Source organism: Cytobacillus purgationiresistens, from assembly GCF_030813235.1.
Lineage (GTDB): Bacteria > Bacillota > Bacilli > Bacillales > Cytobacillaceae > Cytobacillus > Cytobacillus purgationiresistens.
The window spans coordinates 1-44,917 of the sequence record NZ_JAUSUB010000037.1 but is presented as its reverse complement, the minus strand read 5'-3'; the positions used below and the strand labels follow the sequence as shown (position 1 = coordinate 44,917).

The window sequence follows — 44,917 nt, the reverse complement described above, 5'->3', positions numbered from 1 at the left end:
GAACATGATTTCAGTGAAATCCCGCAAATTCATGTTGCAATCCAGCGATTAGAACATGATTTCAATGAAATCCCGCAAAATCATGTTGCAATCCAATGATTAGAACACGATTTCAGTGAAATCCCGCAAAATCATGTTGCAATCCAGCGATTAGAACATGATTTCAGTGAAATTCAGCAAATTCATGTTGCAATCCAACGATTAGAACATGATTTCAGTGAAATTCAGTAATTTCATGTTGCAATCCAGCAATTAGAACATGATTTTAGTGAAATTCCGCAAATTCATGTTGCAATCCACCGATTAGAACATGATTTCAGTGAAATCGCGCAAATTCAAGTTGCAATCCAGCGATTAGAACACGATTTCAGTGAAATCCTGCAAATTCAAGTTGCAATCCACCGATTAGAACATGATTTCAGTGAAATTCCGCAAATTCAAGTTGCAATCCAGCGATTAGAACACGATTTCAGTGAAATCGCGCAAATTCAAGTTGCAATCCAGCGATTAGAACACGATTTCAGTGAAATCGCGCAAATTCAAGTTGCAATCCAGCAATTAGAACATGATTTCAATGAAATCCTGCAAAATCATGTTGCAATCCAGCGATTAGAACATGATTTCAGTGAAATCCCGCAAAATCATGTTGCAATCCGCCAATTAGAACATGATTTCAATGAAATCCCGCAAAATCATGTTGCAATCCGCCAATTAGAACATGATCTCAATCAAATCCAGCAATCCAATGTTCTAATCCAGCCCTACCTAACAAAAATGAAATCATTCCCATCAAATCTATGTTTACCTCCAAACAACAAGGGAATGCATTAAATATAGACAAAATAACAAAGGAGCTTGATTATAAATGCGCAAACTTACACAGCACTTTATTAATGGAGAGTGGACCAATTCTACTGGGTCTGAAACGATAGACGTGATTAATCCAGCTACTGAAAAAGTCATCGGTAAGATTAGCTCAGGAACGAAGGAGGACTTGGATCGTGCGGTTCAGGCAGCTAAGGATGCCTTCCCAATGTTCTCGCAAACATCCGTTGATGAGCGGATTGAGCTTTTAGAAAGAATAGCAGATGAATATGAAAATAGAAAAGATGATATTATCCAGGTTATTACAGAAGAGTTAGGATCTCCTGTTTCGCGAAGTGAGGCTGTTCATTACCAAATGGGTCTGCAGCATTTCAAACAAGCAGCAAAGGAACTGAAATCGTTCAAATTCGAAGAGGAACGCGGCAATACCTTAATTCGAAAAGAGGCCATTGGTGTAGCGGGATTGATTACACCATGGAATTTCCCAACCAACCAGACATCTACCAAGCTAGCAAGTGCGTTTGCAGCAGGAAGTACTGTAATTTTAAAACCGGCTTCCAATACCCCATTTGCCGCAATACTTCTAGCTGAGATTTTCGAAAAAGCTGGTCTGCCTAAGGGTGTTTTCAACCTTGTTACGGGTTCAGGTTCAACGATTGGAAATGGCATTAGCTCACACCCTGATATTGATTTCGTTTCGTTCACAGGGTCTGGAGATGTAGGCCAGAAAATCATGGAGAATGCAGCGGAAAGCATCAAAAAGGTTTCACTTGAATTAGGTGGAAAATCTCCACTCGTCATTTTAGATGATGCGGACGTGAAGGGAGCGGCCAAAACAGCCGTTGCCAATATAGCTATGAATACAGGTCAGGTATGTACGGCAGCTACTCGGACACTCGTACCAAAAGCGATGCACGATGAGTTCATTGAAGCGGTAAAAGAAGCCATATCGAAATTTCCAGTTGGAGACCCACAGGATAAAAATATCGCAGTTGGCCCAATTGTTGATGAAGATCAATGGAAATCTGTTCAGTCCTATATTAAAAAAGGAATGGATGAGGGGGCTACCCTTGTTGCTGGTGGTACAGGAAAGCCAGAAGGACTTGAGCAAGGTTATTTTGCAAAAATCACCGTCTTTACTGATGTGAAGAATGATATGACCATCGCACAAGAAGAAATTTTTGGTCCAGTGATGTCCATCATCACTTACGATAATCTAGATGAAGCAATTGAAATTGCCAATGATACCATCTATGGTTTAGCTGGTTATGTATACGGAAAAGACAAAGAAACGCTTCAAAAAGTGGCGAAGAGCATACGTGCTGGTCAAGTACAAATCAATAATCCGAGACCTGATTTCTCTGCTCCATTTGGAGGATTTAAGCAATCAGGTATCGGCCGAGAGTGGGGAGACTTTGGAATTGAGGAGTTCCTTGAGCCTAAGGCCATTTTAGGATTCAATGCATAATTGACCTATATGGGATATAAAACTTAAACCATAAACAGGAAGCCATTCGAGATTTAAATGCTCTCGGATGGTTTTTTTTGCTCGTTAGATAGTTATTCGGGATAAAGCTCAACGTTAGGTGGTGACCAATAGTCAACAACAAGCATTAAAAAGGCAATCCCATCCATTGGCTTGAATAAACTTCATTCCCCAATTCCTTCCATATGTATTTCCTTGATTTCATCCTATACTTCATTATATAATTTCATTATAACTATAACGTAATAGTTTGATAGGAATGAAAGAAATCAGATTACTTTTATATATAATTTCATTTTTTCCTTAATGAATAGTTAAAAGTGAAACGTATTACTTTGAGAAGTTAAACGAAGGAATTATAAATAGATAAAAATTAATAAGTGTACTTAAAGAGGAGGAATGGACATTGGGAAGGCGATATTGCGAATTGGTCAAGTGGCGAAATTAAGCGGATTAACTTCAAGGACGATTGATTACTACACGCAATGCAATTTGCTGCATGTAGAGCGATCCTCTTCAAATTATCGTTTATACCCTGAAGATGTTTTAAAAACGCTAAAAAGGATAAAGTATCTAAAACAGCAGCGAATGTCTATTTCTGAGATTCAGAGAATCATTCATCAGCAAGATACACAAGGGGTAGAAACGATTGTAATTGAAGTTCAGGACGAAATTGATAGCTTGAAGCGAAAGCTTAATCTTTGGGATGAGAAGTTGAAAGAATTTCCAAAAGATGAAAAACAACGTGTTTTTAGCACACTTGAAGATGAATTAACAAATTTAATGAAACTATTGACTTTACTGTAACTATTTCTGGAGGTGAATCCCTCAGGTTGGGGGAAATAATTGGACATAATTACCATTACAAATCTTATTTTACTCGTGATATTGCTTGCTTTAACGGCGTTCTTCGTTGCTTCTGAGTTTGCCGTAGTTAAAATCCGTATGTCAAGGCTTGATCAATTGATTGCTGAAGGAAACAAAAAGGCGATACTGGCTAAAAAAGTAGCAACTGATCTCGATTACTATTTATCTGCGTGCCAGCTCGGTATTACGGTTACTGCATTAGGATTGGGTGCGTTAGGGAAACCAGCAGTTAAGAGCCTTATGTATCCTGTCTTTGAATGGTTGGACGTATCTGATGCAACAGCTTCAATCGCATCTTATGCCATAGCTTTCATTCTAGTAACTTATCTGCATGTGGTTGTTGGCGAGATGGCACCGAAGACATTGGCAATCCAATTCTCGGAAAAAATGACCTTATTGCTTGCTGCACCTCTTTATTGGTTCGGTAAGATTATGTACCCGTTCATTCAAACGTTAAATGGTGCATCACGTGTGCTCCTTCGTTCGTTTGGTGTACAGCCGGCAGGACACGAACAAGCTTATTCTGAGGAAGAGCTGAAGATCATCATGGCTCAAAGCTTTCAAGGCGGAGAGATAGATCAGACGGAACTGAAGTATATGGAAAACGTCTTTTCATTTGATCAACGTGTAGCCAAGGATATTATGGTACCGAGAACAGACCTTGTCACAATAGATAAGGATATGAGCTATGATGAAATTATCAGTATTTTGGATGAGAATAATTATACGAGATACCCTGTTGTAGAAGAGGGAGATAAAGATAAAATCATCGGGATTGTGAATGCGAAAAAGATGCTCAGCCATATCGTTTCTGGAAGAGAAGGCAAGCTTGAAGAATACGTTCGTGATGTGCCTTTTATTGTAGAGGTAACAAGTATTCAAGATGCGCTTTTGAAAATGCAGCAGGAGCAAGTGCATATGACTGTAGTCATGGATGAATACGGTGGTACTTCCGGTATTTTAACAATGGAGGATGTATTAGAGGAGCTTGTTGGTGAAATTCGCGATGAATTCGATGAGGATGAAGTGGCGGATATTCGCAAATTAGCTGACAATCAATATACGATTAATGGCCGTGTACTTTTGGAGGAGCTTGAGGACCGGTTTGGCCTGGTGTTCGAAGACAGTGAAGAGATAGATACCATTGGCGGCTGGGTTCAATTCAAAAACCTTGAAATTGTTCAACATGGTGATGAGATTATAGATGGTAAACATAAATGGACAGTTGCTGAAATGGATAATTACCAGATTAAACAGGTTGTATTCCATCAGCATGCTGAGACCGAAATAGCAGAATAAGCAAATCATTAATTTATTTAATCATCTTGGAGGTGAATCCCTCATAACAGAGGGAAATAATTGGACGGTATAATCATATTAAATTTATTTTTAGTCGCTGTTTTTATTCTTCTTACAGCATTCTTCGTAGGTGCTGAGTTCTCGATTTTGAAAGTCAGAATGTCAAGGATTGATCAGCTGATTTCAGAAGGTAATAAGAAAGCAAAGTTAGCGAAAAAAGTGGCGCATGATCTAGATTATTATCTATCTGCTTGTCAGCTTGGCATTACGATTACGGCTTTAGTGCTTGGTGCGTTAGGGGAACCAACTGTACAAAAGATCCTGGAGCCTGTATTTGATGAATTTAATGTTCCAGCAGCCATAGCAACTGTGCTCTCTTATTTCATAGCGCTCGCAATCGTTACATTTTTACATGTTGTGATTGGAGAGCTTGCACCGAAGACGCTGGCAATTCAGTATGCTGAAAAAATGACATTGATCTTGGCGCCGCCTTTATTCTGGTTTGGGAAAATAATGAGTCCTTTCATTCGAATTTTAAATGGTTCGGCACAACTGCTTCTTAAAATATTTGGCGTAAAGCCGGCTGGTCATGATACAGTCCATTCTGAGGAAGAATTAAAGCTGATCGTGACACAAAGCTTTGAAGGCGGCGAGATCAATCAGACCGAACTAGCCTATTTAGAAAATATTTTTGCATTTGACGGGCGTTACTTAAATGATATTATGATTCCAAGGGCTAACATGGTTACGATTGAAAAGGACATGGCTCTAGACGAAATGATTAATGTGATTGATGAATATTCATATACTCGCTACCCAGTGACGGACGCTGAAAATCCTAAGGATGACTTTATCGGTTTCATTAATACAAAAGAGATGCTCACAAGTATAGCAGCGGGAAGAGAAGGCAGCATCAATGACTTTATCCATGATGTCCCGCGCTTTAAGAATTCAATTTCAATTAAGGACGTCTTCTTGAAGATGCAGCTAAGCCGCACACATATAGCGATTGTGACAGATGAAAAGGGTGTTACTCTCGGGCTTGTGACTATGGAAGATATTTTAAAAGAAATTGTCGGTGAAATTCGTGATGAATATGATGGCAATGAGATCTATGCAACATAATTTTCACTATTAATACTTTTAGTGAAATTTCAATTGACGTTTCTTCTATGATTCTATAATATTGTATAAGTTGATACCCGAACACAGTCGGGAGAGGTTCATAGCTACAAACCCTCTATAAAAAACTATGGAAACATGACGATACGCCATGTCCATACTGGACGTGGCTTTTTTTGTCCAGTTAAAGTGCTGATTCCGTCTAGTTTCTTCATTGGTTTGAAATAGAATGAGCCTCTTTCGAAAAGTGTTGGGATACATATATTCGAGGAGGTTTTTTTATGTCTGGCCGTAAAAGTGAAGAAGGATTAAATGATTTAAAACTATTGGGGAACCAACATACACAATACCCGTCTGACTATGCCCCCGGGGTGTTAGAGGCAGTTGACAGCCTTCACAGCAACCGTGATTATTTTGTGAAGTTTAATTGTCCGGAGTTTACTAGTCTATGTCCGATTACAGGGCAGCCTGATTTTGCGACTATGTATATCTCATATGTACCGGATCAGAAAATTGTAGAGAGCAAATCTCTCAAACTTTATTTGTTTAGCTTCAGAAATCATGGCGATTTTCATGAGGATTGTGTCAATATCATAATGAACGATCTAATCAATTTGCTTAATCCAAGATATATTGAGGTTTGGGGGAAATTCACACCGCGTGGCGGCATCTCGATTGACCCATGGTGCAATTATGGGAGACCAGTAACAAAATATGAAGAGATGGCTGATTACCGATTGATGAATCATGATCTCTATCCAGAAAAAGTAGATAATCGATAGGAGATTGACATGATTTTATACTTAAATGGCATTTATGTAGGATTGCTCATTTTAGCAAATATTGTAGCTGTAAAGCTTTTTAGCATTGGAGACCTTGCCATTCTTCCGGCTGCTGTTGTCATATACATTTTTACCTACCCGATTATCGATGTCATTGTTGAGGTTTATGGAAAAGAAGAGGGGCGGAGAACTGTCAAAGCAGGGCTGATGACACAAGTGCTTGCGATTGTTTTTATCCTCATTACGATCAATCTGCCAGCTGCACCTGTTTTCGCTGAACAAGCGTCTTTTGAGACGATATTAAGCGGGAGCTTCCGTGTCATACTTGCCAGCTTGATTTCCTATGCCATCAGTCAAAACCTAGTTGTGTATGTTTTTAATAAACTGAAAAATAGACATGGACGGAAGAAATTGTGGCTGCGCAATAATGTGTCAGTAATGATTAGCCAATTAGTAGATACTACGATCTTCATTACAATTGCTTTCTATGGCACGATGCCGACAACCGTACTAGGCGGTCTCATTCTTTCACAATATGCTTTTAAATTCATTGCATCCATTTGCATTACACCACTAGTGTACTTAGTCGTAAACTTTGTGAGACGTCAAGAAGCGAAGATAGTTGAACAGGTTTAGGTAAGATGCTTTCCGCTATATGCGGGAAGCATCCTTTAATGTTATCATCGCATAAACGGGGCTGAATATAGTAATGGAGGGAGGGGAGAAGATGAATCAGAAATATTATGGGAAGAGGTAAAATGCCAAGAAGTGCCGTTTACCTTTCCGCCACAGCAACAATATAGACAGCCGGGACTTGAGTATTTAATGGTGCCGCGTCCCATATACGATAACCCCAAATATATCGGAACGAGAAAATTAAAGGATAAGGTCGCTATTATACCCGATGAAAAGGGGCGGGCAACCATATGAGCTTGCACCTTCTGATGATGGCTCCTATATCACCGGCCAAACCATCCATGTGAATGGAGGAGATTTTGTTGCGTCTTAGATGAAACATGGGAGAACCAATAAACCTCCTATTTAAAAAGGAGGCTCTAGTCTATTTTACAAATTTTCCTTCACGATAATCTTGGTAGGCTTGCATAATCTGTTCTTCCGTATTCATGACAAAGGGACCGCGTGCAACAACAGGTTCATTTAACGGTTCACCCGCGAAAAGAACGAGGCGCAATTTCTCATTTGCTGATACTTTGATGCTCGATGAATCGTTGCCACTTCCAAAATCAATTTGCATGGCATCACCTTTTGCAGCCTGTATCTCATTTTCTCCAAATATGCCGCTTCCTTCAAGAACATAGATAAAGCCATTATAACTATCAGGAAGATCTTGCGAGATAGAAGCGCAAGAATCAATGATCATTTCTACAAAGGTAACTGGTGCATAATTAAGGGTATCCGATACTATTTGATCGGATGTGCCCGAATAAACGCGTATTTCTGCTCCTCTTTCTTTGCGTACTGGCATATCCTTCCCCCGCAAATTTTGATAGCGAGGAGCGGTCATTTTGGATTCACTTGGCAAGTTAACCCATAGCTGAAGCAGATGGACAGAACTGCCCTCTGGGGGAGCTTCGTTATGAACGACTCCTTTTCCAGCTGTCATGAATTGCAAATCACCTGCTTCAAGTGTTCCTCCGCCACTAGCACTGTCATAATGATCAATTTTGCCATCAATTACGAACGTAATCGTCTCGATGCCCCGATGAGGGTGGACATCAAACGCGCCTTTTTGAAAAGTATCGTCCATCATTAACAGAAAAGGATCATGCTTTCCCCAATGACCAGGCTCAAGAACAGCTCCAGCCTTATGAATTGGACTAACCATTTGCGGGCTCACTGTCCATTTGTGTTTAATATCGCGATTTTTTCCCAATATGCCATCTCCTTTTGCTTTCATATAATCATTTTAACCTCAGGAGAAGCTTCTGATAAGTATAAGGATTATAAAGGAAACCTATTGAAAGTGAAAATAAAGGAGAAAAGCCGTTGATAATGGAATAGCAGGATTGAGAGGTGTCCTGCTTCACCGTGTCTTATATTTGTCAGTGCCGAGAGCAAAGCGATGAAGTGTTTTAATTGGATATGTATTTAAATAATTATAAGTTTATGTGGTTTTCATGTATAGGTAGAAGAATTTTTATTGTCGTTCCATTATTCCCGCTTTGGATAGAAAGATTTCCCTTATGGCTTTCTATAATTTGTTTACATACCATGAGTCCAAGGCCTGTTCCGTTTTCTTTTGTAGTAAAGAAAGGTTCTTCAATTCGTTTGATGAGATGATCGGGGATGCCTGGACCGGAATCAATAAATAGTAATTGCAAGCATGATTTCTCTACAGTTCCTTTTATTATGATATGTCCGCTTGTGCTAATGGCTTCGATGCTGTTTTTGATCAAATTAATAAATACTTGTTTAAGCTGATTTTTGTCACAGTAAACAAGAGGCGCATCATCCTCTATTATGACTTGAATATCAACATTATTCATAATGGCTTGGGTATCAATCAACGTAACCACTTCACCAATGATAGTAGGGATTGCATTCCACTCCATCTGACTGTCCCGAGGCCGAGTAAGAGTTAATAATTCAGTTAATATCAATTCGATCCTTTCAATTTCTGTTTGAATAATTTCGATATAAAATTTGTTTTTCTTTTCATCAAATTGATCCTGGCCTAATTGAAGAAATCCCTTAATGGCAGTGAGGGGATTCCTAACCTCATGAACAATTCCGGCTGCAAGCTGTCCGGCAATCAACAGTTTCTCTGACTGTAGCAGAAATTGCTGGGTCTTTTTCTTTTCTTCCACTCCTCTTAAAATTACATAGATAACGGGTTTTTGTTGAATGGAAATTAAGATCCCTTTAATCTCTACCTCAAAAGGCGTTCCATCCACTCTAAAAAGCGTCACTTCATAAAATGGTACTGTTCCGCCCTTATTAATGGTTTCAATCATTCTATTAAACTCAATAAAATATTCAGTGGAGAGAAACTCCAACAGCCCGTTTCCGATTAATTCCTCTTTTTGAGCAGCTCCAAATAGTGTTGATCCAAGCTCATTTATATAGAGGATGACTCCATCTTGCAAAAGTATCGTTGCATCAGGAGATTGCTCTACAAATTTTATGTATTCTTCTTCTTGAATTGAAAGAACCCCCATTCTAATTTCAAATTCTCTGTTTTATATTCAAGCCCTGAAAAAACTAGAAAAACCCGATACTCTTTTACCCGAAATTACGAAAACTTAAACCTATTTTAACGAAAAAAGCTTCGTTAAAAGCGAAAATATTAGATAGAGAGAAAAATTCAGTTCGAATTTTTTAACTAATAAGGAGTCAGAGGGAGAAGTTTTTATATTGATGCTTTTTGATCCGGTGAAAAACGGGATGATCCGGCGAAAACTAAACAAATCTGGCGAAAATACGAATAATTCGGCAGGATGAGATAATCGTCCGGAATAAAAAAAATTAATCCAGCAATCTTAGAAAAACTTTTTCAATGAATGCTCAAACACTAAAAGACCCAATCCCGATATTAGGGTTTGAGCCTTCTAGATTCTCGCAAAATGTATTACTTAGCTGATTTTTTATTTCTTTCTCGTTCAAGCTCACATTCAAGAAATGTAACCACGTCATCTGCATTATCTTTATAGGTAACAGCTTGATCTAATTTGAAAATTGCGTGGTGTTCTACTATCATATAGTCTTCCATAGTAAGTGTTCCGAATAAATCTTTCCATCTATGCTTTTTTTTTAATGCTTTTACTGCATTTTCAATCTCTTTTGCATTTATTTCATTTACAATAAAAATTGGATCAGATAAATTTAAGTGCTTAATCTTTTCTTCCATTTCTTTGAGCTGCTCTGGATTCCAATCTTCTCTAGCAATATCAAACACCATTTCAACGTTGTCTAAATCTCCAATAATATCAACATATTCGTTGTGCTCATCGTCGCTTATTCCATGATTTGATAAAGTACTTACACCGTAGAATGTAATAGGGGATTTTTTAATCCTTTTAGTATCGAAAAACATATGGTAACAATCCGCCTTTCATAGCTTTATGCTGTTTGCTCCACTTTAGCTCGCTTAATAACATCCAAAATCTCATTCATTAAGTTCGCACCGCCAGACTGTTTCGCCTCTAATAATTCTTGGCCGTTTCGATTGATCATTTTTAACGTCCAGTTAAACGAAGGAGAGGAGAGTACATGAATTCCTTCCACATTCCATTGGTTGTTGTTGCGGTAAAACATCATCAATCTACTATTATATATCTTCCTTTGAAGTGAACGATTGAACTGTTTCAACATCAAATGATCATGGTCTAAGTTGTTTAATTCTGCAAGTTCCTCTTGATTGTGTACACGAAGATTCTCGCAATAGATATTGTAATCTTGAGGGTCCACTAGTAATGAACGAGTAAAACGCACAGGTATATTCTCAATTCCCATAAGCATTTTAGGAATAATGACATGATTCCAAGTCCAATCAGGTGTGTGATGAATATATACCTTATAATCATCGTCATTTACCTGTAAACATTGGATAACCGAATGGTCACTAAAATAGAACAGACTTTGTTCATCATCAGTAAGCGTTTCAACAACAACATTTGTTCTAGCTAAGACCCACATGGACTGAATAAAAGGCTCGTCAAATTTAAGTTCTTCATCAATAAGATCAACGAGCCCCATGCTATTTAATTTCTTAAAAGTCATTTCCCATTCTAGCTCCATCTCTTCATTGGTATGCTGTGTGAATGGGTTAGCAATACCGATCAGTGTTTTAGCTCCTAATACATTCATGAGAATGCATAGATCTTTCCTTGATAATATAAGTTCCATTAATAGTCCTCCTTGAAATTCTTCTTGTGGGAGCCTACCTTCATTTTTTTATTAGATTAAACTATAAGTATTTGCTGTTTCTCTCTGACTTTGGCAGTCCAAATTCGGGATATAATTTTTTTACAGCCACTTCATTTTTTTGAATGAATATATATCGATGAATGAAAACGCTAAAGTATGCTGTTACAACAGAAAGAATCGATAATACAAAAATGAAAACCATTATGATCAATGAATCGCTATAGACGAAAGCAAGTATCAACTGCCCAAGAATATAGCCTAGTCCAGAGGCAGCTATGATTGGTGAAGTGTTTACTTTGGTACCTTTCTTCTGAAGATTGGCATAGGTTCCAGAGCGTAATAATTTCAGATTAGCCCAATTTATTATGATTATTAATCCTATGAATAGAAAAAGGCCAATGATTATTGGTAAGACAGTATTAGTTAAAATATAGTTACTTAAAAACTTCTGGATGGATAGGGAAAATACATAGGTATTCACAATTCCATATATACCAAAGAACAAATAATAGGTGCGTTCAAACTTGTAAGGAGCAATTATGTAAAGCAATGCCCATATATGCATGAATGCTACGGGAATAAATGCGGCCCAAAAATATTGACTGGAGAAGGGTTCAGACAAGATTGGGAATAGCCCCAGAAGGTCAAGGAAAATAAGAAAGAACACAATAATATTTCCCCTATTTTCCTTGGGTGTCTGGAAGTTTAAATAGGATAATGTAATACTGTCTATTTCTTGCTGCTTTTTCAACTACTACACCTCTTAATCTATTATTTAAACCAAGAACCGACTTTGTCGATGATGCCTTTCGTGCCTTTCTTAATCGCATCTCCTACCGAATCAGACTTGCCGTCGCCATCAACATCCATAAATTTAACGTCACTTAACAAGGTTGTAACACCGATACCAACGATAGCTCCTACAGTTGCGCCAACGGCAACTCCAACAGGTCCCCCAAATGTTCCAGCTATAGCACCAACTTTAGCTCCAGCAGCAGCAGATGCTGCAATTGATGCGCCTGCAATAGCTACGTCACCAACAACATTACCTGCTATTTCACTGCCAGATTGGTTATTTTGCACACCATGAACGATATCGCCTGTGACAGTTACACCAACACCGAGATAGCCAAGTTTGTTGCTTGCCCATTTAAATGAATCTTTTACACTTGCCATTGGATCTATTAGCTTATTTAGTTTAGGATGATTGGTTACGTTTGTACCTGAGTAGGTTTTCTTTTTAAAGCCGCCAAGTTCTGGTTTATCGATTTTAACAACAGGTTTGCGAACGCCTTGAGCGGTTGTTCTGTAAGTTTTCGTAATCCCAAACCCTTTTCTTGCAAGGTTGACACGTTTGGCGGCACCATAGGCTGTTGTTACAGCAATCCCTAAATTCGCTCCTGCGTTGATCGGTTGATCCTTCCATTGATCAAAGTTCACACCTAGAGTAGGGGTGGGATCCCACTGCATATTTAAACCATTCGTGTCAGTTGCTTCAACCCCGTTACTAGTCACACGGGGGTGACTCGCAAAAGAGCTGAATGGGTTGGCCGCTCCCATTTCTTGATCAGGTGGAATGGAATATAAACTATTTGGACTGTATGTAGCAACAGAAAGTGATCCATTGTTGAACATGGTTTGGATTTGCTGAACGTAAGTATTCATGATTTGAATATCTTGTTCGACATTATTCAGAGATTGGGATTGTTGATTATCGAAATGATGGAGCTTTTCCACTGTCTGATCTACATTTTTTTTTGCTTCATTTACTTGGTTAATAACGTCATTATCTCGCAGTTTTGGCAGGCTTACAATATCTTGGACAGAAGCGATTGTCATGTTTGCCTCATTCGTGAGGTCGGCTGTGATTTCTTTTGTTTTATTTAGGCCGCTGCATAAATCTCCTTGCAAAAAGCTTTGGCTAATAAAGCCATTATGCGATGGCTCAAATGAATGGAGTGTACTTTTTACATTCTTTAGCGAGGATACGTACTCATTCATTACATCTTGATAGAATAATAAAAAAGGCTGATGGCAATCTTGATAGAAGGATCTAATGGATTGCCCGCCTTGGCCCTTTAAAGAATCATTTAGAGTGATAATTCCTTCAACAGAGGCTTCGATTTGCTTGACCTGTTCTTTTTGTGAATTTAATTTTTCAAGTATTTCTTCAATCCCAGAATGTAATGATTCGACTTCTAATGTTTTCATTCTTTGAATGGACCTCCTTACTGCATTTTAATAAAGGAAGAGATTTGTTTATCCGCTTCAGCCATAAATTCAACCGATTGACGTGTAGATTCTTCATTTTGCTGCAATAAGGCTTTATAAGCTTCTGCTACTTGGTTCAATGCTTGATTCAGCTGATTCATTTTTTTGACTGTATCTAATACATTGTTGCTGCCAATAGAAGCTGGAAGCGAAGTGGTAAGAGCATTAGTAGAGGATTGCAGTTTTGATAGTGCTTCATCAACGTCATTTTTCAATATTTTTATTTCACTACTCATGGGGCACCTCCTTGTCAGAATTCCAGATGTCCTTATTTATCATTTTTTTCTCTTTCAGCTTCAGCTTCAAGGTAAGCTATCGTTTGCTGGATGGAAGAAATCTCCTGCCTAATTAGTTGCATCTTCGAATTAAGTGAAGAGAACACATCGCTGAATTGGTTTGATTCAATATCCTGAAAGCTGTTGAGAATTCGGTCAGTTCGAATATCTTCAAATTGGCTGGCTAAAGTTCCCTGCCAGGTTGTAGAAGAAAGCTCAGGCTTTGTAACAGTAGATTTATAGTGGGAAAACTCTTGCTGGTTGCCAAGCAGTTGACTGTTGCATGACTGCAGTCTGGAAAGCTGTCTTTTCTTCTCTTGAAGAAGACTATAATAATAACTTAATGACATATCATCACCTCTTAATTATGCAAAATATATGAGCAGCACGAGGATATACAATGATGTGATTGCGGCTAATGGTTGAAATAAAGCTATGTAGAAATATCCTCGAGTACATAACAAACCTAAAAGTTTTATAGATGAATAAGACTAGGGTAAGTAATCACTTATTCACCGATATGAGTATTGAAATTTAAAAATTCAATAAAATAACAATCCTTTTTACTATATCATGGAAGAATTTTGTCATAATGATGAAAAATACTTATTTTTACAGGTGAGTCGATAGGTAAATTATCCTGTTTTTTGCAAAAGTGTAAAAAACAACCTTGAAGTGAATATATTTACTTTATTTTCTACCCATAATCTTTACAAAACAAAAACATAGATTGGGAATTTATTTTTACCAAAGGAACGGAGTGAAAAAAATGAGGTTTTTTTTGAAGGGTCGTTTCATTTGTTCTCTTATTATACTACTAATAGCCTGTGAGAGGGAGAATTTACCTGGAACACGAGCATATCAAGATGAATTCACACGTGAGTTTCTTCAATCACCAGAGGAGATAGAGGAAGGCTTTTATCAGTTCAAATCCAAAACTGAAGGTTATACGATGTGGTTTCCTAAAGATGCAAAGGTATCAGAAGCTGGATTTGAAAGTAATCAGGATGTATTCGAGACTTTTAGTTTTGGAGAACAAGTAAAAAAAGAAAATCTCTCATTTTATTATAAAATTACTTATAATCAAAATGTTTTAACAGATGATTCGGAAATATATTTAGAAAGTTTATCTTCATATGCCGGCTTTGATGGTAATTATGAAACTTTTTGAACATGATAACAAAGCATTTTATTATGCAACTAATGTAAGTAAACAAGGTATTGAATACATTAGTTATTTAAGTTTTATAAAATCCAAAAATAGCGAACAAGCCATTAGATATGTAATTGATACTACATGTACAGACAATCGTACAAATTGTAGCTTGAAAAAAGCGGAGTTGGAGGAAAAATTTTTATGTTGATAAAATCTGTGCAATTTTGGAATAAGTTCTATCAATGAGTCTTATTGCTTTCGAGCAAAGAATGCTTCAAGAAGCGTGGGTAATCATACACAATTCATTATAAGGGCGGTACATAATAATGCTGATTATTAAATATAAGTGAGGGCTACATCTGACTTTTTGCAGCCAATAATTCACACTTAGTTATGTAAAATTACTCTTATTTAAAACATTATATTTATTAAAGTGAAATATTACCCTTTAAAAATAATCGAAAAAATTCAAAAAATAGGTTTAAGATTTATTTAAACAGGATAAAGTAAAAATGATTAAAAATACCTATCAATATAGTCAAATAATAATTATTATAGGGTGCTATTTCTTTTTTGTGTAAATAAATTCCATGGGTGTAAAAAGGATATGAATCTTTTAACCTAAGAAACTTAGAGTTTATTAGTTATTTTATAGGTTGAATTTAACAGACAAAATTCGACAATATTCTTTGGTCAATTGACGTAACTGGAACTCCATGGTAATAAATAAGGAGTGAATTTTTACTTTTTTATGAAACCTCATCCAAGATACATAAAGATACTCGAGAGGGGATCAAGGGTTGAAAAAACATTTAAAATACCTAGGGTTATTAATGACACTGCTGCTGATAGGAGGCTGTGGAATGAATGAAAATGATGATCAGGGGAAAGAAGTGAATTCTGAATCTGAGGCACGAGCATCTCAAGAAGAGTTTACGAGAGATTTTCTTGTTTCTACTGAGGAGGAAGAAAATGAGTATTATCTGTTTAAATCCAAGACTGATGCCTACACAATGTTGTTCCCAGAGAATGCAATTATTTCAAAAGTAGGCTATGAACAAAACCATGATGTTTATGAAACATTCAACTTTTCGGAAAATGTTAGAGATGAAAATCTTGCCTTTTACTATACAATTAATTTTGATTCAGAAATGGTTTCTGGAGATGTAGATCTATATTTGAAAAAGTTATCGAGATATACAAATTATGAAGGTGAATACGAAGAATTTGAACATGAAGGAAAGACTTATTATTACGCTGAGCATATGTTTGAAGTTGAAGAGGAAAAGGCCTATAACTATTTCAGCCTTATAAAACCAAATAATAGCGATAAAGCATTAAGATTTGTTGCCAGAAGTTCATGTTTAGACTTTGATAAAGAATGTACACCAGACCAAGAACATATTAAAGAGAAATTCTTAAAGATGATGAAAACAGTTGAATTTATTGATTAGCGAAGTATAGGTGATAAATATGAGTAATGAGGAGATATTGAATACGAATATTTTGCTTGCAAGAATCACTGAACTAGAATATGGAAAGAGTGAAAAAATTTCCGAAGAGGAAATCAGAAGGATCTATATAGAAGAAACAGGCAAGGATTTGCCGGTTGAAATTACAGTATATCATTCTGATGATATTAAAGAGCTTAAAGAGCAAAAAGATGCAGGAAAAGATTCAGGTTTTGATGGTACAATAATTCATTTTTATAATCCTATTGAAGGAATCAATCAATCATACACGATTACAAGAGGCAGTGAACATTCAGAGGACAGTGGTGAAGGAGAGCCACTAGATTGGTATTACAATGGATTTGGGATTTTTACCGGTAAAGTTAAAAATCAGTTTGAAAATGCAGAAACCTTTGATGATTTGATTACTAAGAAAATCAACTTTAAAGTAACAGAAGACTTGAAAAGAGGGCAAAAAAGTGGGGAACATCTAGAGAGTATCGAATTAAATAAGGTTGGCATCGGACATTCGCTCGGAGGGAATTTAATTCAAACACTACAAATAATGAATGACTCATTCTCGAGTGTTTATGCTATTAATGATGCACCACCTAGTGTTTATCAGTTAGCAATGATAGACACTAAATTTCAATTTAGTTTGGGTATAAAATTTAATATAGATCCAAACATAAACGAACAGCTCTACTCCATCCCCCCAGCAGAACTAAAAGCTTTCGCAGAAAACTACTACAAGGAACGCGGGCAGAACATCCATCATATCACTGCTGAAGAAGATATGTTATACGGAGCTTCTGACATCAGGGGTTTTCTTGATTTAGGAACGAGGGAAATCATCGATACTGATCTTGATTTTGAAGGATTACGTAAAACATTAGGCAATATTTCCGATGGAGATTTACGAAAATTGCAAATGTTCTTAGCAGAGATTGCTCCTTATTATAATCAGAATGGCGTTCAGGGGGTGTATAGAGGGCTGACAGGCATTGACGCTGAGCTGTTTACATTGATCGATACGATTGGCGAGGAATGGAATAAGCTGATAGACGGACCTGATTGGAAGTTTGTTGGTGTAGATATGCACTTTAGTATGTTTCCGCTAGGTTTTGGAGCGATAACGGTTCCGTTTCCTGTTCCTGAAGTTCCGACGAAACTCCTTGCAGCGATAGGTTTATTGCAGCTGCGCCAAGTTGAAATTATGGCTAGGCTGGAAAGGCTGCGCACACAGATTCCATCCCTGATAAAAATCCTTGGAGCAACGATGATTGTAATGATTGAAGATGTCTTGAATCATCTTAAAGACATACTGGGTTCTGTGAAAAATATGATCAGTTCACTGGGCGATTTGGGAAAAGTGGTAATTAAAGACATATTAAAACCCGGCAGTCCCAATATTAGTGAGTATTTAGTTGGGGTTATAGATATTGCGGCGACCGTTAAAGTGGAAGCTGGAAATATTAAAAGTAAATTTACAGATATATTTAATGTACCATTTGATTGGTTTAGAGGCTTTACCAAGGCAGTCGAAGCCCATGGGCTCACCCATGTTGCGACCGCGTTGGCGGATGGCAATAGAAGGTATGAAGGCAATGATATGATTTTGTCAAAAGGTAGCCATTTGCAAAAAGTGGAAGTGAATCTATCTTCAGCTGTTAGGGTTTATCAGCTGGGTATGGATAAATATCAGGATAAAAAGGAGGTGATTAGTCGATTAAAGAGTTTATATACTCAAGAGTTCATTGACGATTTTCAGCATCGAAAAGGCAGGTTAGTCAGTGCGATCAATCAGATGGAAACCAATCCGCGAAGTTATCAATATTTATTGCCTGGCGGAAATGTTGAAATGAAAGGAATCACAGTCCATGAGCATATTCGGCCGTTGGACTCGTTATTCGCTGATACATTTGAAGAAATATTTCAATATTTGGATAGAGAGGTAGACTCAGGTATCAAATTAATTAAGAAAATCAGGGACTCTATTGAACAGCTATTTCAAGAAGATCAAAAAATTTCAGCTATTTTTGACTTGAGATAACAAAGGAGGGTGCTATGGGTCAACTTACTAAATCGCATCGTTTTTTCCCGTATGTTGATTTACACAATAAATCGACATTGCTTAAAAATGAATTAGATAAGATTGGAAGTATCAGTCATGACATGCTTTCTGGTATTAAAAAAGAGCTCGAAGCAAGTTCTGGAAGGTTAATAGAAGAAACGATCAATTCACTTTTAGCACAGCATCATAACCAAGAATCCACAATAAATAGCCAAACCACTTTGATGGATACAATGGCTAGCAGATACCATTATCAGATAAACGATATAAACACCCAGCCTTTAACTGTTTATTATGAGGAAGCTGATATTCCTCTGAAAAAATAGTGGTTAAATAGAACCATTTACCAAAATCGAATGATTAATTATACTTATTAAATAGTTATATTTTACTGTTTTTCTATTTTTTTCAATATATTGATTGACCTTAGGAATGTGTATTTTTACAATTAAATTAACTTTATGAAAAGGAGATGTTTTTATATGTCAGGAATTATTAGAGTTACACCAGCTGAATTAGAAGGTATGTCTGCCCGTTATAACAATGAAAGTTCTCAAGTTGAGGATCAGCTTTCTCGACTAGACAAAATGATTGAAGAATTGCAAAGTATGTGGGAAGGGGAATCTAGCAGAGCGTTCGCTGACCAATACGTTTCATTAAGACCTTCTATTGTTGATATGCAACGTCTTCTTACTGAAGTTTCTGTTCAGCTTAAAAATACTTCACATGCACTTGCAGATGCCGACAGCCAAATCGCTAGCCAAATTCGTGGTTAACTTCATCTAGTCATATGAAGTAAGAAGAGCGCCAGTCTAAACAGATGAAGGCGCTCTTTATTTGCAATTTAAACATTGAAAATTAACTACATAGAACATATCAGCCAAGTATAGAGAGGTGATCTTTATGTATATTGAGGTTACAGTTGATTTGAAAAATTACAGCAATGAATCTTTTGACATTCGTCTATCAAATTATCATTCTGTGAAGACTTTGATTGATATCGTCTGGCAGGCTCGCTCGATTTCAAATTTGCCAAGAGAAGGCTATTGGGTTCGAGTGTGTAATAAGAAAATTGTACTATCAGGAAATGAGAAGCTTGTAGATTGTGGGATAACGACAGGAGATCGTCTCGAAATTTTATAAGGGAGTAATGACATGTCACAAGAGAAGCAATCGTATATAGAGAAACAACTTGAAGCGAAATATAGTTTGGAAGAGGGTACAATCAGCTTTGCGTTCCAGAGAGAAAAAATCAAACTAGATGAAGAAGCCGAAATTGGCATGCTGAATGATGTAGGCTCATTCATTGAAAAAGAGACAATCTTCACAGAGGACGAATTAATCCTCAAATTTCACAAACCTTCATACTTTAAAACCTTTTCCCAATTGAAAACTCTTGATATGAGAAGCAGGTACATGTTTGCCTCTCAGTTATTGAAGAAAATAATTAATCATCCCTTTCCACGGCTGCATTTGGTTGTATGCCCTGATAATATCCTCATTGATGAAAGTATGACGCCTCATCTTCTGCATTATGGTGTCAAGGAGAGTCTGCCTCCTTATGAAAAGGAGCCGGAAAGATTATGGCAGGAAATCAAGGCTGTAGTTGCCGCGTCTGTAGATGATAAATACTCATTTGAGCAATATTTACAATTCAATCAAACGATTGATTTATCAAAAGCGACAGAAGAAATCCTGCAATCCGAAAATGAGCATGAGCTGCTTTCGAAAATTCAAAAACAGTTAAAAGAGATTGAACGAAGTGAAAAACAATTTACAAAGGTAACGAAGAAACAATGGAAGTGGCAGCGTTATTCCATTGGCGGACTGAACATACTTTTAGTTCCATTACTCATTTATTCATTATATTCATTGATTATCACTCAGCCAAAGCAAGCAGCATTTGTAAGCAGTCAAGAGCATTTCTTGAAGAGCGAATATAGTGGGGTAGTTACCAGCCTATCAAATTACAAGGTAAAGGATATGCCAAAAGTGATCCAATATCAATTGGCGCTCTCCTATTTAGTCAATGAATCACTGAGTGAATCTCAGAAAGATAATATTTCCAACACGATTACATTGCAGTCTGATCAACGTTATTTTCATTATTGGATTTATATTGGACGAGGTGAACCTGAAGAAGCACTTAAAATGGCCCGTGAACTAGAGGACTTAGATCTCATCATGTATGCCTTGATTCATTATGAAGAAGCAGTGAAAGCAGATAGAGATATGAAAGATGAAGAGAAGCAGCAGGAGTTAGACAAAATTAAATCTGAGAAAAATGAATATAAGGAAGAGATAAAAGCATTGGAAGAAGAGCTGAAAGGTCAAGAGTCTGAAGATGTTTTAGGGAACCCTGTAGAGGAACCTTTGGAAGAACCAGCAGAAGCAGAAAAACCAGCGGAAGAGAATAAAGAAGAAGCTGGCAAAGAAGAGAAACCAGCAGATGAAAGTAAAGAAAATGGTAGCAAGGAAAATGAAAACAAAGGCAAAGACGACAAAGAATCTTAATTCACATATAAGCAGGAGGTGATAAAATGAATATGCTTTGGATATTTTATGATGAATATTATCAGCATATTGATATGAGTACTATCCAGTCAGATAGCCTGATAATAGGGAATGATGTGAAACATACCGTGACTATACGGAATTTCCCCTTTGCTGAGGGTCCTCTAACCATTACAGAAGTGGAGCATGGTTTTGTCATTTCCACAGAAGATGGGCGGATCATTAGTCAGGCTGTAAAAGGTGAGGTACTCGAACTCAAACAACAAAATGAAACGTTAAAAATACTGCTGACTTCTTCAGAGCTTAGCAGAGAAACTTACTATGTTGGAAATCAGCAGGAAGTGAGGATTTCTGCTGTTGACCAAACCGCTCATATTTGGAAAGCAGCTATCACAGATCTATATGAGAAACAATCATTTTCTCTCTATAAGGAAACAGGCGAATGGCTAATAGACTCTAATAAACAGGACCTATATATTAATGGCGAAAGAAAGTCAGGGAATAACCATGTAAAGATAGGTGAATGGCTGTTTATCCCATTTATGATGATTCGGTTCATTGAGGATGATGTCATTGAAGTAATCAGTATGGAGGAATGTGTAATCAATCTTCCAGTAATGGCGGTTCCTCAATCAGTAATGAGAAAGAAATATCCGTCCTATCGACGGACACCTAGAATGATCTATGACCTCCCTGAGGAAAAAGTCTCCTTGTCCTTTCCATCACAAGAGGCGGATGTTTCGAACAGAGGCTTATGGTTAATTATCATGCCTCCGCTAGTCATGTTAATTGTCATGGGTGTGGTCGCGCTGATTCAGCCAAGAGGCATTTTCATTATTATCACAATGGTCATGTTTATGACGACACTTGTGACATCTTCTGTTCAGTATTTTAAAGATAGAAGCAATCAAAAGCGAAAAAAAGAAAAGAGATATAAGGTTTATACGCTTTACTTGGAAAATAAGCGCAAGGAACTGCAAGAGCTTGCTGAAAAACAAAGACATGTATTAAACTTCCATTTTCCATCCTTTGAAAGAATGAAGTATTTCACGAATGAGGTTTCAGACAGAATATGGGAACGCACCCTTGAAAGCGATGATTTTCTCCAATTCAGATTGGGTATTGGAACGGTTCCGTCAAGCTATGAAATTGCTTTGAATTCGAGTGATATGGCGAATAGAGAGATGGATGACCTGGTCGAACAATCACAATTACTGGAAAAAGTATATAAAGAAATTGACCGTGTGCCAGTCGTTGCAAACTTATCAGAAGGATCAATCGGATTAATTGGTAAAGAACGGGTTGTGAAAAGTGAAATTCATCAAATGATTGGACAGCTTTCATTTTTCCATAGCTATCATGATTTGAGATTCGTCTTTATTTTTGATGAAAAAGAATATCGTGATTGGGAATGGGTCAAATGGCTGCCGCACTTTAAACTGCCGCACCTGCATGCAAGAGGTCTTATATATAATGATCAAACGCGTGATCAACTCTTATCATCGATCTATGAATTGATTCGTGAACGTGATCTGGAGGAGGACAAGGAACAGCTTAAATTCTCCCCTCATATTGTTTTCATTATTACGAACCAGCAGTTAATCTCTGATCATGTCATTTTAGAGTATTTAGAAGGGAAGCATGCTGATTTAGGGATTTCCGTTATTTTTGCAGCAGAGTCAAAAGAAAACCTGACAGATAATATCCATACCCTTGTGAGATACATTAATGATTATGAAGGCGACATTCTTATTCAAAAGAAAAAAGCGGTCAGTATTCCCTTTATACTGGATGCACATCAAAAAGATAGCAATGAGCCCTACGCCAGAATGTTAAGAACACTGGATCACCAGATTGGTATGACAAACTCTATTCCACAAAGCGTGTCCTTCTTAGAAATGATGAATGTGAAGGAAGTAGAGAAGCTGCCTATTGCTGAGTATTGGCTTACAAAAGAATCAGCAAAGTCACTGGCGGTGCCAATTGGATTAAAAGGTAAAGAGGACTATGTCTATTTAAACCTTCATGAGAAGGCGCATGGGCCGCATGGTCTTTTAGCCGGTACGACAGGATCGGGGAAAAGCGAATTTCTTCAATCTTACATATTATCACTTGCTGTTCACTTCCACCCCCATGAAGTCGCATTTTTGCTAATTGATTATAAGGGGGGAGGCATGGCACAGCCTTTTAAAAACATGCCGCATCTTTTAGGGACGATTACAAATATAGAAGGCAGTAAGAACTTTAGCGCTAGAGCATTAGCATCGATAAGAAGTGAGCTTAAAAGACGCCAGCGCCTGTTTGACCAGTACAAGGTGAATCATATTAATGACTACACTGGATTATATAAGCGCAAGATGGCGGAGGAGCCGCTTCCGCATTTATTCCTTATATCAGATGAGTTTGCTGAATTGAAAAGTGAAGAACCAGAATTTATCAGAGAGCTTGTAAGTGCTGCCCGTATCGGGAGGAGCTTGGGTGTGCATCTTATTCTAGCTACACAAAAGCCTGGCGGAGTCATTGATGAGCAGATCTGGAGTAATGCCCGCTTTAAAGTCGCATTGAAGGTTCAGGATGCAAATGATAGTAAGGAAATATTGAAAAATGCTGATGCTGCCTCAATTACAGTAACAGGGCGGGGATATTTGCAGGTCGGCAATAATGAAGTATATGAACTTTTCCAATCTGCCTGGAGCGGTGCGCCATATTTGGAGGATCATTCAGAAGCGGAGGATGAGGTCGCTTTTGTTACGGATCTTGGATTGATTCCTTTATCAGATGTGACTGCGAATGATAGCAAGAAAAAGGATAGCATAACAGAAATTGAAGCAGTGGTTGGAAGAATTGAAACATTGCAAAAGGAACTGGCGATTAATAAACTCAACAGTCCGTGGCTGCCTCCTTTAGGAGAGCGTTTGTCCAGAAAAGATTATATCTCAATAGAGAAGGATGAAATCAGCTTTGCTTTAATTGACGAACCGGAAAAACAAAGTCAAAAGCCGCATCACTATAATGTGATAGAGGGTGGAAACATTGGCATCTTCGGCTCTTCTGGCTATGGGAAGTCCTATACAGTCATGACGCTTCTATTAAGTATGGCAGAGCGGTATAGTCCTGAGGAAGTTCATTATTACTTAATGGATTTCGGTAATGGAACCTTGCTTCCGTTAAGGCAGCTCCCACATACAGCGGATTTCTTCTCAATGGATGATGAACGAAAAATAGAGAAGTTTATGAGAATCCTAAAAGATGAGATTTCTAGAAGAAAGCAGCTATTGCAGGAATATGAAGTCAGCAGCATTAAGCTGTTTAACAGCATAAGCGAACAAAAGCTGCCAATCATATTTATCGCAGTCGAAAACTATGACTTTATTAAAGAGGAAATGCAGGATATTGAGCCATTCATCAATCAGTTTATCCGCGATGGGCAATCTTTGGGCATTTATATGATTCTGACTGCTACGAGGGTGACTTCGATTCGCCAAGCATTGATGAATAATTTAAAGATGAAAGTCGTTCACTATTTACTTGATCATAGTGAAGCCTTTTCCATTTTAGGAAGAACGGAATTCAGCCCGGAGCCAGTCCCTGGAAGAGCGATTATCAAAAGAGATGAAGCTTATTTCTCCCAGGTATTTCTGCCATCGGAAGGAAGGAATGATCTGGAGGTATTGGATTCAGTGAAGGAAAATATTCGATCAATCAAGGAAAGATATGAAGGATATCAATGTCCTGAACCAATCCCTATGCTTCCAACAGACTTAACGACATTGAATTTCACCCAATTCATCGATGCAAGACAAGATGATTGGCGCATACCAATTGGTTTGGACGAAGAATTTGTTAAGCCGGTTGATATTAATATGGAAAACAGCAAGCATTGTATTGTCATGGGACAAGGACAAAAAGGAAAAACAAATGTATTAAAGGTTCTATTAAATACAGTCCTCGAACGAGGTATAGATACGGTCGGTCTATTTGATTCCTTTGATAGGGGGTTATCAAGCTATGCTGATGTTGAGGGAATCTCCTATATTGAGACGAAGGAACAAATCACAGAGTGGATCACCCAAGCTGAAGAAAGATTAAGCATGCGTGAAGCCGAGTATATGGAAGGTATTCAACAAGGGAAGATATCTCTCCGATTTGACCCAATTATGCTCGTGATTGATGGTTATGCAAGATTCTCTCAGGCGCTGGATAGTCAATTGCAAGAAAGAATGGCTAAACTCATGAGAAACTACAGTCATCTAGGATTCAATGTCATCGCTGCTGGAAGCAGCAATGATCTGTCGAAAGGGTACGACTCTTTAACAACAGAGATCAAACAAATTCGTCAAGCTCTATTATTAATGAAGAAATCCGACCAAACCTTATTTACATTGCCATATGACAGAAAAGAAGCTGAGATCAATCCAGGCTTCGGCTATTATGTGACGAATGGAAAAGAAATTAAAATAAAAATTCCGCTATGTACAAGTGAAAGGAAGATTTTTTCATGACGGAAAAAACGAAATATATTATTAAGATGATTGTGGTCATGATATTAGTTTTGGGAACGCCCACACTTTTCTTCAGTTCAATTGGTGATAATCCATTACTTGTCAGATCGAGCGAGACAAGAAATATTGCCGTTGTAAATGAAGATACGGGTGCTGAAAAGTCAGAAAAAGAGTTGGCCTTTGGAAAAGAAGTAACGTCAATCCTATCTGATGAGTCATCCTATGAATGGACTGTATTAAGCCGCAGTGCTGCGGTTAATGGTCTGAAAAACAAAAAATTCGATGCGATCATCTATATCCCATCAGACTTCTCAAAAAGCATTATGACATATGAGGATCTGCAGCCGGTTAAAGCGCAGTTTGGCTTTACGGTACAGGACCAATTAAATGCCATTAATAGGGAGAAGGTATTACGTGAAATTGAAAATGCCACAGCAAAAGTAAATGGCAAAGTATCCACTCTTTATTGGAGCTATGTTTCGCAAGATCTAGAAGGCGTTCGCAGCAAGTTCGACGGAATTTTAGAAAAAGAAATTGATTTCCAAAATACGATGTATGCCTTTTATTCACCAAGCTCACAAAGCCTTGCCAATGAAATCGAACAGCAGAAGAACATGCTTGAAGGTGTACAGACAGCCATGAAGTCCAATGAGGAATTCGGCGAGAACAGTGCTGAAAATGTAAAGCAATTCGAACAAAGCTTAAATTCATTTGTAGAATACGTAGAGCAATATAAGGAATATCAGGACAATCAGCAGCAGCTTCTGCAAAAGATGCAGGACGAAAGCATGTTAGCGGTTAATGACGCGATCAATCAACAAAACCCCCGCTACATGGAGCTAAGAGCCTATTTGCGGGAGCAAAGTGATGAGCTATCCAAGAGCATGAGCATGCTAGGCACCCAGCTCGCCAACAATAATCAATCGATGGCTGAATTAACAGCCGTAAGAATAGAACAGGTCGCTAAGCAGCGAGATGCGCTCATTGATTCCAGAAGACAGTCAGATAGAGAAACCCAAAGAGGATATGTTTCAAATATTGTTCAATTAAAAGATCAATTAGCAGTCGTAAACCCTGAGCCGCCTGAAGAGCCCGTTGGAGATGTGTTTGCCAATAACGCGCCAGTAATCAATGAGCCTCCGGCAGAAGGAGGGACAGACCCAGGGCAAGGATTGTCGTTGAAAGCTGAAAGGGAAAAACTTTTAGGAATTATTAAAGAAATCGGTGATGTTAGTAATAATATTGGGGGAGTTAATGAGCCAGAAATTGCAGAGCTATCTGCTGCAATTTCTAGACTTGCAGAGTTATCAGGAGAAATTGGCGATGTTGAGACAAGCCTAGGTATTATTCAAAATCAAGACAATCCATTACAAGGCGTTGTAAATCAATTACAGAGTGAAATTGCAAGCCTGCAAGGACTAGTAGAAGAGAAACAAGAAGAAATTTTGGGTTTAAAGGAGCATTATGAGAAAATCTATCAAGATTTATTTGATAATCGCTTTGAACCAATCATGGCCGAGATTGAGAAGAAAGAAGCGCAAATCTTGAACTCCAATCTTTTAGGTCCTAATCAAAGTCGAATGCTAAGAGCGGCTTTTGGCAAACCGATACTTAACAAGCAGCCAGACTTAATCATGAACTATCATTCCAAGATGATAAATTTTGAAACGGCTCTTAATAACAGCTTAAATGTTGATGCCAATTTAGAGGCATTTGTAGCAAGTCTAAATCCGATTCTCGGAATTAAGGAAGAAGAACAGGCGATACTGGATGAATTGCTCTTAGAAATGCCTGAGGCAGAAAGTAAAATGACAGCGTTGCAAGAAGAGAATGCATCATTCTTCGATAAATATAATAAAAATGTAGAATCTCAGCAAAATGCAATCAACGATGAACTGAATGCCATTAGTGAGAGTGCTGGGTTGGTGAGGGAAAAAATGCACTCGCTTGCAGGAGAAGCACCTGTTCAAGCAGGAGAGGGTGCGAATGGCACCATGCTCGTGACGAATCAGCAAAGCATCAGTCAAGGGATGCAAACAATGAATGATTCCATCAATAGTTTGGGAGAAAATCATAATAATGTTGTGACCTATACTGAAGAATTACAGACGAAAGTACAGAGCGTCCAGCAAGACGCAGATCATCTGAATGACAAATGGGCAGAAAATGTTTCTACGACAGAAATGTATCGCAATGATATTTTCTCCGTATTAGGCAATACATTTGTGGATGGTCAAAAAAATGGTCATGTCTATGATTATTTATCTAATCCGCTTCAAGTAAATGGGCAGGTAGCGGCTCAGCAGGAAGATAAAAAACTGCCTCCAGTTGTAGTGCTAGTCATTGTATTAATTAGCAGCCTGCTAATCGGCTATTTCAGCTACTACTTTAGCAATACTGCATTATTAGTTAAAGGAGCCATGTTCATCTTATTAAACCTGGTTGTTGGGTTAGTGATTAGTATCTATGGCTTGGATATATATCCATTAGGAGAGCAAAGTGCAATTGAATGGACGATTTTCACCATTCTCCTTTTAACAGCAGCGTCTGCAGTTGTTACAGTAGGATTCTCGGTTGGCCGTCTTGTTGGCTGGTTTGCAAGCGTTGGTCTAGTCATCTTTTTCATCAGTCCGCTGCTTGCGTTAACAGTACCGAATATCGACTATGAAGATCCGATGTCTAAAGTTTATATGTCCATTCAATATGGGCCCAACTCTTTATTTATTCCAGCGATTATGACAATGCTAGTTATTATTCTAGTACTTGCATTCGTTCCATATGTCATCAGCCTAATCAAAAAGAGATCAGATCGTAATGAAGATGAAGAGCACTATGAAGCATCATAAAATTATTGCTTTAATCTTTGCCATGACGATACTCTTTATTGTGTTTCATACACCGTTAGCAAGTGCGACTCCAAGTATAGAAACGTTAGTACCGAATCTATATGAAGATAAAGAGTTCAGGGATAATAAAGAATTTTTACGTAAAGAATCCACAACTAATCAAACGAAGCAGGTACCAGAAGAGCAAAAGAGCCTGCAATTCGAACTGCGGGATTATGACCCAAATGAGAAGGTTAAAGAAGAACTCTTCAGCAGTGAAAGGGAGAATAGGAAAACAATCGCTCTCCAGGCTGAACAGCTTGATCTTTTCGCAAAAGAGCCAAATCAGGCTTCATCATTTCAAGAGAATCAAGCAGTGGATGAGGGAAAAGGCAATGCTAAATTGCAATCCTTGTATTTGGGGATATTGGCAATAGCAGTTGTCATTATTCTAGTGCTTCTCATTCCCAGAATGGCGCAAGGTTCAAAATAATGGAGTTGATCCCCCTTAAAAGGGGGATTCATTCTCTTGAATAAAGCTTAATATACATAATATTAAGGAGCCATTAGGTTTGAAAAAAAATCTGCGGGGTGAAATATAATGATGATATTAGGCGCAGAAGAAATCCCAATTAAAAACCTAACTCGAGAAAATAGAGCAAAATGTCAAATCACTTGTGTCTCTTGAAGACGGGTTAAAAGGAGAAGGCGGTCAATCGATTAATTAAAGAAATGTCTGATTACAATCTCGGATGAATTTAAGGAACTGTTCCCTAACCCACATTCTCATCTGAAAAACAGAATTCACATGATTTGAGATAAGAATACCTTGCATTCTCATCTAAAAAACAGAATTCGCGTGATTTGAGATAAGAATCCCCCGCATTCTCATCTGAAAAACGGAATTCACGTGATTTGAGATAAGAATCCTCCACATTCTCATCTGAAATGCGGAATTCGCGTGATATGAGATAAGAATCCCCCGCATTCTCATCTGAAAAACAGAATTCACGTGATTTGAGATAAGAATCCTCCACATTCTCATCTGAAAAACAAATATCGCGTGATATGAGATAAGAATCCCCGCATTCTCATCTGAAAAACGGATATCGCGTGATTTGAGATAAGAATCCTCCACATTCTCATCTGAAAAACAGAATTCACGTGATTTGAGATAAGAATCCCCTGCATTCTCATCTGAAAAACGGAATTCACGTGATATGAGATAAGAATCCCCTGCATTTTCATCTAAAAAACAGAATTCGCTTGATTTGAGATAAGAATCCCCTGCATTCTCATCTGAAAAACGGATATCGCGTGATTTTAGATAAGAATCCCCTGCATTCTCATCTAAAAAACAGAATTCGCGTGATTTGAGATAAGAATCCCCTGCATTCTCATCTGAAAAACAAATATCGCGTGATATGAGATAAGAATCCCCGCATTCTCATCTGAAAAACGGATATCGCGTGATTTGAGATAAGAATCCTCCGCATTCTCATCTGAAAAACGGAATTCACGTGATTTGAGATAAGAATCCTCCACATTCTCATCTGAAAAACGGAATTCACGTGATTTGAGATAAGAATCCTCCACATTCTCATCTGAAATGCGGAATTCACGTGATATGAGATAAGAATCCCCCTTGAAGTAAAGGGAGAAAACTTCAAAATTGGTCAGGACATCACCTTTGTCTTTCACCAAAAGGTGAGTTAATTATATCTCAAGAAGTTTTAGATTTTTTTAAGAGATTTTCAATTGTGATATTACAATTTTTTCACTCGAAAATGAACAACCTCGTGTTGTTAAGGTTAGAAAACGGATAGTTTCTTGTTTTTTTATTTAGTTTTTGACGATTCCGTAATCTCCCTTATTCTCTTCGTATTGCTTTAACCCACAAAAGAGTGTTAATATCTAAACATTGAGAAAATTTAAACTGATTTACAGCTCAAAGTGGGGAGAGTTTAGGATGAAAAAAATGTTGGCAGGGGTTCTTTGCGGTTCGTTAATGCTGCTTTCTGCGTGTGGTTCAGGTAGCAGTGAGACGGGTGGCGGAGAGAAGAAAGAAGAGATGGTGAAGATCGGCATTACGCAGGTAGTTGAACATCCATCGTTGGATGCAGCCAGAGAAGGGTTTATCGCAGCGCTGAAAGATGCAGGTTATGAAGAAGGAAAGAATTTGAAAATTGACTATCAAAATGCGCAAGGAGATATGAATAATAATATGTCTATCGCGCAAAACTTGGTTTCAAGTGAGAATGACTTGATTCTAGCAATTGCAACAGCAAGCGCTCAAGCCGTTGTACAAAGTACCCAGGATATTCCGGTACTATTTACTGGTATTACCGATCCATTAGGAGCTGAGCTTGTGCAAAGTTTGGAAAATCCTGGCGGTAATGTGACTGGTACATCAGACACACATCCAGATGCGATAAAGAATACCATTGCATCCATCAAAACTTTTGTACCAGATGCGAAAACAGTTGGTATTATCTATAATGACGGTGAACCGAATTCAGTTGTAAATGTAAAGAATGCAAAAAAAGCGATAGAGGAACTCGGGTTGAAATCAGTTGAAACTGCGATTTCTACAAGTTCTGAAGTAAAGCAGGCAGCAGAATCCCTTGTTGGAAGAGCAGATGTATTTTATATTCCAAAGGATAATACAGTAGTATCAGCGCTAGAATCAGTGATCAATGTAGCTAATGAGAAGAAAATCCCGACGTTTGCAGGTGAAAGTGATTCGGTGGAACGGGGCACCTTTACATCATATGGATTCGAATACCATGATCTAGGCTACACTACAGGGAAAATGGCCGTCGATATTTTGAAAGATAAAAGCCCAAGTGACATTCCAGTTGGTTTCCCAGAGAACCTTGAGCTTGTTGTTAATAAGAAAGCCGCAGAACTTCAAGGAGTTCAATTAACTGAAGAAATGCTTAAGGATGCAAGAATAGTAGGAGAGTAAGAGATAAGCAAGAGCCAGTATTATGACGTAGGCTCTTGCTTATTTTATTTTTGGAAAACAAGAATAAATACCTAGTGTTTTCACCCTTGGGATAAATAATAGAAAAAGAATGGATAATTACAATTAACCTCTCATCAAATAAGTCCAAAGGCACAACAGAAAATCTTGGGTTTGAGATAAAATTAGGAAGAAAACAACAGACAAAATTCGACATTCCTACTAGTCTATTTGACGTAATTTGTAACAAATGGTAGTTAATACATAAAAGAGTTTAATTACTTTGGTCAGATACAATCATGATTTTTATAAAATAAAGCAAAATTTCTGAGTTAACTGTTATTTTTTGTTAAAAAGGGTATTTAGACTTAGGAACTATATATCTGCACAATCGTAAGTATTACTGATAAGGCTTAGAAATAGATGTGAGTTGATCAAAATCTTCTCGAAATATCCCACTAGCCATCGTAATTTACTTCAAAAACTTTGGAAACCGTACTTTAAAAGAGAAATCATTTGTTATGTGGAGGTACCCATGATAAAAAAATTTTCATTGTTTCCTATTATGCTATTTGCATTTTGCAGTTTTTTTCTTTTAACAGGCTGCAGTGATACGAGTGTGGCCGAAGGGGAGAAGCAGAAGCCCAAGGTAGAAGATAAATATGAGAAGTTGGTAAAAGCCAAGAATAAGGAATTAGAATTAGAGCCTTTAGTGTTAACTTCGTATAGTGAGGAGATTGGGGCAAGCTTAAAGTCGCCTGAGTATACCGAGTTTGCTGTGAATGGCAGTGTGACTGTCGAAGGGAAAATCGAGAAATTTTCAGAATTGAAGTCGGATTATGCATGGATTAAGGTGTCTGCAGATGAAGGTGGACCAGCGGGTAAGGAACATGAGTATTACACCCCGATTGAGGATGGGAAGTTTAAGCAGCCGATTCATTTTTTTAATGGCGAAGGTTCCTATCAAGTGATGGTGCAGCTCCCGGATACGGACAGCGAAAACTACTTTTATGATGTTGCTTCATTTAAGGTTCATAATGTGAACCCAGAAGCAAAACGTGATGTGACTTATACCCCTTTTGGCTATGAAACGAAAATGCAGCTGGATTTGGATTCCAGTTATGTTCAGGCAGAGGAAGTATTCTCCTTAAGTGGGGATGCAGGAAATTTAACTGAGAAAGATACAGTGATGATTCGAATCAAAAAGGAGTCAGATAGCTGGAATCATGTAGTGGCAATTAATGATGGTCAGTTTCATTATGATGTCCCATTATTTTATGGTGAGGGACTCCATGAGCTTGAGGTGATGGTGCCAGATAAAGAGAGGGAAGATTATTATCAAACAGCGACAACATTATTAATCGATAATCAGTCCACTCGGATAATGGAACCGATAGAGTATTCAAATATGTATAATGAGCGCGGCGTAACACTCGAGGAGCCGAGATATGGCGGCGGGGAATCGGATGGGCTTTATACCATTAAAGGAACAATCGATTCTGAAGCCAAATGGGGAGCAGACACAACTCATCTATATATTGCGACGAAAAAGGGTGAAGATGAAGCCTTAGATGTTATCCCAGTTGAAGACTTTAAGTTTGATGATTCCTTTTATTTAAGGTTTGGACCTGGTACCTATGAGGTCACAGTTAGTGTACCGGAAATAAAAGAGGAAAACAGTGATACTTTCCGCTTTTTCGGAGTGGCAAAGTTTAACGTAGAATCGACAGGTGCGGACAAGAGAGACCTTCTGCCTTCTCGGGGTGTGGAATCAGATGCACAAGAAATAATTGACTTGGCCAAGGAAGTGACGGCAGGAAAAGAAGCTGTAAGAGATAAAACAAAGGCCATCTATGAGTATGTCGCAAAAAATATCGCCTATGATGTAGATAAATTTAATAATGATGATTTCAATTGGGATGATAGTGCAGTGAAAGCGCTGGAGCTGAAAACAGGTGTTTGTCAAGACTATGCTTATCTTGCTATCGCTCTATTGCGCGCAAGTGATATTGAAGCTCGATTCGTTGAAGGAAACGCAGGCTCGGACGTTTTGAGCAGAGGGATGCTTGGCGGAAGACATGCATGGCTGGAAGCCAAAGTTGACGGACAATGGCTGACGATGGATCCGACTTGGGGTTCTGGATATGTTGAAGATGATAAATTTGTAGCCGCTTATAATGAAGATTATTTTGAACCAAATAAAGAGAAATTTGAAGAAACCCATTATCGTACAGGGATTTCTTATTAGCAAAAAAAGGCCAGCTCAAAAAGCTGGCTTTTTGTATGGAGTAACATAATAATTTTAACTTATTACATAATAGATGTTTTTTGAACCGCCGATTTTCTTGAAGTTCCTACAAAGAACCCGTTGTATCGTACATTTAGAAACTACTCCCCCGCACCAGTCATAAACTAGTCTAGTTGTAATCCGATAATCAGGAAAGAGCGTTTTTAATTCGTTTACATGACGTAGTACACAGTTATTAAAGTCTTCCCGACTTTCGCACTGAACACAATGTAATATTTTTTTTCGATTAATGTGTTGTCCTGCACAATTTCTGCACCAAATACCTTTTTGTAACTCTGCGTACTTGTACGAAATTTTTCGCTCATAGCCAGTGCTATTTCTATCTAAAGTAACCAATTGATTCGCAAGTTCATGATGCTTTTTATTAAGCGAAGAGGTTGTATTATTGATTTGATAGATGAATCTATTAATTTGTTGTTGAAAAATAATAGGTTGATCAGAGGGGGCTTGATAGAGCATAAAATCGGGGTGGATGAATAGAAGGTGAAACTCAATAGTAAGGTGATTATTAAATTGTTTACAAAGTTGCCTAAGTAAGGATTCGCTACGTTTAACTTGTAATAGTGGGTTTTTGATTTCATTGCCGGAAGAATTAAACCATAAGTCATCTTTGATCTGAAAATCTCCTTCATAATTTTTAACCTCAAAGGCCATGATTGTTTGTTGGAAAATACATAAAGCATCGATTTGAAAAGTTGTATAGTTATGCTCTAAAGTTAAATCATATAAAATAAGTACGTCATTAGAAAGTGTATTTAGGAAGCTTTCCCACCGTTCCTCTCCTTCTTCTCCTTTTTTGAGATTTTCCAAATACCGTCGCTCCTGAGCTGACAAGTTCAACCGTTTACTTAGGCTTTTTAAGATGGAGAAATGAGTGGAATTGGTACGGGGTTTAATGATTAGCACTATCATCATCCTTTCAAGGAGTAGTACCTTTATCATAGAAATATTAAATCAAAATATCAAGGATAATAAAACTAATTTTTTCCCCAAAATATAATAAAGAAATAGAGTGCGAGACTGGGAGCATTTGTTTTATTCGGTGTAAAACTAAAGAACAGCCGGTTGGAGAGAGTAGAATCAGATCTATTCTCCGCTCATCAGAAAAATAACAGAGTATAAAGCATAGAAACTGCCGTATTCACCGCTCATTTTGGGAACAATCGAGTGGAGAGAGAAGAATCAGGACTATTCTCCGCTCACCAGAAAAATAACAGAGTATAAAGCATAGAAACTGCCGTATTCACCGCTCATTTTGGAAAAAGCCGAGTGTAAAGAGAAGAATCAGGACTATTCGCAGCTGACAAGAAGAATAATAGAATCTAGAGAGGAGAAACTGCCGTATTCACCGCTCATTTTGGGAAAAGCCGAGTGTAAAGAGAAGAATCAGATCTATTCTCCGCTCACCAGAAAAATAATAGAGTCTAGAGAGGAGAAACTGCCGTATTCACCGCTCATTTTGGAAAAGGTCGAGTGTAAAGAGAGGAATCAGGACTATTCGCAGCTGCTATGAAGAATAATAGAGTCTAGAGCGGAGAAACTGCCGTATTCACCACTCATTTTGGAAAAAGTCGAGTGTAAAGGGAAGAATCAGGACTATTCGCAGCTGACATGAAGAATAACAGAGTCTAGAGAGGAGAAACTGCCGTATTCACCGCTCATTTTGGAAAAAGTCGAGTGTAAAGAGAAGAATCAGGACTATTCGCAGCTGACATGAAGAATAACAGAGTCTAGAGAGGAGAAACTGCCGTATTCACCGCTCATTTTGGAAAAAGTCGAGTGTAAAGAGAAGAATCAGGACTATTCGCAGCTGCTATGAAGAATAATAGAGTCTAGAGCGGAGAAACTGCCGTATTCACCACTCATTTGGGGAAAAGCCGAGTGGAGAGAGAAGAATCAGATCTATTCTCCGCTCACCAGAAAAATAATAGAGTCTAGAGAGGAGAAACTGCCGTATTCACCGCTCATTTTGGGAAAAGCCGAGTGGAGAGAGAAGAATCAGATCTATTCTCCGCTCACCAGAAAAATAATAGAGTCTAGAGCGGAGAAACTGCCGTATTCACCGCTCATTTTGGGAACAATCGAGTGGAGAGAGAAGAATCAGGACTATTCTCCGCTCACCAGAAAAATAACAGAGTATAAAGCATAGAAACTGCCGTATTCACCGCTCATTTTGGGAAAAGTCGAGTGTAAAGAGAAGAATCAGGACTATTCGCAGCTGCTATGAAGAATAATAGAGTCTAGAGCGGAGAAACTGCCGTATTCACCGCTCATTTGGGGAAAAGCCGAGTGGGGAGAGAAGAATCAGATCTATTCTCCGCTCACCAGAAAAATAATAGAGTCTAGAGCGGAGAAACTGCCGTATTCACCACTCATTTGGGGAAAAGCCGAGTGGAGAGAGAAGAATCAGATCTATTCTCCGCTCACCAGAAGAATAATAGAATCTAGTGAGGAAAAACTGCCGTATTCACCGCTCATTTTAGGAAAAGCCGAGTGTAAAGAGAAGAATCAGGACTATTCGCAGCTGCTATGAAGAATAATAGAATCTAGAGCGGAGAAACTCACGTATTCTCCGCTCACTTGAAGAACAGCCGAGTGTAAAGAGAAGAATCCGATCTATTCGCAGCTCATCAGAAAAATAACCGACTCTAGTGAGGAGAAACTGCCGTATTCTTCGCTCACCTGAATAACAGCCGAGTAAAGAGAGGAGAATCCAATCTATCCTCATCAATATGAAGACACATCCCCTCCCTTAAAACATCAACCAACTTTCCCGCTAAAAAAAACAATTTCTATGTAAAAAGTCCGACTTCCCTGTAGAAATTTACAGGATTTTGACAAGTAAAAGCGAATATTAAGTAGAAGAAGGACAATTATTGGCGTTTTTTGCAACCGTGTACAGTGCGATATGAAACCATGACAGTATAGGGGGAAATAATGATGATGACAGAAGAGATGCATCCGGCTATTGAGCAGGTGCTCGTTAATATAGAAAAAGTAATGATTGGAAAGAGGCAGGTAGCTGAATTGAGTATAGTCGCTCTACTTGCGGATGGGCATGTACTGCTTGAAGATGTGCCCGGGGTGGGGAAGACGATGATGGTACGAGCGCTAGCAAAGTCTATTGGGGCTAACTTTAGACGTATTCAATTTACACCAGATTTATTGCCATCAGATGTAACAGGTGTGTCTATCTATAATCCTAAGGAAATGGAATTCCAATTCAGACCTGGTCCGATTATGGGGAATATTATTTTAGCGGATGAAATTAACAGGACTTCCCCAAAAACACAATCTGCACTGCTGGAAGGAATGGAAGAGAGCAGTGTAACGATAGATGGTGTGACACATATGCTTGGAAAACCTTTCTTTGTTATGGCGACGCAAAATCCAATTGAGTATGAAGGAACGTATCCTTTGCCGGAAGCACAATTAGATCGCTTTTTATTGAAGATGAAAATGGGCTACCCAAGTGCTAAGGATGAAATTGAGGTGTTAAATCGGGTACAGAAGCAAGCTCCGATTGAGACTATTGATTCAGTTATTGATTTAGAGGAGCTAAGGAAACTGCAAGAAGAAATTAAAGAAGTATATGTAGACGATTCGATTAAACGGTATATCGTGGATTTAGCAGATAGTACGAGGACGCATGGAAGTGTGTATTTAGGTGTAAGCCCGCGTGGATCGATTGCGTTGATGAAGGCGGCACAGGCTTATGCATTCATATATAACCGTGATTATGTATTGCCTGATGACGTTCAACACTTAGCATCTGCTGTATTTGTCCATAGAATTATATTGAAGTCGGAAGCCAAATTTGAAGGAATCACAGCAGAGAATGTCGTTGAGCGGATTTTGGCAAGGACGCCTGTCCCGGTTCAAAAGGCTGTGAAATAAGATGAAGCGTTTTTTTGCATTCGTAAAAGATATATGGAAATTGATTTTGCTTTATTTACTTATCGTCATTACCTTTTCTTATGCGATGTTTCAAGGTGGATTTGTTAGCTGGTTCCTTTTTTACAGCTTTCTTCCGTTTGGATTTTATGCTTTGGCACTTTCCTTGTATCAGATTCAAAAGTTTGAAGTCGAAAGAGAGTTATCAAAGCATGAATTTAATGCTGGTGAATCTGTCGAGGTGACTTTAACGATTAAAAGACAAACGGGATTTCCGCTGTTTTTTATCGTGGTTGAAGATGAGCTGGATCAAAAACTTCGACTGATAAAGAATCAAAATAGTGAGAAAAAACTGCTGTTTCCTGGATTTCAAAAGGAATTAAAGATTCAGTATCTCATGAAGAATGTGCCTAGAGGGGAGCATTTATTTCACCATTTACGATTGAAGACAGGTGACCCGCTTGGATTAATAGAAAAGGAAGTTCAAATTCCTTTAGAGAACCGTATTCTGGTTTACCCTGCGTATGAGGAAATGACCTATCGTCCCCAGGAAAACCACTATGATCAAGGGATGACTGCATCCAATGAACGTGTGCAAAGAGATACTTCCATGGCCACAGGTGTACGTGAATATCAGCCGGGTGACCGCTTTTCGTGGATTAATTGGAAAGCAACCGCCAAGAGAAATGATATTATGACGAAGGAATTCGAACAGCGTAAATCTCATGATGTTTTTATATTAATGGATTGCGCACCTGATAGCCGTTTTGAAGTCGTTGTTTCCTTTACCGCATCATTGGTAAGAGCGATTCTGCATAAAGGGGCACAAACTGGATTTCTTTCCTCTTCCTCCGAGCGGGTTGAGTTCCCAATCAGAGGTGGAGAGGCACAGCTTCAACAAATTTTCTATCATTTAGCTAAGGTAAAGGATGATAGCAAGGTGACTGTTGATCTCGTTTTAGAGTCTGAAAACTTTCTTTCACAGCAAAATTATAATTTGATGCTCATCACTTCTCAGATGACGAAGCCTCTCATTGAAAAAGCAAGCTATTACTCATCTAGGAAAGGAAATGTAACTCTTTTTTTAATGAAAAAGAAAAAGGAGATTCCTACCAAAAAGGAGCTTTCCTTAATTGAGATGGCAAAAACTAGAGGAATTAAAATTAAGATGATTCATGACGAGGGATTTTTTGAGGCATTCTCGGAGGTGAAAAGAGGATGACAAACCCTAACGGATATAACCGTCTTTCTACATTGGTATTATATGTGTTCGGATTTTTTCTTTTATGGGAATGGATCCGTCCAGTGGAACAGTTAACAGATACATCGAACGCTTGGGTGTTTATACTCTTTCTGGTGATGGCTCTAATGTTGGACTTCTTTTCCATTCATTGGATTGTCCGTTTTGTCTTGAATAGTGGTTTTATCTTATTAACGTTGTATTTCTTATACTATAGTGAAACATACGGACCATTTCAGTCCTTTTCAATCATGATAGAGGAATTCTTCTATAATTTCTCTGTTATGATTCAGCGGGTCTGGCCTGAACTTACAGACATGTTTCGCAGCTTCCTTTTCTTTATTCTCCTTTGGCTAATGACCTACTTAATACAGTATTGGCTGATCAACCGAAGGCAAATATTTTTATTCTTTTTAATGACACTGATTTACATTACAGTACTTGATACCTATACACCTTATGCGGCAGACGGTGCGATTGTAAGAACAGTCATTTCGGGGTTTGCTGTCATGGGTATGCTCGCCTTTTATCGACAGCTTGAAAAAGAAGGAATTAAAAAAGGCAAGTCATTTACAAGGAAATGGATGCTGCCATTAACGGCATTTATTATTGCGAGTGCCGGGATTGGTTTTGTCGCACCTAAGGCTGATCCGCTTTGGCCAGATCCGGTTCCTTATTTTACTTCCTTTAATGAAAGAAGTGGTGTAAATGATAAGTCGGGTATTCGGAAGATTGGGTATGGGGAGGATGATTCTTCTTTAGGCGGTCCATTTCTTCCAGACAACCAAGTGGTTATGCAAGCAGAAATGGAGCATCGTCATTATTGGAAAGTGGAGACGAAGGATATATATACGGGAAAGGGCTGGATCTCAACTCCAGACGATGAGGAATCAATCCCATTTGGAGTAGGGGACAGTGTCCCGATAGAGTCATTTGTTGATAATGAGAATATAGAAACAACTGAACATATGAGCACTGTGAGAGTGTTCATGGATTATCCGCATATTGTTTATCCGTTAGGGGTAAATAGAGTGGAGGGAGACTCTCAATTTTCATTTGAGCTCAATCCGGTTCTTGAAAGAATTCAAAAGTTTCAGGGCGGAAATAAAGTGTTTCTGCCGGAATATGAAGTTTATTATGATCGCCCCCGCTATAGTGTGACAGCATTAAGTGCTGCAAACAATGAAGAGCATGGGCTGGATAAAGAATTTTATGACCGCTATACTCAGCTGCCTGACGATCTTCCGCAAAGGGTCAGAGACTTAGCTGCTGAAATTGTAGAGGGAAGCGATAGTTGGTTTGATCAAATTAGGGAAATAGAACGATATTTTAGCAATCAAGGTTATATCTATGACCAGGTAAATGTTGCGATACCGGCTGAGGACGATGACTATGTTGATCAATTTTTATTTGAAACACAACGAGGATACTGTGATAACTTTTCGACATCAATGATTGTCTTAGCGAGATCTGCCGGAATACCTACACGTTGGGTTAAGGGATATACAGAAGGTGAGCGGATAGAAGGAAATTCTACTTATGAAGTAACCAACAATAATGCTCATTCATGGGTAGAAGCGTATTTTCCTGAAGTAGGCTGGGTTTCCTTTGAGCCAACACGAGGGTTTACAAATAGTGTGCAATATAATTTTGATTTAGCTTCAGATGATGATAATCAAACACAGGAACAAACACCAACTGAGCCGAAAAAACCTGAATTAGAAGATCCAAGCAACACCTCTGCAAAAGGGAATGAATTTACACTAGAAAAAGTGTGGAATCAAGCGAAAGAAATAGCAAGTAAATATTGGAAGGTTTCTCTGGGTGTTCTCTTGATTATTATTGTCCTAATTGCTCTCCTTTACTACAAACGTGGAAAATGGCTGCCTTATGTTTATGTTGTTTGGTACAAGCGTTCCAACGATGATAAGCAATTTGTTAAAGCATACTTGACACTTTTGGAAGAGCTAGATAGATATGGGTTGCCAAGGGGAGAAGGACAAACCTTGAGAGAGTATGCAAAGGTGATTGATCATACTTTTTCAACTAGGGATATGAGCAGGCTGACTGCTAAATACGAACAGTACCTTTACCGTGGTTCCCTAGAAAAAGGAACATGGAGTGATATGAGGAAATTGTGGGAAAATTTAATTAAGTCGACAATAGCTTGACCAAAAAAATGTCCTGTTGTTAAAATAGTTGAATGAGAACCCCCGCTTGCTTAAAGTTTAATTAGGTAAGCGGCTATTATTTAAAATTTAATATAAGTATCCTTCATATATCCTCGATAATACGGTTCGAAAGTCTCTACCGGATCACCGCAAATGATCTGACTATGAAGGCAGATTATTCTATTAGCACTAATGAGAAAAACTAGAATTCTGCTTTCACGTTTATTGAGGAGGAGAAGAACTCTAGTTTTTTTATGATGTCTTTTTGTATTATGGGATGTTTAAAATATGTCTGGGTATGATATGAATAAAACAAAAAAACTTGGTAATTCTTTAATGTGAAGTGAATGAAAGAATGATTCTTCCAGTTCGAGATACGTTATGAATGGGAAGATAAATAATAGTTATTTTCATTCTATAAATGTCGATGAGGTGAACAGCGTGACGGGGAAAGTAGAATTGCAAGATCAAGAAATGATTATCGTACTTGACTTTGGGAGTCAGTACAATCAGCTGATTACACGTAGAATCAGGGAGTTGGGTGTGTATAGCGAGTTGCATCCACACACAATTACAGCTGAAGAAATTAGAAAGATTAATCCTAAGGGCATCATCTTCTCGGGAGGTCCAAACAGCGTATACGGTGAAAATGCATTCAGTTGTGATGAGGAAATCTTTGAACTAGGTCTGCCTATTTTCGGAATTTGCTATGGTATGCAGTTAATGACGAAGCACTTCGGTGGTAAAGTAGAACAAGCTAAACACCGCGAATATGGTAAAGCTGTTCTTAAATTAGAAAATCAATCCAAACTATTTACAGAGCTTCCGAATGAGCAAATTGTTTGGATGAGTCACGGTGACCTGGTAGTGGAAGCGCCAGAAGGCTTTACGATTGATGGTACGAACCCATCTTGTCCAGTTGCGGCAATTAGTGATGAATCACGCGGGCTTTACGGCGTTCAATTCCATCCAGAGGTACGCCACTCTGTTTACGGTAATGATATGCTGAAAAACTTTGTATTCGGCGTTTGCGAATGTAAAGGTGACTGGTCAATGGAAAACTTCATTGAAATTGAAATGGAGAAAATCCGTAAGTCTGTTGGAGATAAAAATGTACTTTGCGCATTGAGCGGCGGTGTAGATTCTTCTGTAGTGGCTGTATTAATCCACAAAGCAATTGGTGATCAGTTAACATGTATCTTTGTTGACCATGGTCTGTTGCGTAAAGATGAAGCAGAAGGCGTAATGAAAACTTTCTCAGAAGGCTTCAACATGAACGTGATTAAAGTTGATGCGAAAGATCGTTTCTTAAACAAACTTAAGGGTGTTAGTGACCCAGAGCAAAAACGTAAAATTATCGGTAACGAATTCATTTATGTATTTGATGATGAAGCTACAAAGCTTGAAGGTATCGATTATTTAGCGCAAGGGACACTATATACTGATATTATCGAGAGCGGTACAGCAACTGCACAAACAATTAAGTCCCACCACAATGTTGGCGGACTTCCTGAGGATATGCAATTCCAATTAATTGAGCCTTTAAATACACTATTTAAAGACGAAGTGCGTGCATTAGGAACTGAGCTAGGCATTCCTGATGAGGTCGTTTGGAGACAACCATTCCCTGGTCCAGGACTGGGTATCCGTGTATTAGGTGAAATTTCAGATGAAAAATTAGAAATCGTTCGTGAATCAGATGCAATTCTACGTGAAGAAATTGCAAAAGCTGGTTTAGAGCGTGATGTATGGCAATACTTCACAGTTCTTCCTGACATTCGCAGTGTAGGTGTTATGGGTGATGCGCGCACATACGATTACACAATCGGCATCCGTGCAGTAACATCCATTGATGGAATGACATCTGACTGGGCAAGAATTCCTTGGGATGTGCTGGAAATCATCTCAACAAGAATCGTAAATGAAGTATCTCACATCAATCGTGTGGTTTACGATATTACAAGCAAGCCACCAGCAACAATTGAGTGGGAATAAGTTAATACACGAACAATGGTAAAAAGCGGACATGGAAATGTTCGCTTTTTATATTGACTAGGTCTTTTTTAACTGCTAAGATAAAAGTGAAATTAAATAGAGATGAAATCATCGTATAAATTTGGGAATATGGCCCAGAAGTATCTACCAAGTTACCGTAAATAGCTTGACTACGAGGGATGTACAATTGACAGAGGGATAGTTTTTGCAATTTTTCTTTTTTATTATTATCCTAATGTTATTTGTTCCGACCCTGTTGTCAAGACTTCGGTAGTATCAATAGCCGAAGTTTTTTTAATGCCAACTTTAGGGGGAAAAGAAATGAAAAAGTATTTCCAGTTTGATGAACTAGGAACCAATTACCGCCGCGAAATCATAGGCGGGATTACAACTTTTTTAGCAATGGCTTATATTTTGGCCGTCAATCCAATGACATTAACACTGCAGGATGTACCAGATCTGCCTGACGCAATGAGAATGGACTACGGTGCAGTCTTCGTAGCCACCGCAGTATCGGCTGCCATCGGTTCCATTATTATGGGGCTCATAGCCAAGTATCCAATCGGTTTAGCTCCTGGCCTTGGCTTGAATGCTTTCTTTGCTTACACTGTTATTCTAGTAAACGGAATGCCTTGGACACATGCACTTGCTGCAGTCTTTATCTCTAGTGTTTTCTTCTTGATCTTAACGTTAACGGGATTACGTGAAAAATTAATCAACGCCATCCCATTTGAATTGAAATTAGCTGTAGGTGCTGGTATCGGTTTGTTTATCACTTTTATCGGTTTTCAATCAGCAGGAATCATCGTCAATAGCGATGCAACTTTAGTAGCGCTTGGTGATTTAACTAATCCTAATACATTGCTTGCCATCTTTGGAATCATCATAACAGTTATTCTAATGACAAGAGGCTTTAAAGCTGGTATTTTCTTCGGAATGGTTCTTACAATGCTTGTTGGATGGGTGTTTAATTTAATTGGAACACCAGAAAAGATTATTGATTCTGTACCAAGTGTAGCCCCAACTTTTGGAGCGCTATTCGCAGCTTTCGGTGATCCTTCATTCTATACAACAGCTATGCTAGGTGTAATATTAACTTTCTTATTTGTAGACTTCTTTGATAACGCAGGTACGCTAATGGCTGTTGCAAACCAAGCAGGATTTGTGAAAAACAACAAATTGCCGCGTGCAGGAAAAGCATTGTTTGCAGATGCTACAGCTTCAATGTCTGGTTCAATCTTTGGTACATCAACAGTAACATCTTTTATAGAGTCATCAGCAGGTGTAGCAGCCGGTGCAAGAAGTGGCTTTGCTGCATTAGTTACAGCAGCATGTTTCCTTTTATCACTGTTCTTCTTCCCGCTATTGGAAGTTGTAACACCAGCTGTAACAGCTCCAGCATTAATTATTGTAGGTATCCTTATGGTTTCTTCATTAGGGAAAATTGATTGGAGTAAATTTGAAATTGCAGTACCGGCATTCTTCACAATGATTACAATGCCTCTATCCTATAGTATTGCAACGGGTATTGCGGTAGGTTTCGTTTTCTACCCAATCACAATGATCGTAAAAGGAAAAGCTAAAGAAGTTCATCCTGTAATGTATTTCTTCTTCTGTGTATTCCTTCTATATTTAATCTTCCATTAAGAAATAAATTAAAATGGAAGGGGGGAGCCTGTATATATGCAGGCTTCCTTTTTTATGTTTAATCATAGATTAGTTGAGGTAAACAGATACTATGAAGGTTTTTTAGAAAAAGTAGTATTTGTTGTTGACGACATTGTGAGAGGGTGTTATTATAGTAAAGCAGTCGTTGATGACGGCAACTTAAAAAAAGAAATTAAAAAAGTTGTTGACACTAGGTTGCTAAAATGATATATTGATAAAGTCGCTTCTGAAGCGAACGAGATTGATCTTTGAAAACTGAACGAACAAAAAACGTCAACGTTAATTCAAAAAAAGCTGATTTATCAGCATCGCACTTTTAGTGCAAAAACGAGCTAATCAA

37 protein-coding genes, 1 pseudogene and 3 riboswitches are annotated in these 44,917 nt (G+C 38.2%); of the genes and pseudogenes, 28 read left to right on the top strand and 10 right to left on the bottom strand.

The window, feature by feature from the left end:
- The first annotated feature begins 865 nt into the window (after nucleotides 1–865).
- The 7 genes and pseudogenes from J2S17_RS25440 to J2S17_RS25410 form a co-directional block, all read left to right on the top strand.
- Entirely contained in the window at nucleotides 866–2,293 is a 1,428-nt protein-coding gene (locus J2S17_RS25440; protein WP_307479319.1) for an aldehyde dehydrogenase family protein, read from the top strand.
- 417 nt (nucleotides 2,294–2,710) lie between these two features.
- On the top strand, nucleotides 2,711–3,118 hold the full coding sequence (locus J2S17_RS25435) for a MerR family transcriptional regulator (protein WP_307479316.1): 408 nt from the start codon (nucleotides 2,711–2,713) through the stop codon (nucleotides 3,116–3,118).
- Nucleotides 3,119–3,157: 39 nt separating this feature from the next.
- Nucleotides 3,158–4,477: a hemolysin family protein gene (locus J2S17_RS25430; RefSeq protein WP_307479314.1), complete on the top strand. Its 1,320-nt coding sequence runs from the start codon at nucleotides 3,158–3,160 to the stop codon at nucleotides 4,475–4,477.
- A gap of 60 nt (nucleotides 4,478–4,537) precedes the next feature.
- Nucleotides 4,538–5,602, top strand: a complete 1,065-nt coding sequence (locus tag J2S17_RS25425) for a hemolysin family protein (protein ID WP_307479311.1) — start codon at nucleotides 4,538–4,540, stop codon at nucleotides 5,600–5,602.
- An 87-nt stretch (nucleotides 5,603–5,689) separates the two neighbouring features.
- Nucleotides 5,690–5,737: riboswitch (PreQ1 riboswitch) on the top strand.
- A gap of 143 nt (nucleotides 5,738–5,880) precedes the next feature.
- On the top strand, nucleotides 5,881–6,381 hold the full coding sequence (queF, locus tag J2S17_RS25420; protein ID WP_307479309.1) for a preQ(1) synthase: 501 nt from the start codon (nucleotides 5,881–5,883) through the stop codon (nucleotides 6,379–6,381).
- A 9-nt stretch (nucleotides 6,382–6,390) separates the two neighbouring features.
- Nucleotides 6,391–7,017 (top strand): queuosine precursor transporter, encoded by a 627-nt coding sequence (locus J2S17_RS25415; RefSeq protein ID WP_307479307.1) that lies wholly within the window; start codon nucleotides 6,391–6,393, stop codon nucleotides 7,015–7,017.
- Between the two features lie 102 nt (nucleotides 7,018–7,119).
- Nucleotides 7,120–7,281 (top strand): annotated as a pseudogene (locus tag J2S17_RS25410) (NAD(P)-dependent oxidoreductase); the annotation flags it as partial.
- A gap of 160 nt (nucleotides 7,282–7,441) precedes the next feature.
- Here the strand turns inward: J2S17_RS25410 and J2S17_RS25405 are convergent.
- The 8 genes from J2S17_RS25405 to J2S17_RS25370 form a co-directional block, all read right to left on the bottom strand.
- A complete protein-coding gene (locus J2S17_RS25405) occupies nucleotides 7,442–8,275 on the bottom strand; it encodes a pirin family protein (RefSeq protein ID WP_370875126.1) in 834 nt (277 codons plus the stop codon).
- A gap of 223 nt (nucleotides 8,276–8,498) precedes the next feature.
- Nucleotides 8,499–9,560, bottom strand: a complete 1,062-nt coding sequence (locus J2S17_RS25400) for an ATP-binding protein (RefSeq protein ID WP_307479305.1) — start codon at nucleotides 9,558–9,560, stop codon at nucleotides 8,499–8,501.
- A 410-nt stretch (nucleotides 9,561–9,970) separates the two neighbouring features.
- On the bottom strand, nucleotides 9,971–10,435 hold the full coding sequence (locus tag J2S17_RS25395; RefSeq protein ID WP_307479302.1) for a hypothetical protein: 465 nt from the start codon (nucleotides 10,433–10,435) through the stop codon (nucleotides 9,971–9,973).
- Between the two features lie 26 nt (nucleotides 10,436–10,461).
- On the bottom strand, nucleotides 10,462–11,247 hold the full coding sequence (locus J2S17_RS25390; protein ID WP_307479285.1) for a hypothetical protein: 786 nt from the start codon (nucleotides 11,245–11,247) through the stop codon (nucleotides 10,462–10,464).
- A 61-nt stretch (nucleotides 11,248–11,308) separates the two neighbouring features.
- Nucleotides 11,309–12,019: a hypothetical protein gene (locus J2S17_RS25385; RefSeq protein ID WP_307479284.1), complete on the bottom strand. Its 711-nt coding sequence runs from the start codon at nucleotides 12,017–12,019 to the stop codon at nucleotides 11,309–11,311.
- A 20-nt stretch (nucleotides 12,020–12,039) separates the two neighbouring features.
- Nucleotides 12,040–13,479, bottom strand: a complete 1,440-nt coding sequence (locus J2S17_RS25380; protein WP_307479283.1) for a ribonuclease YeeF family protein — start codon at nucleotides 13,477–13,479, stop codon at nucleotides 12,040–12,042.
- Nucleotides 13,480–13,496: 17 nt separating this feature from the next.
- Nucleotides 13,497–13,775 carry a YwqI/YxiC family protein gene (locus J2S17_RS25375; RefSeq protein WP_307479282.1) on the bottom strand — a complete coding sequence of 93 codons (279 nt, stop codon included), beginning with the start codon at nucleotides 13,773–13,775 and terminating at the stop codon, nucleotides 13,497–13,499.
- 32 nt (nucleotides 13,776–13,807) lie between these two features.
- Nucleotides 13,808–14,164: a YwqH-like family protein gene (locus J2S17_RS25370; protein WP_307479277.1), complete on the bottom strand. Its 357-nt coding sequence runs from the start codon at nucleotides 14,162–14,164 to the stop codon at nucleotides 13,808–13,810.
- Nucleotides 14,165–14,583: 419 nt separating this feature from the next.
- Between J2S17_RS25370 and J2S17_RS25365 the strand changes: the two genes are divergently transcribed.
- From J2S17_RS25365 to essA, 11 genes are all read left to right on the top strand, one after another.
- Nucleotides 14,584–14,985: a YvcA-related protein gene (locus J2S17_RS25365; RefSeq protein WP_503128673.1), complete on the top strand. Its 402-nt coding sequence runs from the start codon at nucleotides 14,584–14,586 to the stop codon at nucleotides 14,983–14,985.
- Nucleotides 14,972–15,178 (top strand): YvcA-related protein, encoded by a 207-nt coding sequence (locus J2S17_RS25360; RefSeq protein WP_307479272.1) that lies wholly within the window; start codon nucleotides 14,972–14,974, stop codon nucleotides 15,176–15,178. Before J2S17_RS25365 ends, J2S17_RS25360 begins: the two co-directional genes overlap by 14 nt.
- A gap of 655 nt (nucleotides 15,179–15,833) precedes the next feature.
- Nucleotides 15,834–16,424 carry a YvcA-related protein gene (locus tag J2S17_RS25355; RefSeq protein ID WP_307479271.1) on the top strand — a complete coding sequence of 197 codons (591 nt, stop codon included), beginning with the start codon at nucleotides 15,834–15,836 and terminating at the stop codon, nucleotides 16,422–16,424.
- Nucleotides 16,425–16,443: 19 nt separating this feature from the next.
- The gene (locus J2S17_RS25350; RefSeq protein ID WP_307479270.1) at nucleotides 16,444–18,474 is read left to right on the top strand and encodes a DUF6792 domain-containing protein; all 2,031 of its coding nucleotides are present in this window, start codon (nucleotides 16,444–16,446) and stop codon (nucleotides 18,472–18,474) included.
- A 14-nt stretch (nucleotides 18,475–18,488) separates the two neighbouring features.
- Nucleotides 18,489–18,821, top strand: a complete 333-nt coding sequence (locus J2S17_RS25345) for a hypothetical protein (RefSeq protein WP_307479269.1) — start codon at nucleotides 18,489–18,491, stop codon at nucleotides 18,819–18,821.
- 156 nt (nucleotides 18,822–18,977) lie between these two features.
- Complete coding sequence (locus tag J2S17_RS25340; protein ID WP_307479268.1) at nucleotides 18,978–19,271, top strand: WXG100 family type VII secretion target; 294 nt, start codon at nucleotides 18,978–18,980, stop codon at nucleotides 19,269–19,271.
- 127 nt (nucleotides 19,272–19,398) lie between these two features.
- The gene (gene yukD / locus J2S17_RS25335; protein WP_307479267.1) at nucleotides 19,399–19,638 is read left to right on the top strand and encodes an ESX secretion system protein YukD; all 240 of its coding nucleotides are present in this window, start codon (nucleotides 19,399–19,401) and stop codon (nucleotides 19,636–19,638) included.
- Nucleotides 19,639–19,650: 12 nt separating this feature from the next.
- The gene (essB, locus tag J2S17_RS25330; protein WP_307479266.1) at nucleotides 19,651–21,009 is read left to right on the top strand and encodes a type VII secretion protein EssB; all 1,359 of its coding nucleotides are present in this window, start codon (nucleotides 19,651–19,653) and stop codon (nucleotides 21,007–21,009) included.
- 26 nt (nucleotides 21,010–21,035) lie between these two features.
- A complete protein-coding gene (gene essC / locus J2S17_RS25325; protein ID WP_307479265.1) occupies nucleotides 21,036–25,511 on the top strand; it encodes a type VII secretion protein EssC in 4,476 nt (1,491 codons plus the stop codon).
- Entirely contained in the window at nucleotides 25,508–28,357 is a 2,850-nt protein-coding gene (gene esaA / locus J2S17_RS25320; RefSeq protein ID WP_307479264.1) for a type VII secretion protein EsaA, read from the top strand. Before essC ends, esaA begins: the two co-directional genes overlap by 4 nt.
- Nucleotides 28,344–28,829: a type VII secretion protein EssA gene (essA, locus tag J2S17_RS25315; RefSeq protein ID WP_307479262.1), complete on the top strand. Its 486-nt coding sequence runs from the start codon at nucleotides 28,344–28,346 to the stop codon at nucleotides 28,827–28,829. Before esaA ends, essA begins: the two co-directional genes overlap by 14 nt.
- A gap of 857 nt (nucleotides 28,830–29,686) precedes the next feature.
- Here essA and J2S17_RS25310 read toward each other — a convergent pair.
- Nucleotides 29,687–30,037, bottom strand: a complete 351-nt coding sequence (locus tag J2S17_RS25310; RefSeq protein WP_307479259.1) for a hypothetical protein — start codon at nucleotides 30,035–30,037, stop codon at nucleotides 29,687–29,689.
- Nucleotides 30,038–30,305: 268 nt separating this feature from the next.
- Here J2S17_RS25310 and J2S17_RS25305 point away from each other — a divergent pair, with 268 nt between their 5' ends.
- Both J2S17_RS25305 and J2S17_RS25300 read left to right on the top strand, forming a co-directional pair.
- Nucleotides 30,306–31,304, top strand: a complete 999-nt coding sequence (locus J2S17_RS25305) for an ABC transporter substrate-binding protein (protein WP_307479251.1) — start codon at nucleotides 30,306–30,308, stop codon at nucleotides 31,302–31,304.
- A 532-nt stretch (nucleotides 31,305–31,836) separates the two neighbouring features.
- The gene (locus J2S17_RS25300; protein WP_307479250.1) at nucleotides 31,837–33,549 is read left to right on the top strand and encodes a transglutaminase domain-containing protein; all 1,713 of its coding nucleotides are present in this window, start codon (nucleotides 31,837–31,839) and stop codon (nucleotides 33,547–33,549) included.
- Nucleotides 33,550–33,603: 54 nt separating this feature from the next.
- Here the strand turns inward: J2S17_RS25300 and J2S17_RS25295 are convergent, their stop codons facing one another.
- Nucleotides 33,604–34,419, bottom strand: a complete 816-nt coding sequence (locus tag J2S17_RS25295) for a nuclease-related domain-containing protein (protein ID WP_307479249.1) — start codon at nucleotides 34,417–34,419, stop codon at nucleotides 33,604–33,606.
- Nucleotides 34,420–34,864: 445 nt separating this feature from the next.
- On the opposite strand from J2S17_RS25295, the gene J2S17_RS25290 reads away from it, so the two are divergent.
- The 8 genes from J2S17_RS25290 to J2S17_RS25255 all read left to right on the top strand — a co-directional run bounded on the left by J2S17_RS25290 (nucleotide 34,865) and on the right by J2S17_RS25255 (nucleotide 44,784).
- Nucleotides 34,865–35,122, top strand: coding sequence for a hypothetical protein (locus tag J2S17_RS25290; protein WP_307479247.1), 258 nt, complete (start codon nucleotides 34,865–34,867; stop codon nucleotides 35,120–35,122).
- A gap of 456 nt (nucleotides 35,123–35,578) precedes the next feature.
- Nucleotides 35,579–35,758 (top strand): hypothetical protein, encoded by a 180-nt coding sequence (locus J2S17_RS25285; RefSeq protein WP_307479245.1) that lies wholly within the window; start codon nucleotides 35,579–35,581, stop codon nucleotides 35,756–35,758.
- Between the two features lie 791 nt (nucleotides 35,759–36,549).
- Nucleotides 36,550–37,506 carry an AAA family ATPase gene (locus tag J2S17_RS25280; protein WP_307479244.1) on the top strand — a complete coding sequence of 319 codons (957 nt, stop codon included), beginning with the start codon at nucleotides 36,550–36,552 and terminating at the stop codon, nucleotides 37,504–37,506.
- Between the two features lies 1 nt (nucleotide 37,507).
- The gene (locus J2S17_RS25275) at nucleotides 37,508–38,725 is read left to right on the top strand and encodes a DUF58 domain-containing protein (RefSeq protein ID WP_307479243.1); all 1,218 of its coding nucleotides are present in this window, start codon (nucleotides 37,508–37,510) and stop codon (nucleotides 38,723–38,725) included.
- Nucleotides 38,722–40,914, top strand: coding sequence for a transglutaminase domain-containing protein (locus tag J2S17_RS25270; protein WP_307479242.1), 2,193 nt, complete (start codon nucleotides 38,722–38,724; stop codon nucleotides 40,912–40,914). Before J2S17_RS25275 ends, J2S17_RS25270 begins: the two co-directional genes overlap by 4 nt.
- Before the next feature lie 83 nt (nucleotides 40,915–40,997).
- Nucleotides 40,998–41,099: riboswitch (purine riboswitch) on the top strand.
- 289 nt (nucleotides 41,100–41,388) lie between these two features.
- Nucleotides 41,389–42,909 (top strand): glutamine-hydrolyzing GMP synthase, encoded by a 1,521-nt coding sequence (guaA, locus tag J2S17_RS25265; RefSeq protein ID WP_307479322.1) that lies wholly within the window; start codon nucleotides 41,389–41,391, stop codon nucleotides 42,907–42,909.
- A 91-nt stretch (nucleotides 42,910–43,000) separates the two neighbouring features.
- A riboswitch (purine riboswitch) is annotated at nucleotides 43,001–43,102 on the top strand.
- Between the two features lie 128 nt (nucleotides 43,103–43,230).
- Nucleotides 43,231–44,556, top strand: coding sequence for an NCS2 family permease (locus tag J2S17_RS25260; RefSeq protein WP_307479240.1), 1,326 nt, complete (start codon nucleotides 43,231–43,233; stop codon nucleotides 44,554–44,556).
- Between the two features lie 54 nt (nucleotides 44,557–44,610).
- On the top strand, nucleotides 44,611–44,784 hold the full coding sequence (locus tag J2S17_RS25255) for a hypothetical protein (protein WP_307479239.1): 174 nt from the start codon (nucleotides 44,611–44,613) through the stop codon (nucleotides 44,782–44,784).
- Nucleotides 44,785–44,917 lie beyond the last annotated feature (133 nt).

Coding starts and splice junctions, on each gene's coding strand:
- esaA (WP_307479264.1), top strand. CDS start 25,508: ATGACGGAAAAAACGAAATATATTATTAAGATGATTGTGGTCATGATA.
- J2S17_RS25395 (WP_307479302.1), bottom strand. CDS start 10,435: ATGTTTTTCGATACTAAAAGGATTAAAAAATCCCCTATTACATTCTAC.
- J2S17_RS25255 (WP_307479239.1), top strand. CDS start 44,611: ATGTTTAATCATAGATTAGTTGAGGTAAACAGATACTATGAAGGTTTT.
- essC (WP_307479265.1), top strand. CDS start 21,036: ATGAATATGCTTTGGATATTTTATGATGAATATTATCAGCATATTGAT.
- J2S17_RS25400 (WP_307479305.1), bottom strand. CDS start 9,560: ATGGGGGTTCTTTCAATTCAAGAAGAAGAATACATAAAATTTGTAGAG.
- J2S17_RS25280 (WP_307479244.1), top strand. CDS start 36,550: ATGATGACAGAAGAGATGCATCCGGCTATTGAGCAGGTGCTCGTTAAT.
- J2S17_RS25275 (WP_307479243.1), top strand. CDS start 37,508: ATGAAGCGTTTTTTTGCATTCGTAAAAGATATATGGAAATTGATTTTG.
- J2S17_RS25365 (WP_503128673.1), top strand. CDS start 14,584: ATGAGGTTTTTTTTGAAGGGTCGTTTCATTTGTTCTCTTATTATACTA.
- J2S17_RS25300 (WP_307479250.1), top strand. CDS start 31,837: ATGATAAAAAAATTTTCATTGTTTCCTATTATGCTATTTGCATTTTGC.
- J2S17_RS25380 (WP_307479283.1), bottom strand. CDS start 13,479: ATGAAAACATTAGAAGTCGAATCATTACATTCTGGGATTGAAGAAATA.
- J2S17_RS25340 (WP_307479268.1), top strand. CDS start 18,978: ATGTCAGGAATTATTAGAGTTACACCAGCTGAATTAGAAGGTATGTCT.
- J2S17_RS25440 (WP_307479319.1), top strand. CDS start 866: ATGCGCAAACTTACACAGCACTTTATTAATGGAGAGTGGACCAATTCT.
- essB (WP_307479266.1), top strand. CDS start 19,651: ATGTCACAAGAGAAGCAATCGTATATAGAGAAACAACTTGAAGCGAAA.
- queF (WP_307479309.1), top strand. CDS start 5,881: ATGTCTGGCCGTAAAAGTGAAGAAGGATTAAATGATTTAAAACTATTG.
- yukD (WP_307479267.1), top strand. CDS start 19,399: ATGTATATTGAGGTTACAGTTGATTTGAAAAATTACAGCAATGAATCT.
- J2S17_RS25360 (WP_307479272.1), top strand. CDS start 14,972: ATGAAACTTTTTGAACATGATAACAAAGCATTTTATTATGCAACTAAT.
- J2S17_RS25305 (WP_307479251.1), top strand. CDS start 30,306: ATGAAAAAAATGTTGGCAGGGGTTCTTTGCGGTTCGTTAATGCTGCTT.
- J2S17_RS25375 (WP_307479282.1), bottom strand. CDS start 13,775: ATGAGTAGTGAAATAAAAATATTGAAAAATGACGTTGATGAAGCACTA.
- J2S17_RS25435 (WP_307479316.1), top strand. CDS start 2,711: ATGGACATTGGGAAGGCGATATTGCGAATTGGTCAAGTGGCGAAATTA.
- J2S17_RS25355 (WP_307479271.1), top strand. CDS start 15,834: ATGAATGAAAATGATGATCAGGGGAAAGAAGTGAATTCTGAATCTGAG.
- J2S17_RS25390 (WP_307479285.1), bottom strand. CDS start 11,247: ATGGAACTTATATTATCAAGGAAAGATCTATGCATTCTCATGAATGTA.
- J2S17_RS25370 (WP_307479277.1), bottom strand. CDS start 14,164: ATGTCATTAAGTTATTATTATAGTCTTCTTCAAGAGAAGAAAAGACAG.
- guaA (WP_307479322.1), top strand. CDS start 41,389: ATGATTATCGTACTTGACTTTGGGAGTCAGTACAATCAGCTGATTACA.
- essA (WP_307479262.1), top strand. CDS start 28,344: ATGAAGCATCATAAAATTATTGCTTTAATCTTTGCCATGACGATACTC.
- J2S17_RS25350 (WP_307479270.1), top strand. CDS start 16,444: ATGAGTAATGAGGAGATATTGAATACGAATATTTTGCTTGCAAGAATC.
- J2S17_RS25415 (WP_307479307.1), top strand. CDS start 6,391: ATGATTTTATACTTAAATGGCATTTATGTAGGATTGCTCATTTTAGCA.
- J2S17_RS25270 (WP_307479242.1), top strand. CDS start 38,722: ATGACAAACCCTAACGGATATAACCGTCTTTCTACATTGGTATTATAT.
- J2S17_RS25260 (WP_307479240.1), top strand. CDS start 43,231: ATGAAAAAGTATTTCCAGTTTGATGAACTAGGAACCAATTACCGCCGC.
- J2S17_RS25345 (WP_307479269.1), top strand. CDS start 18,489: ATGGGTCAACTTACTAAATCGCATCGTTTTTTCCCGTATGTTGATTTA.